Source organism: Methylobacterium fujisawaense, assembly GCF_014138435.1.
Lineage (GTDB): Bacteria > Pseudomonadota > Alphaproteobacteria > Rhizobiales > Beijerinckiaceae > Methylobacterium > Methylobacterium fujisawaense.
The window spans coordinates 1-55,323 of sequence record NZ_JACJIM010000009.1 but is presented as its reverse complement, the minus strand read 5'-3'; the positions used below and the strand labels follow the sequence as shown (position 1 = coordinate 55,323).

General features: G+C 71.4%; 53 protein-coding genes (1 of these 53 only partly in view). 29 read left to right on the top strand and 24 right to left on the bottom strand.

What is annotated here, in order from left to right; translation table 11 throughout:
* Nucleotides 1-184, top strand: the final stretch of a protein-coding gene (locus GGQ91_RS24390; protein WP_182593039.1) for an ArgE/DapE family deacylase. 1,109 nt of this gene lie to the left of the window's left edge; only the last 184 of its 1,293 coding nucleotides appear in the window; its start codon lies beyond the left edge, outside the window; the stop codon is at nt 182-184.
* Nucleotides 185-291: 107 nt separating this feature from the next.
* Here GGQ91_RS24390 and GGQ91_RS24385 read toward each other — a convergent pair whose 3' ends face one another.
* Both GGQ91_RS24385 and GGQ91_RS24380 read right to left on the bottom strand, forming a co-directional pair.
* Entirely contained in the window at nt 292-1,353 is a 1,062-nt protein-coding gene (locus tag GGQ91_RS24385) for an SDR family oxidoreductase (protein ID WP_182593038.1), read from the bottom strand.
* Between the two features lie 231 nt (nt 1,354-1,584).
* Nucleotides 1,585-2,919 (bottom strand): omega-aminotransferase AptA, encoded by a 1,335-nt coding sequence (locus tag GGQ91_RS24380; RefSeq protein ID WP_182593037.1) that lies wholly within the window; start codon nt 2,917-2,919, stop codon nt 1,585-1,587.
* Nucleotides 2,920-3,086: 167 nt separating this feature from the next.
* Between GGQ91_RS24380 and GGQ91_RS24375 the strand changes: the two genes are divergently transcribed.
* Nucleotides 3,087-3,647, top strand: a complete 561-nt coding sequence (locus GGQ91_RS24375; RefSeq protein ID WP_182593036.1) for a cupin domain-containing protein — start codon at nt 3,087-3,089, stop codon at nt 3,645-3,647.
* A 104-nt stretch (nt 3,648-3,751) separates the two neighbouring features.
* Nucleotides 3,752-3,949 carry a hypothetical protein gene (locus tag GGQ91_RS24370; protein ID WP_182593035.1) on the top strand — a complete coding sequence of 66 codons (198 nt, stop codon included), beginning with the start codon at nt 3,752-3,754 and terminating at the stop codon, nt 3,947-3,949.
* 83 nt (nt 3,950-4,032) lie between these two features.
* Here GGQ91_RS24370 and GGQ91_RS24365 read toward each other — a convergent pair whose 3' ends face one another.
* From GGQ91_RS24365 to GGQ91_RS24355, 3 genes are all read right to left on the bottom strand, one after another.
* The gene (locus GGQ91_RS24365) at nt 4,033-4,902 is read right to left on the bottom strand and encodes an amidohydrolase family protein (RefSeq protein ID WP_182593034.1); all 870 of its coding nucleotides are present in this window, start codon (nt 4,900-4,902) and stop codon (nt 4,033-4,035) included.
* A 2-nt stretch (nt 4,903-4,904) separates the two neighbouring features.
* Nucleotides 4,905-6,209 carry an MFS transporter gene (locus tag GGQ91_RS24360; RefSeq protein ID WP_182593033.1) on the bottom strand — a complete coding sequence of 435 codons (1,305 nt, stop codon included), beginning with the start codon at nt 6,207-6,209 and terminating at the stop codon, nt 4,905-4,907.
* Nucleotides 6,210-6,336: 127 nt separating this feature from the next.
* Nucleotides 6,337-6,876 carry a hypothetical protein gene (locus tag GGQ91_RS24355; protein WP_043383456.1) on the bottom strand — a complete coding sequence of 180 codons (540 nt, stop codon included), beginning with the start codon at nt 6,874-6,876 and terminating at the stop codon, nt 6,337-6,339.
* A gap of 221 nt (nt 6,877-7,097) precedes the next feature.
* Between GGQ91_RS24355 and GGQ91_RS24350 the strand changes: the two genes are divergently transcribed.
* Nucleotides 7,098-7,865 (top strand): phosphodiester glycosidase family protein, encoded by a 768-nt coding sequence (locus tag GGQ91_RS24350; protein WP_246410914.1) that lies wholly within the window; start codon nt 7,098-7,100, stop codon nt 7,863-7,865.
* Between the two features lie 8 nt (nt 7,866-7,873).
* On the opposite strand, the gene GGQ91_RS24345 is transcribed toward GGQ91_RS24350, so the two are convergent.
* Nucleotides 7,874-8,992, bottom strand: a complete 1,119-nt coding sequence (locus GGQ91_RS24345) for an NADH:flavin oxidoreductase/NADH oxidase (protein ID WP_182593032.1) — start codon at nt 8,990-8,992, stop codon at nt 7,874-7,876.
* A 176-nt stretch (nt 8,993-9,168) separates the two neighbouring features.
* Here GGQ91_RS24345 and GGQ91_RS24340 point away from each other — a divergent pair, with 176 nt between their 5' ends.
* Nucleotides 9,169-9,639, top strand: a complete 471-nt coding sequence (locus tag GGQ91_RS24340; protein ID WP_182593031.1) for a phospholipase A2 family protein — start codon at nt 9,169-9,171, stop codon at nt 9,637-9,639.
* Between the two features lie 72 nt (nt 9,640-9,711).
* On the opposite strand, the gene GGQ91_RS24335 is transcribed toward GGQ91_RS24340, so the two are convergent.
* The 4 genes from GGQ91_RS24335 to GGQ91_RS24320 all read right to left on the bottom strand — a co-directional run bounded on the left by GGQ91_RS24335 (nt 9,712) and on the right by GGQ91_RS24320 (nt 14,584).
* Nucleotides 9,712-10,854: an extracellular catalytic domain type 1 short-chain-length polyhydroxyalkanoate depolymerase gene (locus tag GGQ91_RS24335; RefSeq protein WP_403091607.1), complete on the bottom strand. Its 1,143-nt coding sequence runs from the start codon at nt 10,852-10,854 to the stop codon at nt 9,712-9,714.
* A gap of 232 nt (nt 10,855-11,086) precedes the next feature.
* Nucleotides 11,087-11,506 (bottom strand): CopG family transcriptional regulator, encoded by a 420-nt coding sequence (locus tag GGQ91_RS24330; RefSeq protein WP_043347948.1) that lies wholly within the window; start codon nt 11,504-11,506, stop codon nt 11,087-11,089.
* Between the two features lie 523 nt (nt 11,507-12,029).
* A complete protein-coding gene (locus GGQ91_RS24325; RefSeq protein ID WP_043756157.1) occupies nt 12,030-13,955 on the bottom strand; it encodes a propionyl-CoA synthetase in 1,926 nt (641 codons plus the stop codon).
* 446 nt (nt 13,956-14,401) lie between these two features.
* Entirely contained in the window at nt 14,402-14,584 is a 183-nt protein-coding gene (locus GGQ91_RS24320) for a YdcH family protein (RefSeq protein ID WP_043347966.1), read from the bottom strand.
* A 131-nt stretch (nt 14,585-14,715) separates the two neighbouring features.
* Between GGQ91_RS24320 and GGQ91_RS24315 the strand changes: the two genes are divergently transcribed.
* From GGQ91_RS24315 to GGQ91_RS24300, 4 genes are all read left to right on the top strand, one after another.
* Nucleotides 14,716-14,976: a YdcH family protein gene (locus tag GGQ91_RS24315; protein ID WP_078947082.1), complete on the top strand. Its 261-nt coding sequence runs from the start codon at nt 14,716-14,718 to the stop codon at nt 14,974-14,976.
* Nucleotides 14,977-15,054: 78 nt separating this feature from the next.
* Entirely contained in the window at nt 15,055-15,552 is a 498-nt protein-coding gene (gene purE / locus GGQ91_RS24310) for a 5-(carboxyamino)imidazole ribonucleotide mutase (RefSeq protein ID WP_043383443.1), read from the top strand.
* Complete coding sequence (locus tag GGQ91_RS24305; protein ID WP_043383440.1) at nt 15,549-16,661, top strand: 5-(carboxyamino)imidazole ribonucleotide synthase; 1,113 nt, start codon at nt 15,549-15,551, stop codon at nt 16,659-16,661. Before purE ends, GGQ91_RS24305 begins: the two co-directional genes overlap by 4 nt.
* A 331-nt stretch (nt 16,662-16,992) precedes the next feature.
* On the top strand, nt 16,993-17,865 hold the full coding sequence (locus tag GGQ91_RS24300; protein WP_043347979.1) for a tetratricopeptide repeat protein: 873 nt from the start codon (nt 16,993-16,995) through the stop codon (nt 17,863-17,865).
* 132 nt (nt 17,866-17,997) lie between these two features.
* On the opposite strand, the gene GGQ91_RS24295 is transcribed toward GGQ91_RS24300, so the two are convergent.
* From GGQ91_RS24295 to GGQ91_RS24280, 4 genes are all read right to left on the bottom strand, one after another.
* Nucleotides 17,998-19,152: an acyl-CoA dehydrogenase family protein gene (locus GGQ91_RS24295; RefSeq protein ID WP_182593029.1), complete on the bottom strand. Its 1,155-nt coding sequence runs from the start codon at nt 19,150-19,152 to the stop codon at nt 17,998-18,000.
* Nucleotides 19,153-19,401: 249 nt separating this feature from the next.
* Nucleotides 19,402-20,598, bottom strand: coding sequence for an acyl-CoA dehydrogenase family protein (locus tag GGQ91_RS24290; RefSeq protein ID WP_182593028.1), 1,197 nt, complete (start codon nt 20,596-20,598; stop codon nt 19,402-19,404).
* A gap of 4 nt (nt 20,599-20,602) precedes the next feature.
* Nucleotides 20,603-21,790 (bottom strand): acetyl-CoA C-acyltransferase, encoded by a 1,188-nt coding sequence (locus GGQ91_RS24285; protein WP_182593027.1) that lies wholly within the window; start codon nt 21,788-21,790, stop codon nt 20,603-20,605.
* A gap of 166 nt (nt 21,791-21,956) precedes the next feature.
* Nucleotides 21,957-24,029 (bottom strand): 3-hydroxyacyl-CoA dehydrogenase NAD-binding domain-containing protein, encoded by a 2,073-nt coding sequence (locus GGQ91_RS24280; protein ID WP_182593026.1) that lies wholly within the window; start codon nt 24,027-24,029, stop codon nt 21,957-21,959.
* Nucleotides 24,030-24,375: 346 nt separating this feature from the next.
* On the opposite strand from GGQ91_RS24280, the gene GGQ91_RS24275 reads away from it, so the two are divergent.
* From GGQ91_RS24275 to GGQ91_RS24260, 4 genes are all read left to right on the top strand, one after another.
* Nucleotides 24,376-25,392: an NAD(P)H-dependent flavin oxidoreductase gene (locus tag GGQ91_RS24275; RefSeq protein ID WP_170861890.1), complete on the top strand. Its 1,017-nt coding sequence runs from the start codon at nt 24,376-24,378 to the stop codon at nt 25,390-25,392.
* 86 nt (nt 25,393-25,478) lie between these two features.
* Nucleotides 25,479-26,234 (top strand): enoyl-CoA hydratase-related protein, encoded by a 756-nt coding sequence (locus tag GGQ91_RS24270; RefSeq protein ID WP_043383425.1) that lies wholly within the window; start codon nt 25,479-25,481, stop codon nt 26,232-26,234.
* A gap of 8 nt (nt 26,235-26,242) precedes the next feature.
* The gene (locus GGQ91_RS24265; RefSeq protein ID WP_051976095.1) at nt 26,243-27,058 is read left to right on the top strand and encodes an IclR family transcriptional regulator; all 816 of its coding nucleotides are present in this window, start codon (nt 26,243-26,245) and stop codon (nt 27,056-27,058) included.
* An 11-nt stretch (nt 27,059-27,069) separates the two neighbouring features.
* Nucleotides 27,070-28,275: a CaiB/BaiF CoA transferase family protein gene (locus GGQ91_RS24260; RefSeq protein WP_043345863.1), complete on the top strand. Its 1,206-nt coding sequence runs from the start codon at nt 27,070-27,072 to the stop codon at nt 28,273-28,275.
* 153 nt (nt 28,276-28,428) lie between these two features.
* Here the strand turns inward: GGQ91_RS24260 and GGQ91_RS24255 are convergent, their stop codons facing one another.
* Together GGQ91_RS24255 and GGQ91_RS24250 are read right to left on the bottom strand one after the other, a co-directional pair.
* A complete protein-coding gene (locus tag GGQ91_RS24255; RefSeq protein WP_043345852.1) occupies nt 28,429-28,806 on the bottom strand; it encodes a PH domain-containing protein in 378 nt (125 codons plus the stop codon).
* A gap of 141 nt (nt 28,807-28,947) precedes the next feature.
* Nucleotides 28,948-29,403: an Rrf2 family transcriptional regulator gene (locus GGQ91_RS24250; protein ID WP_043383423.1), complete on the bottom strand. Its 456-nt coding sequence runs from the start codon at nt 29,401-29,403 to the stop codon at nt 28,948-28,950.
* 88 nt (nt 29,404-29,491) lie between these two features.
* On the opposite strand from GGQ91_RS24250, the gene GGQ91_RS24245 reads away from it, so the two are divergent.
* A complete protein-coding gene (locus tag GGQ91_RS24245) occupies nt 29,492-30,271 on the top strand; it encodes a methyltransferase domain-containing protein (RefSeq protein WP_182593025.1) in 780 nt (259 codons plus the stop codon).
* 28 nt (nt 30,272-30,299) lie between these two features.
* Here GGQ91_RS24245 and GGQ91_RS24240 read toward each other — a convergent pair whose 3' ends face one another.
* Together GGQ91_RS24240 and GGQ91_RS24235 are read right to left on the bottom strand one after the other, a co-directional pair.
* Entirely contained in the window at nt 30,300-31,316 is a 1,017-nt protein-coding gene (locus tag GGQ91_RS24240; RefSeq protein ID WP_182593024.1) for an NAD-dependent epimerase/dehydratase family protein, read from the bottom strand.
* Between the two features lie 26 nt (nt 31,317-31,342).
* Nucleotides 31,343-32,587, bottom strand: a complete 1,245-nt coding sequence (locus tag GGQ91_RS24235) for a complex I NDUFA9 subunit family protein (protein WP_083683329.1) — start codon at nt 32,585-32,587, stop codon at nt 31,343-31,345.
* A 246-nt stretch (nt 32,588-32,833) separates the two neighbouring features.
* Between GGQ91_RS24235 and GGQ91_RS24230 the strand changes: the two genes are divergently transcribed.
* Nucleotides 32,834-33,016: a hypothetical protein gene (locus tag GGQ91_RS24230; RefSeq protein ID WP_236952875.1), complete on the top strand. Its 183-nt coding sequence runs from the start codon at nt 32,834-32,836 to the stop codon at nt 33,014-33,016.
* Nucleotides 33,017-33,025: 9 nt separating this feature from the next.
* Here GGQ91_RS24230 and GGQ91_RS24225 read toward each other — a convergent pair whose 3' ends face one another.
* The 3 genes from GGQ91_RS24225 to GGQ91_RS24215 form a co-directional block, all read right to left on the bottom strand.
* The gene (locus GGQ91_RS24225) at nt 33,026-33,967 is read right to left on the bottom strand and encodes an MBL fold metallo-hydrolase (RefSeq protein WP_043345866.1); all 942 of its coding nucleotides are present in this window, start codon (nt 33,965-33,967) and stop codon (nt 33,026-33,028) included.
* A 205-nt stretch (nt 33,968-34,172) separates the two neighbouring features.
* Entirely contained in the window at nt 34,173-35,366 is a 1,194-nt protein-coding gene (locus GGQ91_RS24220) for a L,D-transpeptidase family protein (RefSeq protein ID WP_182593023.1), read from the bottom strand.
* 167 nt (nt 35,367-35,533) lie between these two features.
* Nucleotides 35,534-38,119 (bottom strand): P-loop NTPase family protein, encoded by a 2,586-nt coding sequence (locus GGQ91_RS24215; protein WP_053609160.1) that lies wholly within the window; start codon nt 38,117-38,119, stop codon nt 35,534-35,536.
* A gap of 385 nt (nt 38,120-38,504) precedes the next feature.
* On the opposite strand from GGQ91_RS24215, the gene GGQ91_RS24210 reads away from it, so the two are divergent.
* From GGQ91_RS24210 to GGQ91_RS24145, 14 genes are all read left to right on the top strand, one after another.
* The gene (locus GGQ91_RS24210; protein ID WP_043345872.1) at nt 38,505-39,164 is read left to right on the top strand and encodes a cytochrome c3 family protein; all 660 of its coding nucleotides are present in this window, start codon (nt 38,505-38,507) and stop codon (nt 39,162-39,164) included.
* Nucleotides 39,161-42,142 (top strand): TAT-variant-translocated molybdopterin oxidoreductase, encoded by a 2,982-nt coding sequence (locus GGQ91_RS24205; protein WP_182593022.1) that lies wholly within the window; start codon nt 39,161-39,163, stop codon nt 42,140-42,142. The genes GGQ91_RS24210 and GGQ91_RS24205 overlap by 4 nt, the downstream gene beginning before the upstream one ends.
* A 2-nt stretch (nt 42,143-42,144) precedes the next feature.
* Nucleotides 42,145-44,169, top strand: coding sequence for a quinol:electron acceptor oxidoreductase subunit ActD (locus GGQ91_RS24200; RefSeq protein WP_043383409.1), 2,025 nt, complete (start codon nt 42,145-42,147; stop codon nt 44,167-44,169).
* Entirely contained in the window at nt 44,166-44,711 is a 546-nt protein-coding gene (locus GGQ91_RS24195) for a c-type cytochrome (protein WP_043354187.1), read from the top strand. Before GGQ91_RS24200 ends, GGQ91_RS24195 begins: the two co-directional genes overlap by 4 nt.
* Nucleotides 44,708-45,769 carry a hypothetical protein gene (locus GGQ91_RS24190; RefSeq protein ID WP_043383404.1) on the top strand — a complete coding sequence of 354 codons (1,062 nt, stop codon included), beginning with the start codon at nt 44,708-44,710 and terminating at the stop codon, nt 45,767-45,769. The genes GGQ91_RS24195 and GGQ91_RS24190 overlap by 4 nt, the downstream gene beginning before the upstream one ends.
* Nucleotides 45,766-46,254, top strand: coding sequence for a hypothetical protein (locus tag GGQ91_RS24185; RefSeq protein ID WP_043354181.1), 489 nt, complete (start codon nt 45,766-45,768; stop codon nt 46,252-46,254). Before GGQ91_RS24190 ends, GGQ91_RS24185 begins: the two co-directional genes overlap by 4 nt.
* Nucleotides 46,251-47,216, top strand: a complete 966-nt coding sequence (gene coxB, locus GGQ91_RS24180) for a cytochrome c oxidase subunit II (RefSeq protein ID WP_043354179.1) — start codon at nt 46,251-46,253, stop codon at nt 47,214-47,216. The genes GGQ91_RS24185 and coxB overlap by 4 nt, the downstream gene beginning before the upstream one ends.
* Before the next feature lie 394 nt (nt 47,217-47,610).
* Nucleotides 47,611-49,287, top strand: coding sequence for a cytochrome c oxidase subunit I (locus GGQ91_RS24175; protein ID WP_051976092.1), 1,677 nt, complete (start codon nt 47,611-47,613; stop codon nt 49,285-49,287).
* Nucleotides 49,284-49,943, top strand: a complete 660-nt coding sequence (locus GGQ91_RS24170) for a cytochrome c oxidase subunit 3 (RefSeq protein WP_043383401.1) — start codon at nt 49,284-49,286, stop codon at nt 49,941-49,943. The genes GGQ91_RS24175 and GGQ91_RS24170 overlap by 4 nt, the downstream gene beginning before the upstream one ends.
* A gap of 1 nt (nt 49,944) precedes the next feature.
* A complete protein-coding gene (locus GGQ91_RS24165; RefSeq protein WP_043383398.1) occupies nt 49,945-50,256 on the top strand; it encodes a hypothetical protein in 312 nt (103 codons plus the stop codon).
* 78 nt (nt 50,257-50,334) lie between these two features.
* Nucleotides 50,335-51,120: a class II glutamine amidotransferase gene (locus tag GGQ91_RS24160; RefSeq protein WP_043352612.1), complete on the top strand. Its 786-nt coding sequence runs from the start codon at nt 50,335-50,337 to the stop codon at nt 51,118-51,120.
* Between the two features lie 163 nt (nt 51,121-51,283).
* Nucleotides 51,284-52,024 carry a NepR family anti-sigma factor gene (locus tag GGQ91_RS24155; RefSeq protein ID WP_043352613.1) on the top strand — a complete coding sequence of 247 codons (741 nt, stop codon included), beginning with the start codon at nt 51,284-51,286 and terminating at the stop codon, nt 52,022-52,024.
* 126 nt (nt 52,025-52,150) lie between these two features.
* The gene (locus tag GGQ91_RS24150; protein ID WP_043352617.1) at nt 52,151-52,564 is read left to right on the top strand and encodes a DUF1236 domain-containing protein; all 414 of its coding nucleotides are present in this window, start codon (nt 52,151-52,153) and stop codon (nt 52,562-52,564) included.
* Between the two features lie 133 nt (nt 52,565-52,697).
* Complete coding sequence (locus tag GGQ91_RS24145) at nt 52,698-52,973, top strand: hypothetical protein (RefSeq protein WP_043352614.1); 276 nt, start codon at nt 52,698-52,700, stop codon at nt 52,971-52,973.
* Between the two features lie 26 nt (nt 52,974-52,999).
* Here the strand turns inward: GGQ91_RS24145 and mscL are convergent, their stop codons facing one another.
* From mscL to GGQ91_RS24130, 3 genes are all read right to left on the bottom strand, one after another.
* Nucleotides 53,000-53,419 carry a large conductance mechanosensitive channel protein MscL gene (gene mscL, locus GGQ91_RS24140; RefSeq protein ID WP_043352622.1) on the bottom strand — a complete coding sequence of 140 codons (420 nt, stop codon included), beginning with the start codon at nt 53,417-53,419 and terminating at the stop codon, nt 53,000-53,002.
* Nucleotides 53,420-53,480: 61 nt separating this feature from the next.
* Nucleotides 53,481-54,332: a CDP-alcohol phosphatidyltransferase family protein gene (locus GGQ91_RS24135; RefSeq protein WP_043383395.1), complete on the bottom strand. Its 852-nt coding sequence runs from the start codon at nt 54,330-54,332 to the stop codon at nt 53,481-53,483.
* Nucleotides 54,333-54,336: 4 nt separating this feature from the next.
* Nucleotides 54,337-55,047, bottom strand: a complete 711-nt coding sequence (locus tag GGQ91_RS24130) for a phosphatidylserine decarboxylase (RefSeq protein WP_012318030.1) — start codon at nt 55,045-55,047, stop codon at nt 54,337-54,339.
* Between the last annotated feature and the right edge of the window lie 276 nt (nt 55,048-55,323).

Here is a 55,323-nt window from a genome sequence, read left to right as displayed (position 1 = left end):
CTCCTACCTCGATACCCGCGTGCACGCCCTCTACGACCGGGTGCCGGCGCTCTGCTACGGTCCGACCGCCCAGAACATCCACGGCTTCGACGAGCGGGTGAGCCTGGCCTCCGTGCAACGCTGCACCACCGCCATGGCGCTGTTCGTGGCCGAGTGGTGCGGGACCGAGCGCAAGGCCGCCTGAGGGCGGCAGGCCGGGGCCGGGGGCGGGTTCCCTCCCCCCGCAGGGGAGAGGGCTTGGTGCGCGTGCTTTCTTTGCAGCGCGACGCGCGCTGACCGAACAGCCCCGGCTCAGGGGATCAGCCGGTCCGCCCGGAGCCGGCCGAACAGGTCGAAGAACGCGTCGTCCGTCGCCTGGTAGGCCGTGAAGCCGAGGCGCCGGCTCTTGCTCATGTCGGTGACGACCTCGATCGGCCGGCCGAGATCGGCATCCGTGTGCCAGGGGGAGGCCAGCTTCTCGAGGTTCGGCTCGGCGAGCCCATGCCGCGCGGCGATCTCCGCCCAGGCCGGCCCGTCCTGCGCCATCCGGGGCTCGAGCGGCCGGTGCGTGCCGTCGAAGGGCACCGCCTCGATCCCGAACCAGTCGGCGATCCGGCCCCACATCCAGCTCCAGCGGAAGACGTCGCCGTTGACGACGTTGAAGGCTTCGTTCGCCGCCTTCGGCTCCGTGGAGGCCCAGAGCAGCTGGCGGGCGAGCAACCGCGCGTCGGTCATGTCGGTGAGCCCGTTCCACTGTACGGCCGAGCCCGGGAACACGAACGGCCGCCCCAGCTCCCGGCACAGGGTGGCGTAGCAGGCGAGCGTCGTGCCCATGTTCATGGCGTTGCCCACCGCCTTGCCGATGATCGTGTGCGGGCGGTGGACGCTCCAGGTGAAGCCGTCGCGCGCGGCGGCCGCGAAGACCGCGTCCTCCTGGGCGTAATAGAAGTTCTCGATATCGAGCCGGCCCTGGTCCTCGCGGAACGGCGTCTGCGGCAGGCGGCCTTTGCCGTAGGCCTCGAACGGGCCGAGATAGTGCTTCAGCCCCGTCACCAGGGCGACGTGGCGGACGCTGCCCTTCGGGCGCAGGGCCTCGAGCAGGTTCTCGATCATGGCCCGGTTGATGCGGATCATCTCCGCCTCGGTGGGACGCCGCTGCCAGGTCGCCAGGAACACGTGGGACGGGGCGATGTCGGCGACCGCCCGCGCCAGGGAGGCCGGATCCTGCAGGTCGCCGGCCACCGGCGCGACGCCGTCCTGCCGCACCGGATGACGGGCGAGGCCGGCAACCTGCCAGCCCTCCTGATGGAGCAGCGCCGCTGTGGCGCTGCCGACGATGCCGCTGGCGCCGACGATCAGGGCGGTGTTCGACATAGAAACCCTCATGCCCGGCTCAAATCCGGGTCCGGGGCAGATGGGCGTCGGCAGTGTCGCGACAACCCCACCGCGCGCCGGGGGCGCCTGTGCGGACCGCAAGGGTTGCGGGATCGCGTCACCCCTCTCCGTCACCGCGTGCGCAGCGACGCGACCCAGGGCAGCGCGACATCCTTAAGCGTGGCGCGACCCTGGATTGCTTCGCTGCGCTCGCAAAGGCGGATAGCGCTCTCAGGCGGCCCGGTCGATCGCCGCGCCCAGGACGTCCACGATCTCGCCGATCTGGCCGCGCTCGATGATCAGCGGCGGCGACAGGGCGATGATGTCGCCGGTCACCCGGGTGAGCAGGCCGCGCTCGAAGCAGTCGACGAACACCTCGTAGGCGCGCTTGCCGGGCGCGTCCGGCCGCGGTGCCAGCTCGATGCCGGCGATCAGCCCGATGGTGCGGATGTCGATGACGTTCTTGCGCCCGCGCAGGTCGTGCATCGCCGCGGCCCAGTCGTTGGCGATGTCGGTGACGCGGGTCAGCAGACCCTCGTCCCGGTAGATATCCAGCGTAGCGATGCCGGCCGCGCAGGCGACCGGATGCCCGGAATAGGTGTAGCCGTGGAACAGCTCGATCCCGTCCGGGCCGTGCATCAGCCCGTCATGGACCGCCCGGCTCGCGAAGACCGCGCCCATCGGCACCGTGCCGTTGGTCAGGCCCTTGGCGCTGGTCACGAGGTCGGGGACGACGCCGAAGAAGTCGGTCGCGAACGGCGCGCCGAGGCGGCCAAATCCGGAAATGACCTCGTCGAAGATCAGCAGGATGCCGTGCTTCGTGCAGATCTCGCGCAGGCGCTCCAAGTAGCCCTTCGGCGGGATCAGCACCCCCGTGGAGCCCGCCACCGGCTCGACGATGCAGGCCGCGATGGTCTCGGCCCCGTGGAGGGCCACCAGCCGCTCCAGATCCTCGGCGAGTTCCGCCCCGTGCTCGGGCTGGCCCTTCACGAAGGCGTTGCGGGCCGGGTCGTGGGTGTGGCGCAGGTGGTCGGTGCCGTTGAGCTGCGGGAAGACCCGGCGGTTCGACACGATGCCGCCGACCGAGAGCCCGCCGAAGCCGACGCCGTGATAGCCGCGCTCGCGGCCGATCAGCCGGGTGCGGGTCCCCTGCCCGATCGCCCGCTGGTAGGCCAGCGCGATCTTGAGGGCCGTGTCGACCGATTCCGAGCCGGAATTGGTGAAGAACACCCGGTCGAGGCGCTTGTCGGGGCCGCCCGGGGCGATCTCGGCGAGGCGTTCGGCGAATTCGAACGCGATCGGGTGGCCCATCTGGAAGGTCGGGGCGAAGTCGAGGGTCGCGAGCTGGCGCTCCACGGCCGCCGCGATGCCCCGGCGCCCGTGGCCGGCATTGACGCACCAGAGGCCCGCGGTGCCGTCGAGGACCGAACGGCCGTCATCGGCGGTGTAGTGCATGCCCTCGGCCGACACGAGCAGGCGCGGTGCCGCCTTGAACTGGCGGTTGGCCGTGAACGGCATCCAGAAGGCGTCCATCGCGGGCGTGTTGCGGAGCGGATGGTCGGTCATGGGGCGGTTCTCCGGGGCGGGCGGCGCGGATCGGGCGGCGGGACCAGGGGACACCTTCGCCGATCGGGCAACAAGTCCTTTTCTGGTCGCCGCCAACCCCTTGCAGGAATGGGGCCGCGGGTGGCACCGTTGCGGGATCCGCAACACCTGAAACAGGCCCGCGCCGGATGAGCATCGATGTCGGCGCGCGCCTGCGCTTCGTGCGCGCCCGCCACGGCCTGTCGCAGCGGACGCTCGCCAAGCGCGCCGGCGTGACCAACTCGGCGATCTCGCTGATCGAGGCGAACCGGGTGAACCCGTCGGTGGGTGCGCTCAAGCGGATCCTCGACGGGGTGCCGATCGGCATGGCCGAGTTCTTCGCCCTGGAGCCGGAGCCGGAGCGCAAGGCGTTCTTCGCCGCCGAGGAGCTGACCGAGATCGGCCGCCGGGCCGCCAAGGGGGCGATCTCGTACCGCCAGGTCGGCGACAGCCTGTTCGGGCGCAAGCTCCAGATCCTCATGGAGCGCTACGAGCCCGGCGCCGATACCGGCCGGGTGCCGCTCTCCCACGAGGGCGAGGAGGGTGGCATCGTGCTCTCCGGCCGCCTGGAGGTGACGGTGGACGCCGAGCGCCGGATCCTCGGCCCCGGCGACGCCTACAGCTTCGACAGCCGCCGCCCGCACCGGTTCCGCTGCGTCGGGCCCAACCCCTGCGAGGTGGTGAGCGCCTGCACGCCGCCGAGCTTCTGACGGCAGGCCGCCCGCGGTGCCGTCCGGGGCGATTGATCCGGATTCGCTCGAAAGCCCCGGATCTGCGTAACGCGGGATTCAGGCGGGAGGATTAGAACAGGGCCATGGATACCCTGGCCGCCACCGCCGTTCAGATGCTGGGCTCGTCCCAGAACCAGCAGATCGGCATCGCCGTCGCCACGCAGCAGCTCGCGGCCGACAAGGCCGTCGCCGGGCTCGTCGCGGACAGCGCCCAGAGCGCGGCGAGCGCCAGTCCCCCGGCGCCCCCCGGACAGGGACTGAGCGTCGACCTGCGGGTTTGACCGGGTCCCCCGCCTCGCCGGCGGCGCGAACGAATTCCGCGCGCGCAAACGGCATGGTCTCCGGCCGGCGTTGAACCCCTGCCCTACCCGAATCCGTAGAGCCGGCGCGGGTTGTCGGCGAAGACCATCCGGCGCCGATCCGCGTCCGGCACCCAGTCGGCCATCAGGTCGAGGAGCGTCGCGGTCCGGGGCGGCCCGGCCCAGGCGGCCACGTGCGGCCAGTCCGAGCCCCAGAGACAGCGCTCGGGGGCGGCGTCGTTGAGGGCGCGGGCGAACGGGATCGTGTCGGCGTAGGGCGGACCGGTCACGGAATCCCGGAAGGCGCCCGACAGCTTCACCCAGTTGCCGTCGGCGACGAGGCCGAGCAGCGCCCGGAAGCCCGGATGGTCCACGCCGGCCGAGGTCGGCATATGGCCCATATGGTCGAAGACCAGCGGCACCGGCAGCCGCGACAGGCGGCCCGCGATGGGCGGCAGTTCACGGGCATCGAGCAGGAACTGGAGGTGCCAGCCCATCTCGCGGGCGAGCGCCCCGTAGGACTCGACCTGATCCAGCCCGACCCCGCCGCCGAACAGAACGTTGAGCCGCAGGCCGACCACTCCGGCCTCCTTGAGGGCGGCGAGTTCCCCGTCGGGCAGGCCGAGCGGGATCACCGCGATGCCGCGCAGACGCTCCCGGTTGGCCCGGAGCGTCTCCACCATCAGCCGGTTGTCGGTGCCGTGGACGCTGACCTGGACCAGCACGCCGTTGGCCATGCCGGTGGCGTCGAGCATCGCGAGATACCGGTCCGCCGGGGCGGCCGGGGGCGTGTAGCTGCGGTCGGCCACCAGCGGATAGGCCGGCGGCAGGCCGATCACGTGGGCGTGGGTGTCGACCGCGCCGGCGGGCACCCGGTAGCGGGTGGGCCCGCCCGGATGCGGATCCGGGGCGGGGCAGTCTCGGATTTCCGGCATGGTCAGGTATCCGCGTGCAGGACCCGGCCGCGGGTCTCGGGCAGCGCGAAGGCCGCCAGGAAGAAGATTCCGTAGGCGATGGCCGCGAAGATCGCGATGGCCGAGGCGAGGCCGGCGCGCTCGGCGAGGAGGCCGACCAGCGCCGGGAACAGCGCGCCGACGCCCCGGCCGAAATTGTAGCAGAAGCCCTGCCCCGAGCCGCGCAGGCGGGTCGGGTAGAGCTCGGTCAGGAAGGCGCCCATGCCGGAGAAGTAGCCGGAGGCGAAGAACCCGAGGGGGAAGCCCAGCACCCAGAGCACGCTGTTGGAGAGCGGGATCTGCGTGTAGGCGACGATCACCGCGATGGCGCCCAGCGAGAAGATCAGGAACAGCGGCCGCCGCCCGAGCCGGTCGGCGAGCCAGGCGCCGACCAGGTAGCCGGTGAACGAGCCGATGATCAGCGCCGCGAGGTAGCCGGTGGAGGACACCACCGACAGGCCGCGCTCGGTGGTGAGGAAGCGCGGCACCCAGGTGGTGATCGCGTAATAGCCGCCCTGGCAGCCCGCCGCCGCCAGCGAGGCGAGCAGGGTGGTCTTGAGGATCGGCCCGGAAAAAATCTCCCAGATCTTCGGCCGGTCGCCGGTGGCGATGGCCCGGGCGCGGGTCTCGGCGGCGACCTGCGGCTCCTGGACGTAGCGGCGCAGGTAGAAGATCAGCAGGGCCGGCAGGGCGCCCACCGCGAACATCCAGCGCCACGCGATCTCGGGGGGCAGCAGCGAGAAGGTCACCGCCTGCGACAGGACCGCCAGCCCCCAGCCGATGGCCCAGCCGGACTGGACGGAGCCGACCGCCCGGCCGCGATACTCGGCCCGGATGGTCTCGCCGATCAGCACGGCGCCGGCCGCCCACTCGCCGCCGAAGCCGAGGCCCAGGATCGCCCGGGCCACGAGGAGCTGCTCGAAATTCTGCACGAAGGCGCAGAGCAGGGAGAAGAAGGAGAACCACAGGATGGTGATCTGCAGGGTCAGAACCCGGCCGATCCGGTCGGCGATGAAGCCCGCGAGCCAGCCGCCCAGCGCCGAGGCCAGCAGCGTCACCGTGGCGGCGAGACCGGCCGTGCCGGCATCCACGTGCCAGAGGGCCATGATCGTCCCGATCACCAGCGGGTAGATCATGAAGTCCATGCCGTCGAGGCACCAGCCGGCCGCGCAGGCCCAGAAGGTGTGCCGCTCCGGCGGGGTCATCGAACGATAGAAGGCGGTGAGGCTGGCGTCGCGGATCTCGACCACCTCCACGGCCGCGCGCCCCTGCCCGGTTGCTGAACTCATCACCGTCTCCCGCCGCCGGATACCAGTATCGGCGTCCCAGGCTGAGCTGTCCAACGATGCGGCGGGCCACGCAAGGAAAAGGCCGCCCGGAGGCGGCCTGTCCCATTCTTTTCGCTGTCGATGACGCTCAGTAGCAGCGTTCGACCAAGACCCGGCGGTAGCCGTAGGGGGTCCAGCGCACCCGCGGGACTGTGTAGCAGCCGCCGCCGTAGCCGTAATCGTAGGCGGCCGGCGCGTAGTAGCCGCCGTAGCCGTAGCCCGGATAGCCGTAGCCATAGCCGCCGTAGAGGCTGCCGGCCGCGAGGCCGAGCCCGACGCCGAGACCCAGGCCGCCGAGGCCGTAGCCGTAGCCGCCGCGATAGCCGTAGCCGCCCCGCCAGCCGTATCCCCGACCGTAGAAGCCGCGGCCGTAGCCGAAGCCGCCCGGACGGAAGCCGGCGCCGCGGAAGCCGCCGCCGAAGCCGCCGTTGCGGAATCCCCCGAACCCGCCGCCGCGGAAGCCGCCGCCGCCGAAGCCGCCGCCGTGGAATCCGCCCCCGTGGAAGCCGCCTCCGAAGCCGCCGCCATGGAAGCCGCCGCCGCCGAAGCCGCGCGCGTCCGCGCTGGCCGGCGCCAGAACCAGAGCACCCGCCGCCAGCAGGGCCGATCCGAGCACTGCACCCTTCATCACGTCATCTCCGTGGAAAAAATGCCCTCTGCGGCTAAGAACGTGCGAATCGGCAAAACGGTCCAGCCCCGCCCCGCGGCGCGGAGCCGCGAGATCCACGCGAGATCCCCTGACGCGTCCCGGTCGGGCCGAGACACGAAAATCGCCGCTTTCCAGAGCGAGACGCGCGCCGATCTAGCTTCGCCGTCCCCGACTCGCCGTCCCTGAGCTGCATGGAACGAATGATGATGTTGCGACCGGCTCACGCCCTGTTGATCGCGCTGCTCGCCCTCGCGGCCCCGGCCCGGGCGGCGACCCCGGCGGCGGCGACCCCGGCGGCGGCGGAACCGTGCCGGCCGGTGGAGGCGCAGGGCGAGACCTTCACGGTCTGCACTATCGACCTGCGGCGGCAGCGGCTGCGGCTGTTCTGGCTCTCGGACGACGGAAAGCCCTACGGCGCCCTCGGCACCCTCGCCGAGAAGCAGGGCGGCCGTCTCGCCTTCGCGATGAATGCCGGCATGTACGACAAGGACCAGGCGCCGGTGGGCCTCTACATCGAAGACGGCCACGAGCTGAAGCGCGCCTCCACGGCGGACGGGCCGGGCAATTTCCACCTCAAGCCCAACGGGATCTTCTGGGTGAAGGGCGAGCGCGCCGGAGTGGCCGACACCGCCCGCTATCTCCGCGCGAAGATGCGCCCGGATTTCGCCACGCAGTCCGGACCGATGCTGGTGATCGACGGCCAGATCCACCCGAAGATCGCCGCCGACGGGCCGAGCCAGAAGATCCGCAACGGCGTCGGCGTGCCCGGCGATGGGCACGTCGCGATCTTCGCCATCTCCGAGCGACCGGTGACCTTCGGGGCCTTCGCGCGGCTGTTCCGGGACGATCTCGGCTGCCGCAACGCCCTGTTCCTCGACGGCTCGGTCTCGAGCCTCTACGCGCCGAATCTCGGCCGCGCCGACATTAGCCGCCCGCTCGGACCGCTGGTGGGGGCGTTGCCGCGCTAAGGGTGGCCTCAGCGCTGCCCGAAGGCCGTATCCTTGAACAGGTCCTTGTACTCCCGCGGCTGCGAGCGCCAGTACTGCTTGGGCGCCCGCACGCGGGCTCCGAGTTCGGCGGCCGCGTGCCAGGGCCAGCGCGGATCGTACAGCATGGCGCGGGCCAGCGAGATCGCGTCCGCCCTGCCCTCCTGCAGGATCGTCTCCGCCTGCCGGGCTTCCGTAATCAGCCCCACCGCGATGGTGGTGAGCCCGGTCTCGGCCTTGATCCGCTCGGCATAGGGCACTTGGTAGCCCGGCCCGAGCTTGATCGCCTGTTTCGGCGAGACGCCGCCCGTCGAGACATGGAGCGCCGGCGAGCCCGCGCACTTCAGCGCCTGGGCCAGCGCCACGGTCTCGTCGAGGTCCCAGCCGTCCTCGACCCAGTCGGTGGCCGAGACGCGCAGCCAGACCGGGCTGCCCGCCGGGACGACGTCGCGCACCGCGTCGTAGACCTCGAGGGGGAAGCGCATGCGGTTCTCGAGGCTGCCGCCGTAGGCGTCCGTGCGCTTGTTGGCGATCGGCGACAGGAACTGGTGCAGCAGGTAGCCGTGGGCGCCGTGCAACTCCACGGCCTCGATGCCAAGCCGGACCGCCCGCTTGGCGGTCGCAACGAACTCGTCGCGGACGCGCTTCAGGTCGGCGGCGTCGAGGGCGTGGGGTGGGACCTCGTCCTCCCCGTGCGCCACCGCCGAGGGCGCCTCGGTGCGCCAGCCATAGGGATGCTCCGGCGGGATCTGCTGGCCGCCGGCCCAGGGCGCCGCACTCGATGCCTTGCGGCCGGCATGGGCGATCTGGATGCAGATCGGGATCGGCGCGTATTCGCGCACCGCGTCGAGCACGCGGCCGAGCGCCCGCTCGCAGCCGTCGTTGTACAGGCCGAGGTCCCAGGCGGTGATCCGGGCTTCCGGCGAGACCGCGGTCGCCTCCAGGGTGAGCAGGCCCGCCCCCGACATGGCGAGCTGGCCCAGATGCATCATGTGCCAGTCGGTGGCTTCGCCGTCCCGGGCCGAATACTGGCACATCGGGGCGATCAGGATGCGGTTCTCGAGCGTGAGCGCGTCGAGAACCAGCGGTTCGAACAGGCGTGCAGTCATGGGTGGCTCCGGATGCGTCCGGTCAATCTGGCGCAGGACGGCCGCGCCGGCCAGCGCGCTGCGGCAGGTCAGCCCTGCGGCTGGGGGTTCGGGAACTCGCCGATGCGGCTGACCGTTTCTGACGCTGTCGCCACGACGCGAACCGCCTGAGGGGGCGAGATCGCCCGAGGTCCTGAATGATGATCACGAAACTTGCCGCCTCGCTCCTTCTGGCCGCCGGCTGCGCCGCCCTCGCAACGCCGTCATATGCCCAGCCGGCCGCCTTCGGCGGACCCAAGATGCTCGTTCACGGCAATTATTGCGGTCCGGGCAATAACGCCCCGCTGCCGCCGATCGATGCCCTCGACGCCGCCTGCGCCCGCCACGATGCCTGCACGCCGAATGGCGGGCTGCCCTCGCAGGCCTGCAATCTCCGTCTGCAGCGGGAGGCCTCGCTGATCTCCCGCGATCCGCGCCAGCCCCAGGACGTCCGCTCGATGGCCGGCCTCGTCGCGGCCAGCGCGGCCCTGATCCCGACCGACCCGAACGCGCGGAGCGTGCCGGCATCGGTGTCGACGAATGCGACGCAGGACTCCTACGCGCCGGCGCTGGACCGATCGGCCCCCGCCGGCCTGGAGGATGACGCCGACGATTCGGACGCCGATTGACACCTTCCTGAGCGCCCGACGGTGACGGCGCGGCGGACCGGCCGCGCCGTCGCTCGCCGCGGTCAGTCACGATCAGGCACGGTCCGCGGACGCTCCTTCCTGCGCCAGGAAGAACCGGACCATCTCGCCGCTGGCATCGGGCCCGCGCGGATCGGTGTAGGATCCGTCGGGGCTTCCGCCCGACCAGGCGTGCCCGGCCCCGTGCAGAACCCACTGCTCCAGCACCGGCCGGCCGGTCGCGTCGCTGCGGACCGTCCGGGTATAGGCCATGCCCCCGGGGCTCGTGCCCCGGCTGACCGTCTCGTCCAGGCCCGGGGCCGGCACGGCCTGCGCCGCGACCCGATCGCCATTGACGGGATGCACGGTTCGATCGCCGTCGCCGTGGAACACGATGGTCGGGACCGCCTGCCGATTCGGCCCCGGAGCCGACCCTTGCCCCTGCATGGCCGCGAAGGCGGTGGGCATGTCCCGGGCCGCCCCGCAGGCCAGCCCGGAATGGATGCCCACGGCCGCGAACAGGTCCGGATAGGTCGCCGCCAGGATCGCCGCCGCGGCGCCGCCGGCCGAGAGCCCGGCCGCGTAGATCCGGCCGGGATCGGCCGAGAACTCCGCCACGACCGACCGGGCGATGCCGGCGATCAGCGCCGGCTCGCCGCCCTCGCGGACTTGGTCGCCCGCCGCGTACCAGTTCCAGCAGCGCTGCAGGTTGGCCGACGGGGGCTGTTCCGGATAGGCGACCAGGAACGTCTGCTCCTCGGCCAGGGCGTTCATCCGCGTGCCGGCCGCGAAATCGTCGGGGTTCTGGGTGCAGCCGTGCAGCATCACGATGACGGGCAGGGCCTGACCCCGGTAGCCGCTCGGGACGTAGACCTTGTAGCCCCGGCTGCCGGCGGCCTCCGTGAAAACGCGATCCTCGAACCGCGCGCCGGGCGGGACTTCGGCGGCAGGGCGGCGGGCTGACGGGCCGGCATTCGGCAGCCGCTCGCGCAGGGCGCGCAACATCGCGGACAGGTCCGGGGCCGTCCCTGGTCGCGAACCGCCGCCTTGATCCGGCGCCGTCCAGGCACCGCCGGCCGCCGTCGGCGCCTCCATGTCGAGGGTCTGCTCGGCATGACCGGCGGTGCCGGGCCGGTCTGCCATGCCGCGTCGTGCCTCGGTCCATTGCGCGACGGCGACCTCCTGGCCGCGGCGGAACCGCGCCATGGCGTCCTGCATCCGGGCGGTCCGGTCCGCTGCCCCGGTTCCGCGCCCGGTTCCTTGCCCGGTTCCTGGCCCCGTTCCCCTGCCCTTCGCCGTCGCGGATCCGAAGGCGTGCGGGTCGAATTGCGACATTCCGAACGCCGAGAGGTCGAGCTTCGACGGGTCAATCTTGGGGAAACGGAACATGGGGAGGATCCTCATACGGCGTGGTTCGGGTGGAGATTCCGCGCGACCGGGGCGCGGACGGTCAGGTGGTCCGGTCGGCCAGTGCCGCCTTGACGGCGGCGCTGGCCTGGAAGGCACCCAGGACCTCCACGGACGCGATCGCGGCCCGCGCCAGTTCGGGGGTGACGTCGGTGGCGATCGTGGCGAGGCCCAGGACCTGGATGTGCAGGGGGGAGCCGGCATCCCGGGCCGCTTCCAGGTCCGCGCGGGAGAAGTGCGAGAGCCCCAGCCGGAGCTGGCGCCGCGCCACCGACTGCCGGACCGCCTCCTCCTGCCGGTCCAGCTGATTGCGCACGGCCGTGCGGATGAAGTCGGCCCGGTTGGCGTAGAAGCCGTCGCGGACCATCAGGTCGACGCGCCCGAGATCGACGAAGCCGAGATTGACCGTGATCTTCTCGCTGTCCGGCACCTTCGGACGGAGGTCGCGCGCGGTGTCGGTCATCGTCGAAACATCTCCAGGCCATCCCGTTGGATGGTTCAGAGATGGTGATGGGCATCCGAAGCGCAATGGGCGTTGGCGTATTGAGACCGGCGGCAGCGCCGCGCACGCCGGTCATGCGGCCCGGGAACCTGCCCGGCAGCCCGCGCGCGCTCTCACCGGGGAGTGGTGGCGTCCCAGAGCGTGCCAGGGTCGCAGATTCCGTGCGGGATGGCGCAGGCTCGAGCGGTGCGGTGCCATCTGCCCCGCCCCCACCCGTCGCCTCTCCCCTGAGCGTGGGGGAGGCCGCACTCGCGTTCCCGGGGCAGTGGCGCTGGGCGGAAATCTGCGGATCACGCAGGCGCGCTGAGCGCGGCGGCCGCAGAGGGGCGACGGCGGGTCAGGGCGGCCGCATCCTGCATCGCCCCCCTCACCGCCGCTCCGGCTCTATCCGCAGGACGCGGTTGGGCCGCGCGGTGTCCCGGCACCGCGCGGGGAGAGCCGCCTGGACTCGGCGCCTGTCCCGATCACGGGACCGTCCGGCGCCTCAATCGGCGCCGATTCCCCGCCCCTTCAGGCTCTCGTCGATCTCGTCGAGGGCCGCGGCGTCGTCGATCGTCGCCGGCATCGTCCAGGGCTCGTGGTCGGCGATGCGCTTCATGGTGGCCCGCAAGATCTTGCCCGACCGGGTCTTGGGCAGCCGCGGCACGGTGAGGGCCAGCTTGAACGCCGCCACGGGGCCGATCTCGTCGCGCACCTTGGCCACGAGTTCCCGCTCGATCGTCTCGGTCGGCCGGTCGACGCCGGCCTTGAGCACCACGAAGCCACAGGGGACTTCGCCCTTCAAGGCGTCCCGGATGCCGATGACCGCGCACTCGGCCACGTCCGGATGGCCCGCCAGCACTGCCTCCATGCCGCCAGTGGACAGGCGGTGCCCGGCGACGTTGATGATGTCGTCGGTGCGTCCCAGCACCGTGATGTAGCCGTCCGCGTCGATCACCCCGGCATCCGAGGTGTCGTAGTAGCCCGGGAACGTGGAAAGGTAGCTCGACCGCATGCGCGCGTCCGAGCCCCAGAGCGTCGGCAGGCAGCCAGGGGGCAGGGGCAGGCGGATCGCGATGGTGCCCATGGTCCCGGCCGGGACCGGTTTGCCGCCCTCGTCCAGCACCTCGACCCGGTAGCCCGGCATCGGCACGCAGGTGCTGCCGTGCTTCACCGGCAGGAGGCCGAGACCCATCGGGTTGCCGGCGATCGGCCAGCCGGTCTCGGTCTGCCACCAATGGTCGATCACCGGCCGGTTCAGCACCCGCTCGGCCCAGGCGACCGAATCGGGATCGGCGCGCTCGCCCGCGAGGAACAGGCTGCGGAAGGCGGAGAGGTCGTAATCGGCGATCCGGGCGCCGGCGGAATCCTCCTTCTTGATGGCCCGCAGCGCCGTCGGCGCGGTGAACAGGCACACGACCCCGTACTCGGCGACGACCCGCCAGAATGCGCCGGCATCCGGCGTGCCCACCGGCTTGCCCTCGTACAGGACCGTGGTGCAGCCGTGCAGGAGCGGCGCGTAGACGATGTAGGAGTGCCCGACGACCCAGCCGATGTCGGAGGCGCAGAAATAGGTCTCGCCGGGCTGGACGCCGTAGAGGTTCGGCATCGACCACGCGAGGGCGACGAGGTAGCCGCCGGTATCGCGGACCACGCCCTTGGGCTTCCCGGTCGTCCCGGAGGTGTAGAGGATGTAGAGCGGGTCGGTGGCGGCGACCGGCACGCAGGCCGCCCGCTGCCCCGCCGCACGGGCGGCCGCCACGGTCTCGGCCCAGTCGCGGTCCCGCTCCGGCATGAGCGTCGCGGCGGCCTGCGGGCGCTGCAGGATCAGGCAGGCTTCCGGCTTGTGGCGCGAGGCCGCGATCGCCGCGTCGAGGAGCGGCTTGTAGGCGACCACGCGGTTCGGCTCGATCCCGCAGGAGGCGGCGAGCACCACCTTCGGCGCCGCGTCCTCGATCCGCACCGCCAGCTCGTTGGCCGCGAAGCCGCCGAACACGACCGAATGCACCGCGCCGAGCCGTGCGCAGGCCAGCATGCCGAACAGGGCCTCGGGCACCATCGGCATGTAGAGGATCACCCGGTCGCCCTTGCCGACGCCGAGGCCGGCGAGGACGGCGGCCAGTACCGCCACCTCGTCGCGCAACGCGCGGTAGGTGATGCTGCGCTTGGTCCCGGTGACGGGCGAATCGTAGCGGATCGCCACCTGATCCGCCCGCGCTCCGTCGGCGTGACGGTCCACGGCATTGTGGCAGGCGTTCAGGGTGCCGTCCGGAAACCAGCGGCCGTAGGGGCCGGAATCCGGCGCGAAGGCCCGCTGCGGGACGTCCGCCCAGTCGAGCGCCTGCGCCGCGCCGAGCCAGAACGCCTCCGGGTCGCGGCGGGCCGAGTCGTAGATGTCCGGGTAGCGGCCCGGCAGGCTGGCTCTCGTCATCGGTTCGGCGTTTCCTCGCGGGCCGCTCTCCGGCGGCGGGGCCCAGAGTAGCGCATTCTTCCGCGGGTGCGAGGCCGGTTGTGGGTCGCCGGAACCGCCGCGCGCCTTCGCTCGCGCGATCGGGGTGCTCCGTGACGCGTTCGCCGGATGCATCCCGGATCGGCGGCTTCGAAGCCGGGCGCCTCGGCGTGGCCGGCGGGAAATGAATCTGCCGGGAGGTCGCGGGTCGTCTGTTTCGATCCCCGGGCGTGCGGGCGCGGCAGGCGCCCCGTCGCCAAGGCTCCGGGGTCACATCCGCGAGAGCACGACGCCCGCCCGGATCGGCGATCCCGAGGCGGCCGTTTCTCCAAACGAGCGGTCGCAGAACGCAAAACCGCCGCACCGGTCTCCCGATGCGGCGGCAGCTGTCGTGCCGTTTCTGCTATCCGTGCGGACGGATCAGGGGCTCAGTGCAGCGTATTGCCGTTCGCCTGCAGCCTGTTGATCTCGTCCTTGAGAAGGAGTTTCCGTCGCTTCATCTCGGCGATGTGAAGGTCGTTCGCCGAAGGCCTGTGGATCGCTTCCTGAATCTCACGCTCGAGGGCTTCGTGCTTCCGGGCGAGTTGGTTCAGATGCGTCTGCAGCGACATGAGCCGAATCTCCTGTCATCGTTTCGACACACCGAGATTGGCACAAGATGCCGGACCTGTCGAAGCGTTTTCTGCTGCTAAGTCTGATGATTGCTTACCGCGCCGTCTTGTCCGGCGCCGGAGCGTGACGCATGCTCTCGGGCCATGAACGGTCTTCGGGTCCTCAGGTGACGATGGCGGACGAGGCGGGTGAGAGTGCGCAGTCGGACCTCCTGGGCGAACTGGCGCGGCTGCGCGAGGAGCACCGGGATCTCGACGGTGCCATCGAGGCGCTGGAGCGCAGCGTGGCTGGCGACCAGCTCCAGATCCAGCGTCTGAAGAAGCGCAAGCTCACCCTGCGTGACCGCATCTTCCACATCGAGGACGCGCTCACGCCGGACATCATCGCCTGATGCCGGTGGACGTCTTCGGGCCGCGCCTTGCCGCGGGCCCGCACCGCCTGTAAGCGCCCTCTTTTTCCGGGATCAACGATGGCGTCGCCTCCGGTCGCGATCATCATGGGCAGCCAGTCCGACTGGGCGACCATGCGGCATGCCGCCGAGACGCTCGATGCCCTCGGCGTACCCTACGATGCGCGCATCGTGTCGGCCCACCGCACGCCGGACCGGCTCGTGGCCTTCGCCAAAGGCGCGGTCGCGGCCGGCCTCAAGGTCGTGATCGCGGGGGCGGGCGGCGCCGCGCACCTGCCCGGCATGGCGGCCGCGATGACCCGCCTGCCGGTCTTCGGCGTCCCGGTGGAATCCAAGGCCCTGTCCGGCCAGGACAGCCTCCTCTCGATCGTCCAGATGCCGGCGGGCATCCCGGTGGGGACCCTGGCGATCGGCCGGGCCGGGGCCATCAACGCGGCCCTGCTCGCCGCCGCCGTCCTGGCGCTCGCCGATCCGGATCTGGCGGAGCGCCTGGAGGCGTGGCGCGCGGCCCAGAGCGCCTCGGTGGCCGAACGGCCGGTGACGGAAGAGAACGCGTGACGGACAAGATCCTCGGCCCCGGCTCCACCCTCGGCATCGTCGGTGGAGGCCAACTCGGGCGCATGATCGCGCTGGCGGCGGCCGATTACGGCCTCAAGGCGCACGTCTACGCCCCCGACGCGGACAGCCCCGCCTTCGACGTGGCGGCCCGGACCACCTGCGCGGCCTACGACGATGCCGAGGCGCTGGCCGCCTTCGCGCGCAGCGTCGATGTCGTGACCTACGAGTTCGAGAACATCCCGCACGCCACCGCCGACATCCTGGCCCGGCACGCCGCCCTGCACCCGAACGCGCGGGCGCTCTCGACCACGCAGGACCGCCTCTCCGAGAAGGAATTCATCAACGGGCTGGGCATCCCGACGGCGCCGTTCCGGGCGGTGGACACGCCCGACGATCTCGACCGGGCGATCGAGGTGATCGGCCTGCCGGCGGTGCTCAAGACCCGCCGCTTCGGCTACGACGGCAAGGGGCAGCGCATGCTCCGCGAGCGGGCCGAGGGCGACCGCAACGCCCTGTTCGCCGAGTTCGGCGGCGCGCCGCTGATCCTGGAGGGCTTCGTGCCGTTCGAGCGCGAGGTCTCCGTGGTGGGCGCCCGCGGGCGCGACGGCAGCTTCGCGGCCTACGACCTGTGCGAGAACGAGCACCGCGATCACATCCTCGCTCTGACGCGGGTGCCGGCCCCGGGCGTGGCCCCGGAGACGGGACGCATCGCCCTCGAGATCGCCCGTCGGATCGCCGACGCCCTCGACTATGTTGGCGTCCTCGCCGTCGAGATGTTCCTCGTCCGCGAGGACGGGGCGGAGCGGCTCGTGGTCAACGAGATCGCGCCCCGGGTCCACAATTCCGGCCACTGGACCAGCGAGGGGGCGCTGACCTCGCAATTCGCCCAGCACGTGCGGGCCGTCTGCGGCTGGCCGCTGGGCGATCCGGGCCGGGTCGGCGGCCTGCCGGTGGAGATGCGCAACCTGATCGGCGCCCAGGCCGACGACTGGCACGCCCTGCTGGCCGAGCCCGGCGCCCATCTGCACCTCTACGGCAAGGGCGAGGCGCGTCCCGGCCGGAAGATGGGTCACGTGACCCGCCTCGGGCCCGTCCCGGCCGGTTCCTGAGGCTTCGAAGGCACACCTGCATCGTCGCATGGCGGTCGGAAGCCCGCCTGCGGCGTCCCGGAACCGTCGAGCCATACCTTCGCCACATCCCACCGCTTCCACCACAGCGTGGTCGGTTCCGAATGCTGTCGATCGATTCCGCCTGTACCGCCTTCGTCCCCGGGACGGGCGGGGGCCGGATCACGACGCGGCGCTTCTTAAGCCGGCCTTCACCGTGATGCGCGACGGTGCCCCGGATTCGGGCGTGCCCGGCGCACGGCGCGGGCTCTTGGACTGTGAGGGGCGAGGCGGGCACGCGCAAGGCGGGCGACGCCTCGGGGAGAGTGGGGCAATGAACGTACGCAACGGGCTGGGACGAAAGACGGCACTGATCGGCGCAGCCATGGTCTCGGCCGCCGGCCTCGCGGGCTGCGAGACCGTCGGGAGCGCGGCCGGCCCGCGGCAATACGCGGTCCTCGAGAAGGACACCACGGGGGCCACGAACGTCAACATCGCCTCCCTGACCGAGGTCGTGCAGCGCAACCCGAACGACGCGGCCGCCTACAACACCCGCGGCGCCGCCTATGCCCGCGCCGGCCAGTTCAACGATGCCATCGCCGACTTCACCAAGGCGATCCAGCTCGATCCGAACTCCGCCTCCGCCTACAACAACCGCGCCCTGGCGAGCCGCCAGATCGGCCGCGACGGCCCTGCCCTGCAGGACTTCACCAAGGCGATCGGGATCGATCCGAATTACGGCCCGGCCTATATCGGCCGCGCCAATGTCGAGCGCGCCCAGGGCAACCTCGACCAGGCGCTCAACGACCTCAACGTCGCGATCCGGCTGATGCCGGAATCGGCCGAGGCCTATCATGCCCGCGGCCTCGTGCGGCAGAAGCAGGGTCAGGACACGCAGGCGATCGCCGATTTCGACGCCGCCATCGACCGCGACCCCTTCAAGTCCGCGCCCTACGCCGCGCGCGGCCAGAGCCTGATCGCCACGAACCAGTACCCGAAGGCGATCGAGGACTACAACGCGGCCCTCAACGTCAACAACAAGGACGCCACCTCCTGGGCCTATCGCGGCCTGGCCTACGAGAAGTCGGGCCAGCGCAAGGAGGCGATGGAGAACTACCAGCGCGCAGCGACGATCGATCCGAACAATTCCGTCGCCCGCGCCGGCCTCGGCCGGGTGCAGGGCGGGGTCGGCTCGCTGTTCAACTGACCGCTCGACGGTCTGAAGGCGGTTTCACAAGGTCTCCGCCTCCCCTGCCTGGGGCGGAGACCTGTTCGTCGGGGTTTCACCCCGACACCCCACCAAAGGGCACGCCCTTTGGAAGCCCCATGTCCGCGTGCGTTACGCCGCCAGCAGTCCGTTCGCGTCCTGCGTGATGCGGCGCAGGTGATGGGCGGTGTCGCCGAGCTGGTACTCGATCATGGCGAGCCGCTTGAAGTGGTGGGCGCCGATATACTCGAGGGTCATGCCGATGCCGCCGTGGAGCTGCACGGCCTCCTGGCCGACATACCGGCAGGCCTTGTTGATCTGGACCTTCACGGCCGATAGGGCCGCCGCACGCGCCGCCGCATCCGGCGTGTCGACCATCATGGCGGCGTAGAGGGCCATCGAGCGGGCCTGCTCCAGCTGAATCAGCATGTCCACCGCCCGGTGCTGCAGCGCCTGGAACGACCCGACGCTGACGCCGAACTGCTTGCGGGTCTTGAGGTACTCGACCGTGAGCGTGTGGAGCGCGTCCATGGAGCCCACCGCCTCGGCGGCGAGCCCCGCGATCCCGTGCTCCACCACCCGCTCCAGCAGCGGCAGGCCGGCTTCGGGATCGCCCAGCGCCGCGTCGCCGGGCAGCGGCACCTCCGAGAAGGACACCTCCGCGGCCCGGCCGCCATCCTGCGTCGGGTAGGCCTCGATCGCGACGCCGGCGGCGTCGGCCGGGACCAGGAACAGGCCGATCCCCTGCGCGTCGCGCCGCTCCCCCGACACGCGGGCGGAGACCACCATCAGGCCGGCCGCGTCGGCGTTGGGTACGACGCTCTTGGCCCCGCTCAGCACGAAACCGTCGCCGGAGCGTCGGGCCGTGGTCGCCACGTCGGCGAGGTCGTAGCGGGACTGGCGCTCGGTGTGGGCGAGGGTCAGGCGCAGGTCACCGGAGACCAAGTCGGGAACGAGGCGCGCCTTCTGCGCGGCGCTGCCGCCGAGCCGCAGGGCCGTCGAGCCGAGAACGAGGCTCGCCAGCAGCGGCTCGACCACGAGGTTGCGGCCGACCGCCTCCATGACCAGCATGGTCTCGACCGGGCCGCCGCCGAGGCCGCCGTCCTCGTCCGAGAAGGGCAGTCCCGTGACGCCGAGTTCGGAAAAAGCCGCCCAGCCCTCCGTGGGGAAGCCGAGCGGCGCCTTGAGCCGCGCCTGCCGGCTTTCCAGGGACGGGTAGAGATCGGCGGCCAGCCGCTCGACGCTGTCGCGTAGGAGCGACTGGTCCTCGTTCAGGTCGAAATCCATGGTGGTGTCCTCGGACGTTCCCTCCCCCCTCTGCGGGGGAGGGTGGCCCCTGCGTCAGCAGGGGCCGGGAGAGGGGAACCCGGCTGCAGGACAGGGCGCAACCGGCATGAAGGGCGTGCCCCGCGTCCTGAAACGTCGCTCCCCTCTCCCGACCCCCTTCGGGGGCCAACCTCCCCCGCAGAGGGGGGAGGGAGAGCCGAGGCCGCGACCGCCGCGTTTCTCAAGCCTGCAAGCGGATCCGGGATCGTCTCACAAACCCAGAATGCCCTTGGCGATGACGTTGTGCTGGATCTCGTTCGAGCCGCCGTAGATCGAGACCTTGCGGTTGTTGAAATAGCTCGGCGCCGCCGCATCGACCCAGTCGAAGCCCCCGGGCAGGTTGTTGGCCCCTGCCCCGCGTGCCGGGGCGGCGAGCGCGAACGGCCCGGCGAGCTCCACCAGCAGCTCCGTCGCCGCCTGCTGGAGCTGCGAGCCGCGGATCTTGAGGAGCGAGGAGGCGGGGTCCGGCTCCACCGAATCCGCCCGGCCCTGCTTGGCCGCCACCCGCATCTGGGTGATCTCCAGGGCCTTCAGCTCGACCTCGACCTCCGCGACGCGGGACCGGAAGGCGGGATCGTCCCACATCGTGCCGGGTCCGGCCGGCATTTCCCGGGCGAGGCGCTTGATCCGGGCGATCCGCTCCTTGGTGAGCCCGATCCGGGCGATGCCGGTGCGCTCGTTGGCGAGCAGGAATTTCGCGTAGTCCCAGCCCTTGTTCTCCTCGCCGACGAGGTTCTCCACCGGCACGCGCACGGAATCGAAGAAGACCTCGTTGACCTCGTGCCGGCCCTCCAGGGTGAGGATCGGCCGGACGGTGATGCCTGGGCTCTTCATGTCGATGAGCAGGAATGAGATGCCGCGCTGCTTCTTGGCCTCGAAGTCGGTGCGGACGAGGCAGAAGATCCAGTCGGCGTGCTGGCCGAGCGTCGTCCAGGTCTTCTGGCCGTCCACGACGTAGTGGTCGCCGTCGCGCACCGCCTTGGTCTTCAGCGAGGCGAGGTCGGAGCCGGCCCCGGGCTCGGAGAAGCCCTGGCACCACCAATCGTCGAGATTGGCAGCGCGCGGGAGGAAGCGCTCCTTCTGGTCCTGCCGGCCGAAGGTCGCCAGCACCGGGCCGAACATGTAGCAGTTGAACTGCTGCGGCAGGGGTACCGCCGCCTGGAACAGCTCCTCCGTGTAGATGTAGCGCTGGATCGGGGTCCAATCCCGGCCGCCAAATTCCTGCGGCCAGTGCGGCACCGCCCAGCCCTTGGCGTTGAGGATCCGCTGGCTGGTGACGTAGTCGTCCTTCGAGAGGCTGCGCCCCTCCGAGACCTTTTTTCGGATCTCGGCCGGGATCTCCGTCCGGCAGAAGGTCCGGACTTCGTCGCGGAACGCGATTTCCTCGTCGGTGAAGCGCAGATCCATCGATTCAGCTCCGGGCGATCTCGAACAGGCCGGCACAGCCCTGGCCGCCGGCGACGCACATGGTCACCACGGCGTAGCGCGCGCCGCGGCGGCGGCCTTCCAGCAGGGCGTGACCCACGAGCCGCGCCCCCGACATGCCGAACGGGTGGCCGACCGCGATGGCGCCGCCGTTGACGTTGACCTTGTCCGGGTCGATCCCGAGCCGGTCGCGGCAATAGACCGACTGGGACGCGAAGGCCTCGTTCAGCTCCCACAGGTCGATGTCGGAGACGCGCAGACCCTGCCGTTCGAGGAGCCGCGGCACCGCGAAGACGGGGCCGATGCCCATCTCGTCCGGCCCGCAGCCCGCCGAGGCGAAGCCCCGGAAGATGCCGAGGGGCTCGAGGCCGCGCCGCGCCGCCTCGTCGGCCGACATCAGCACGCTGGCCGAGGCCCCGTCCGAGAGCTGGCTGGCATTGCCCGCCGTGATGAAGGCCCCCTCCCCGCGCACGGGCTTGAGCTTGGCGAGACCCTCCAGGGTCGTGTCCGGCCGGTTGCCCTCGTCCTTGGAGAGCCGGGTCTCGACCTCCCGGGTCTCGCCGGTGGCCTTGTCGGTCACCGCCATGACGGCGCTCATCGGGACGATCTCGTCGTCGAACAGCCCGCGTTCCTGCGCGGCGGCGGTGCGGCGCTGGCTCTCCAGCGCGAAGAGATCCTGCGCCTCCCGGGAGATCCGGTAGCGCTCCGCCACGATGTCGGCGGTCTCGATCATCGGCATGTAGATCGCCGGCAGGTGCGCCTCCAGCCACGCATTGCGGGTCAGCTGCCGCTGGACCTTGGGCTGCACGAGGCTGATCGACTCGACGCCGCCGGCCACAGCCACCGGCACGCCGTCGAGGATGATCCTTCGGGCCGCGCTGGCGATCGCCTCCAGGCCCGAGGCGCAGAAGCGCGAGACCGTGACGCCGGCCGACTCGACCGGGATCCCGGCCACCAGGGCGGCATGGCGGGCGACGTTGCCGCCCGTGGCGTTCTCCGGATAGCCGCAGCCGAGCACCACCTCCTCGACCGCTTCCGGCTCCAGCCGCGCCCGGTCGAGGGCGCCGCGGATCGCGTGGGCGGCCAGATCGGCGCCGCGGGTGAGGTTCAGCGCGCCGCGATGGGCCTTGCCGATGGGCGTGCGAGCGGTCGCGACGATCACCGCGTCGGTCATGCCGGAATCCTCTGGGGTTCCCAAAGGGCGTCACGCCCTTTGGTGGGGTGTCGGGGCGAGGCCCCGACGGATGCGGCCTCGGCCGTCGGCAGGGCGCTGCCCTGAACCCGCGAAAGGTCCCGGACCTTTCGAAGCCGGGACTTGGTTGGCGCGAACCGACACGGCATCAGGCCGAAGCCTTCCACTCGGCGAAGCGGCCATCTTCGGCGGCGAGGCGCTTCAGGAGCGGCGCCGGTTCCTGGCTGTCGTCGCCGGTCTCGGCCGCGAAGCGCGACAGCGCCTCGGCGACCGTCCGCAGCCCGACCGTATCGGCCCAGTGCATCGGGCCGCCGCGCCAGGCCGGCCAGTTGTAGCCGTTGATCCAGATCGTATCGATGTCGCCCGGCCGGGCCGCGATGCCCTCCTCCAGGATCCGCGCGCCCTCGTTGACCATCGGGTACATCAGCCGCGCCACGATCGCGTCCGGCGTGAAGCTGCGGCGCGCGATGCCATGCTCGGCGGCGACCCGCGTGATCAGCGCCTCGACCTCCGGGTCGCGGGTGCCGGTGCGGGCGCCGTCCGGGTAGAGGTAGAAGCCGCGGCCGGTCTTCTGGCCGTAGCGGCCCTGCTCGGCCAGCGAATCGGCGACCGGCGCCCGGCCTCCGAAATCCTTGCGCGAGCGCCAGCCGATATCGAGCCCCGCGAGATCGCTCATGGCGAAGGGGCCCATCCGGAAGCCGAAACCGGTCACCGCCGTGTCGACCTCGTGCGGCAGCGCCCCCTCGAGCAGCAGGCGCTCGCCGGCGCGGCTGCGGCGCTCCAGCATGCGGTTGCCGACGAAGCCGAAGCAGACCCCCACCGTCACCGGCAGCTTGTTGAGGCGCTTGCCGAGATCCAGGGCGGTGGCGAGCACGTCCGGCGCGGTCTTCTCGGCCCGGACCACCTCCACGAGGCGCATCACGTTGGCGGGGCTGAAGAAGTGCAGGCCGAGCACGTCCTGCGGCCGGCTCGTCACCGCCGCGATGGCGTTCACGTCGAGGTAGGAGGTGTTGGTGGCCAGGATCGCGCCAGGTTTGGCGATGGCGTCGAGCTTGGAAAAAATCTCCCGCTTGACGCCCATGTCCTCGAAGGCTGCTTCGATGACGATGTCGGCCTCCGCGGCGTTCTCCAGGCCGATCGCCCCCGTGATCCGGCCGACCCGCTCGTCGCGCTGCGCCTCGGTGATCGAGCCGCGCTTGGCCGAGCCGGCATAGAGGCCCCTCACCCGGTCGAGACCGCGCTCCAGGGCACCGGCCTCCGTTTCGATCACCGTCACGGGGATGCCGGCATTGGCGAAGCACATGGCGATCCCGCCGCCCATCGTGCCGGCGCCGATCACCGCCGCCGTCCGGACGGGGCGGCGGGGCGTGTCCTTCGGCAGGCCGGGGACGCGGGCCGCCTCGCGCTCGGCGAAGAAGGCGTAGCGCAGGGCCTTCGAGCGCGGATCCTCCACCAGGGTGCGGAACTCGGCCCGCTCCACCGCGACGGCGGCGTCGAAATCCTGCTCCAGGCCGGCGCGCACGGCCCGCACCAGGGCGTGGACGTTGGTGGCGTCGGGATCCCGCTTCACCGCCTCGGCGGCCAGGCTCTCGAACCGCTCCCGGGCCTCCGGCGTGAGCTTCCCCGACCGGTCGCGCACCCGCGGGAGGCGGCCCGCATCGGCCAGCTCCAGGGCCCGGGTCCGGGCCTCCGCCACGAGGTCGCCCAGGACCACGGCGTCGACGATGCCGAGCGCCGCCGCCTTCTCGGCGGAGACGGGCTCGCCGGTGAGCATCATCGGGAAGGCGGCGTCGGGGCCGATCAGGCGCGGCAGGCGCTGCGTGCCCCCCGCCCCCGGGATGATCCCGAGCTTGATCTCCGGCAGCCCGATCTTGGCGGCCGGCGCCGCGACGCGGCCGTGGCAGGCCATCGCCAGTTCGAGGCCGCCGCCGAGGGCCACGCCGTTGATGGCCGCCACCACGGGCTTCGGGCTGGCATCGAGGCGGTCCAGGATGTCGGGCAGGCTCGGCGGCTGCTGCGGCTTGCCGAACTCGGTGATGTCGGCCCCGCCGACGAACACCTTACCCTCGGCGGCCAGCACAATCGCGCGGACCGATTCGTCCGCGATGGCCTGGTCCAGGGCCCCGTCGAGGGCGGCCCGCAACGCGGCACCGAGCGCGTTGACCGGCGGGTTGGCGAGCGTGAGCACGGCCACGCCGCCATCGACCTCCTGACGAACCACACAACACTCCCTGTCATTCTGCAATGCAGAATAATGGTCTGCACGTTGGTTGAATGTTGGTCCGGGTCGACGCGAGCGTCAAGCGAAGGTCGTGACTCGTCTGCGGCTGACGTCATCTCCGAACCGATCATTCTGCATTGCAGAAATCAACGGATGCTTCCGTTTGACCCGCGCCCCGGCGCCATGTCATCAAAACGGCCCCGGGCGGGACTCGGTTGCGGTCGCCGCCGGGTGAGCGATGATCGGGCTGCCCGAAGCAGGGGAGGATCGCGGTGCGTGGCATCCATCGGGGCGAGCGGCCCGGGAGCGCCTGTCCGGCGCGGAATCGGGCGGCAGGGAGCGGGCGGTGAGCGACGGTCCCGAGCAGACCCTGTCCGGGCGCCTGCCCGAAGCCCTGCGCGGACGCCTCGCCCTGCCGGTGATCTGCGCGCCGATGTTCATCGTCTCCGGGCCGGAACTGGTGATCGCCCAGTGCCTGTCCGGCGTGGTCGGCTCGTTCCCGGCGCTCAATGCCCGGCCCGCCGCTCTGCTCGACGAATGGCTCACGCGGATCACGCGAACGCTGGCGGAGGCCCGGGCGGCCGACCCGTCGTGCAAGGTCGCGCCCTTCGCGGTGAATCAGATCGTCCACGCGTCCAACGACCGGCTGGCCCAGGACGTCGAGGCCTGCGTCCGGCACCGGGTGCCGATCATCATCACCTCGCTGCGGGCGCCCGACGCGGTGATCCGCCCGGTTCACGCCTATGGCGGCGTGGTCTTCCACGACGTCACCACCGTGCGCCATGCCGAGAAGGCGCTGGAGGCCGGGGTCGACGGGCTGATCCTCGTCTGCGCCGGCGCGGGCGGGCATGCCGGCACGCTGAGCCCCTTCGCCCTCGTCGGCGAGATCCGGCGGTTCTACGGCGGTCCGCTGATCCTCTCGGGGGCGATCACCTCGGGCGCGGCGATCCTGGCCGCCCAGGCCATGGGGGCCGACCTCGCCTACATGGGCACCCGGTTCATCGCCACCCGGGAGGCGAACGCCGCCCCCGCCTACAAGGACATGATCGCCGGCAGCGCGGCCGCCGACATCCTCTACACCCCCTACTTCACCGGCGTGCCGGGCAACTACCTGACGCCCAGCATCCGCGCCGCCGGGCTCGATCCCGAGGCGCTGCCGGTGCGCGACAAGACCGCGATGAATTTCGGCAGCGGCGGCGTGAAGGCGTGGCGGGACGTCTGGGGCGCGGGCCAGGGCGTCGGCACCATCGCGGACGCGCCGGCCACCGCCGACCTCGTGGCCCGTCTCGCGCGGGAATACGCGGCGGCGCGGGGGCGGATGGCCGGCCTGTCGGCGGAGTACGCGGGCGAGGCCGTGCCGTGAGCGTCCGGGTGTATCCGCCTCTCGCCGCCCGTTGCCTGTCCGGCGAGGGGACAGCGGCCTGCTCGGGAGACGGGGGCGCGCCTGTGATGTGTGAATCCGCCCCCCCGAACCTGCGCGTCGCCGACCCGGAGCCCGGGATCCGGCTCATCACCATCGACCGGCCGGAGCGGCGCAACGCCCTCGATCGGGCGACCTATGCGGGCCTGACCGCGGCCATCGAGGCCGTGGCCCGGGACGAGGCGGTGCGCGCCGTCGTGCTCACCGGCGCCGGCGGCTGCTTCACCGCCGGCAACGATCTCAAGGATTTTCAGGACGTCGAGACCGGCGGCGACAGCCCCGGCCTGACCTTCCTCAAGGCTCTGCGCGCCTGCCCGAAGCCAGTCCTGGCGGCCGTGGAGGGCCATGCGGTCGGGATCGGCACGACGCTGCTGCTTCATTGCGATCTCGCCTATGCGGGGGACGGCGCCCGGTTCCGCCTGCCCTTCACGGCGCTCGGCCTGAGCCCGGAGGGCGGATCGAGCTACCTGCTGCCCCTGGTGGCGGGTTCGAAGCGCGCCGCCGAACTCCTGATGCTCGGCGAGCCCTTCACGGCCGCGGAGGCCGCCGCGGCGGGCCTCGTCAACGCCGCCGTCCCGGCGGGGACGGCGCTGGAGTCCGCCCTGGGCAAGGCGCGCGCGCTCGCGGCCCTGCCCCGGTCTTCGATCGCCGCCACCAAGCAGGCCCTGCGCCGTGGCCACGAGGAAGCTGTTGTCCGGACGCTCGGCGAGGAGGCGGAGGTCTTCCACGCGCTCCGCCGCGCCCCGGAGGCGCAGGCGGCCTTCGCGGCGTTCCTGCACCGATGAGGGCGCGGATGGATGCGGACGCGGCCCTGCTGGCCGATCCCGACACCGCCGGACTCGGCGCGAAGGAGGACCGGCACTTCGTGACGGCCCTCGCGCGGGGGCTGTCGGTGCTGGCCTGCTTCGGTCCGGGGCGCACGAGCCTCGCCAACCACGACATCGCGGAGGCCTGCGGCCTGCCGCGCTCCACCGTATCACGGCTCACCTACACGCTGACCAAGCTCGGCTACCTGCAGCATTTGCCCGAGATCGGCCGCTACCGCCTCGGCACGGCGACGATCGCGCTCAGCTCGGCGGCTCTCGGAGGCCTCGACGTCCGCGGCATCGCCCGGCCCGTGCTCCGCGCCGTGGCCGAAGCCGCCAACGCCTCGGTGGGACTTGGCGTCCGCGACCGTCTCAGCATGCGCTACGTCGATTGCCAGCGCGGCCCGGCGGCGATCTCGCTCAACCTCGATACCGGCTCGCGCATCTCCCTCGCCCGCAGCGCCATGGGCCGGGCCTACGTGGCAATCTGCACGGATCGCGAGCGCGAGGGCATTTACGAGGACCTGAAGGCCCTGGACCCGGTCGCCTGGCCCGCGCTCCGGGCCGGTCTCGACCGGGCCGTGGCCGAGCATCGGGAGATCGGCTGCTGCACCTCGTTCGGCGAGTGGCAGGAAACCGTCTGCGCCATCGCGGTGGGGTTCCATCCCGGCGGCGGCCTGCCGCCCATGTCGGTCAATTGCGGCGCCCCCACCGTCATCACCGACGCACGCTTCCTCATGGAGGTGGCGCGCCCGAGACTCATCGCAGCCGTCCGCAGCCTCGACGGCGTCATGGGAGCCTGAGGATGTCCGCGATGGATGCCGAATCCGCCACCGACGACCTGCCGCTCGCCGGGATCCGCGTCCTCGACCTGTCCCGGGTCCTGGCGGGGCCGTGGTGCGCGCAGGTGCTGGGCGATCTCGGCGCCGACGTGATCAAGATCGAGCACCCGGAGCGCGGCGACGATACCCGCGACTGGGGCGTGCCCACGAGCCCCGGCAACACCTCGTATTTCGACAGCGTGAACCGCAACAAGCGCTCTATCGGTATCGATCTCGCCACCCCGGACGGGCTGGCGATCGTCAAGGCGCTCGCGCGCGAGAGCGATGTCCTGGTGCAGAACTTCAAGACCGGCGGGGCTGAGAAGCTCGGCCTCGGCTACGGCGACTTGTCGGCGGAGAATTCCGGCCTGATCTACTGCTCGATCGCCGGCTACAGTTCCGACGGCTCTGAGGCCGGACGACCCGGCTACGACCTCGTCGTGCAGGGTGAATCCGGTGTGATGGCGCTCAACGGCGAGGCTGGAGGGCCGCCGCTCAAGTTCGGGGTCGCGGCGGTCGATCTGTTCACCGGGCAGTTCGCGGCCCAGGCCGTGCTGGCGGCCCTGTACCAGCGGGAGCGGACCGGACGGGGCAAGACGATCGACCTCGCTCTGTTCGATTGCGGTGTCGCGCTGACCTCCTATTACGGCCTGGAGGCGCTGGCCCGGGGCATCGATCCGCCCCGCTACGGCAATGCCCATCCCTCGATCGTGCCCTACGGGGTGTTCGAGGCCGGCGACGGGCCGGTGGTGATCACGGTCGGCAACAACGGGCAGTACCGCCGATTCTGCGAGCAGGTGCTGGAGCGGCCGGACTGGGTCGCCGACCCGCGCTTCGCCACCAACCTCGACCGATCGCGCAACCGCGCCGCCTTCATCCCGGTGCTGGAGGCGGAACTCGCCAAGTGGGAGCGCGCGCCGCTGATCGCGCGGCTCAGGGCCGCGGGCATCCCCTGCGGCGAGGTGATGGGCCTGCGCGAGGCGCTCACCTGCGACCGGGCCCAGGAGGCCGGGCTGGTGGTGACGGCGCCCGGCAATGCCCACGTCATCGCCCCGCCGTACCGGCTCGACGGCCGCCGGCTGCCGGTGCGGCGCATGCCGCCGGGCCTCGGGGATTCGAGCGCCGAGATCCTGGCCGAGGAGCTGGACTATCCGGAGGGCGCGCGCGACGCGCTGCGGGCCAAGGGCGTGGTCCGGTAGGCAGGTCGCCTCCTGCAGGTCGCCTCCTGCAGGTCGCCTCCTGCAGCTCGCCTCCTGCAGCTCGCCTCCTGCAGCTCGCCTCCTGCCGTCGCGTGCCGTGGACGGCTCGCCGCGGGTCGGAGCGGGCCGTCATCCGCGCGGTCGGGCCGTGGGCTAGCGCAGCACGCCTTCGGCCAGGGCCCGCTGGATGCCCCGGATGTCCGCGCCCTTCTTCAAGGTCCGCTGGATCGGCTCCGCCGCGCCCGAGACCCAGATCTTCAACTCGGCGTCGAGGTCGAACGTACCGGCGGTCTCGACCGAGAAGCGCACGATCGCGCGGTACGGCACCGACAGGAACTCGACCTTGCTGCCGGTCACGCCCTGGACGTCGATCAGGATGACGCGGCGCTCGGTGAACACGAACACGTCCCGGATGATCTTGAAGGCGAGCCGCGCCGTCTCGCCGTCGATCAGGATGCCGTCGAGCCGGCGCTCCAGGGAGGCCGCATCGACGGCCGAGCCGTGTCCGAGCAATCCGTCCAGAAGGCCCATGGCCGATCATCTCGTGCTGGTCCGCGTCGAGGCGGAGCATGGCGCCCGACCGTCGGCGCGGCAAGCGCCCGCCGCGATCCGACACTCCGTTCCGACCGCGAGCCTGGTCGCGCGCGGCGATGCCCGCCGCCGCGCCCGCCGTCACGCGCAGGTCGAGGTGTCCGATGCCCCCTCGGGCCGGCACCGGGCGTCGAAGCTTCGCGCGAGCTCGGCGAGGCTGACGGAACCGAGCCGCGTGATCAGGAGAGCCTCGGCCTCGCGCAGCGTGTCCTCGACCGCCGCGTTGACGACCTTCTCGACGGCGCAGGCCGGGTTCGCGCGATCGCTGCCGATCGCGAAGATGCGTGGCCCGCCGACCGCGCGGTGGATGTCGAGCAGCGAGACCGCGTTCAGGTCCGCCGCGATGGTCCATCCGCCGCCGTGCCCCTTCTCCGACGTCACGTAGCCCGCGTTCCGGAGCCCGGCCATCGTGCGGCGGACGACCACGGGATTCGTCCCGAGCATCCGCCCGATCGCCTCGGACGTCATCGGTCCGTCGTGGCGCGCCATGTGAAGCAGCACATGGAGCGTTCGGGAGAGGCGGCTGTCGGTGCGCACCCGTCGATCCATCACACCGGACTCGGGATTGGCAACCGTGCGCCATCACGATACTTATCAAGTTACGTGATGGAGCGGAGCTGAAGCGGTGCGCGAGTTCGAGAATCCGGATCGGTGGGACAGGGTCGCCGAGCACTACGAGACGACCGCCCATCCGTTCACGGCGCGCTTCGCCGAGGCGGCGCTCGCGCGGGTGCCGCTGGCCGGAAGCAGCCGCGTCCTCGACGTCGCGGCGGGCACCGGTGCCCTCGCGCTGGCCGCGGCGCGGACGGGGGCGCAGGTCCTCGCGGTCGACTTCTCGCCCGGCATGGTCGCGCGCATCGCCGGGGCGAGACTGCCCAATGTCGACGCGCGGGTCATGGACGGACAGGCCCTCGCCCTACCCGACGGTGGCTTCGACGCGGTGTTCTCGATCTTCGGGGTGATCATGTTCCCCGACTGGCGGAAGGGCCTCGCCGAGATGGCGCGCGTGACGCGGCCCGGGGGATCGGGCGTCGTGGCCACGTGGCAGGATCAGGGCGCGGCGACGTTCTTGCTGCTCGGCGAGATCCGCCGCAGGCTGTTCCCCGAGCGCGAGAGCCGGGCGATGCCCGAAGGGGTGCGGGCGCTCGGCGATCCGGCGGGGTTCACCCGGGCGCTGGTCGCGGCCGGGTACGCAGCCCCCCGGATCGACCGGGTGACCTTCGACTACGCGCTCGACGTCGCCATGCTCGACGACCCCGACACGGTGTTCGGTCTGTCGCCGGACTGGGTCGACCTGAGCGCGGCCGACCGGGCCGCGGTGATCGCGGAGGCGCGGCGCATGGCGGGCGCTCGACCCGTCCTGCCGATCCCCTCGACCGCCCTGATCGCCGTCGCGGAGCGCTGAGCGCCGCGGTGGCGCCATACGCGGCGCCTCAGCCGGACTTGCGCGCGTCCGACAGCCGCGCCCGCGCGTCGTCCAGCACCCGGGTCAGGGCCGCGTCCCAAGAGACCCGCGGCTGCCAGCCGGTGGCGGCGTGGAGGCGGCCGGCATCGCCCGCGGCCAGGGGAATCTCGGTCGGCCGCACGCGCTCCGGGGCGATGCGGATCTCGAACGGGACCCGGGCCCGGGCGCGCAGGTCCTCGAGGACGCTGGCGATCGTCCGCGGCTGGCCCGAGCTGATGTTGAACACGCTCCCGTCCGCCAGGGAGTCTGCACGGCGGATCAGGTCGGCGTAGGCGTACGCCACGTCGGCGACGTCGAGGAAGTCGCGATAGGAGGAGAGGTTGCCGACCTCCAGGCAGGGCGGCACGAGGCCGGCCTCGATCCGGGCGATCTGGCCCGCGAAGGAGGCCACGACGAAGCGCTCGTCCTGGCCGGGGCCGATATGGTTGAACGGCCGCAGCACGACGAGCTTCACGCCGATCCGGGGCAGCAGGTCGCGGAGCAGCTGCTCGCCCACCCATTTCGACCGGGCGTAGGTGTTGCGCGGCAGGGGCTCGACCGCCTCGCTGAGGGCGTGGCCCGCCAGGAAGGCGCTGCCGTAGACTTCGCCGGAACTGACGAAGAAGAAGGTGCAGCCCGGCACCGCCTCCACCGCGGCCACGAGGTTCATCAGGCCGTTGACGTTGACCCGCCACGTCTGGCCCGGGCCGCTGGCGGAATCCGCCACCGAGGCGAGGCCCGCCAGATGGAGGATCGCGGTCGGCCGGAATCGCGCCACGAAGCCGCGGAGCGCGGCTTCGTCGAGGAGATCGATCGCCGCGTAGCTGACGCCCTCCGGCAGGTGCGGCGCCCGCCCCCGCCCGATCCCGGCCACGCAATCGCCCGCTCCCGCGCTCATCGTCGCCAGGAGCGGCAGGACGTGGCCGCCCACGAAGCCGGCCGCCCCGGTGACGAGGATGCGCCGCCCGACCGGGCCGCCGGATCCGTGGAGGGAGGGCGCGCTCATGGCGCGATCCGGGCGCGGGCTGTCACCTAGCCCGGTTTCCGAGTTCCCCAGCGCACGCCCCTGCTGCCCTGCCCGGCCCCCGGCGAGCTGCCGGCATCGGCGCCGATCGCCGGGCCGGAGGCGGTCTGGGGCCGATGCTGAGAGCCGGCCGCCAGGGGTTTCGATGCCAGCGTGTCCGGCACCTCGGACAGGTGCGACTCGTCCTGGTCGGTGGCGAACTGCCCCGCCTTGCGGAAGGTCCAGAGATAGCCTGGCACCACCGCCTCGGCGGCGGTCGGCGTGATGCCGATGCCTTCGAAGGTCCGACCCTCGGCCTTGGCGGCCTCGGAGACGACGTTGTCGTTCTGAAGCAGCGTCACCTGATCGCGGGTCAGCTTCAGCGAATCCGGCAGCAGGCCGAAGGTCAGGGTGTCGGCGATCTCCAGCATGCGGGCCTGGAGCTTGGCCGCCGGCGCAGGCAGGTCCACGACCACCCGCTTCCGCCGGATCGTCTTCAGCATGTAGCGCACGAAGTGCTCCAGCGTGCCCACCTCCGGGCCGCCGAGTTCGTAGACCTTGCCGGGCGCCACGGTGCCGTCGACCGCGCGGGCGATCGCCTCGGCGACATCGCCCACGAAGGCCGGCTGGAAGCGGGACTGGCCGCCGGCGAGCGGGAGAACCGGAAGCGCCCGGGCGAGGCCGGCGAAGCGGTTGAAGAAGCTGTCGCCGGGCCCGAAGATCAGCGAGGGCCGGAACACCACCGCGTCCGGACAGGCGGCGAAGACCCGCGCCTCGCCCTCCGCCTTGGTGCGCGCGTAGACCGACGGCGAGGCCGGATCGGCCCCGATCGCCGAGACGTGGATCATCCGGGCGCCCTGGCGCGCCGCGGCGCGGGCGATCGCCTCGGCCCCGTCGACCTGCAGCCGCGCGAAGCTCTGGGAGCCGGTCTCCTGCAGGATGCCGACGAGGTTGATCAGCACGTCCGACCGCTCGGCGGCCCGGACCACCGAGTCCGGGTAGCGCAGGTTGGCCTGGACGGCCACGATCTGGTTGACCTTCCCCAGGGGTTGCAGGAACAACGCGAGGTCCGGCCGGCGCACCGCGACGCGGATCCGGTAGCCGCGCTTGGCCAGCGCCCGCACCACGTGCCGTCCCAGGAAGCCGGAGCCGCCGTAGATCGTCACGAGCTGGTCCTGCGGACGCAGGAGCCCCGGCGTGGCGGCGGATGCGGACTGCGTCTCCGGACTCGTGTGCGCCGCCGCGGGCGCCGTCGTGTTCTCTTGGCCGCTCATCGCCGTGGTCTCGAGCTCCTCGCGCGCCCCGGGGCGCCGTCAGGCGGCCTACTTAGCCTAACTTCGGCGCGATGGGAGCCGCCGAATGAGCCGCCGCGCCATTCCGGTGAACAGCGTGGGGCCGATGACCGGCGCGGCAGAGGGCCGGACGCTGGAACGGGTGCGGCCGCCAAGCATTCTTCCCCACCATACGGCCCTGCCGAATCGCGCGGATGGGACGCGCCGGGGACTTCGATGATTGTAGGGATGCTCGTTTCCGCGGCGATCGCGGTGTTCGGCCTGCTGGTCGCGTTGGGGTTCGTCGGGCACCCGATCGACGCGCAGCTCGTCAGCAACTACGGCTGGAGCATTCTGATCATCGGCGTCGCGCTGTTCGTGCTGTTCGCGTGGTCCCGGTACAGCCGGACCCGCAGGCGGCACTCCGCCTGATCCGCCGGCTCAGGCGACCTTGATCCGGCGGCGCATCTCCCGCGCCACGGCCGGACGCCCGTTTGGACGGCCGCCGACCGCCCGGGGAGCCCCGACCGTGAGGCTCTGACATTCGCGCGCGATGAATGCGGTCGGCATCTCGGCCTGCATGTCGGCCTCCATGTCGCGCAGCGCCGTATCGGAATGGGCCGGGTGCAGGTGAATGATCCCGAGCGCCTTGACGCCCGCCGTCCGGGCGAGCTCCACGCCCTTCTGCCAGGTCGAGTGGCCCCAGCCCCGGCAGGTCGGATACTCCCCGTCGGTGAACATGCCGTCGTAGACCATCAGGTCGGCGTCGGCCACGAAGGCGGCGAGGTTGGGATCGGGCCAGGGGTCGCTGTGCTCGATGTCGCTGATCAGGCACAGGCGCTTGCCGGCATGCTCGAACCGGTAGCCCACGGAGCCCTGCGGATGGTTCAGCAGGATCGTGGCGACCCGCGTCCCGTCCGGGAAGGTCAGGGTCTGCCCCGCCTCGAAGCCGTGGTGGCGGAAGGTGCAGCACAGCCTGTCGAGCGTAACCGGGAACAGCGGCGGCGCGAACAGGCGGTCGAGGGTCGGGCCGGCCGATTCGCCGCCGAGGTTGCCGCAATAGGTGTTGATCACCCGGTCGCAGTCGAGGACCGCCGGCTTGAAGAAGGGGAGCCCCGCGGTGTGGTCGAGATGCAGGTGGCTGAACAGCAGGTCGACTTCCCGGGGCAGATCGGTCCGGTGACCCTGTCCGAGATTGTAGATGCCCGAGCCCGCGTCGACGATGAACATCCGCTGGCCGCACCGCACCTCGATGCAGGGCGTGCTGCCGCCGAATTCGGCGTATTGCGGGCCGCTGACGGGCGTCGAGCCGCGGACGCCCCAGAAGCGGAGTACGAGGTCTTGGTCGGCCGTCAGGAGAGTCGGCTCGGAACTGTTCGACATGGCGATCACGAATCCGCGGACAGTCGGTCCCGATCGGTTATGATCGAAACCCCGTCGCCGTTCCGGGAAGGTAGCTTTGAATAAGGCAGGCCGACGGAGCAGGTGTACCGCTCATCCCCTGCCGTATCATGAATTGGTGTGCCGCAGGCGGTCGTGATGTGCGTCCGCGCACACGCACGGGACGCTTGACCGGACCCTCGCATGCTCAGAGCGCCTCGGCCGAGGCCAGGAGACCGCCCGGCGAACCGGCCAGAATCGGGCGTCCGGAGCCCGATCCGGCGAGGCCGGCGGCCAGCCAGGACGGAAGCGCGTCGCTGTAGCGGTTCGGGAGCGGCGCGACCAGCGCCCCGAACGGATCGGGGGCGCGCTCGTAGACCGGGACGAAGCCCGCCATCTGCCGCGGCGACAGGCCCGACTCGGGCGCGGCCCAGCCGGCCCAGACCGTGTCGGGCACCGGGCGATGGGCGCGATGGCCCGGCACGACCACCACCTCCTGGCCGGCGAAGGCCAGGGCCTCCGGCCGGCTGATGTCGCCGACCGCCCCGCCCCGGGCCGTGTAGGCCGCCCAGAAGGCGTTCTGGCCGCCGTCGGAATAGGTCGTGCGCACGGCGGGCTCGCCCGCCTCGGCGAGCGCGGTCATCCGCGCCTCCTCGACCGCCCGGCGGGTGGTGACCGCCGCCTCGATGGCGGGATCCCGCGAAGGCGCGAACGCGTACCGGCCGGCGACCACCGAGACCTGCAGCTCCTCGCGGCTCGCCTCGAACCGGTCCGAGCCGGCCTTGAGTTCCCGCCAGAAGGCGATGTTGGGGTCGGTCCGGTGGCGGGCCATGTTCTCGGCGGTCATCCGGAACGGGTAGGACTGGAACTGGAAGGCCGCCTGCCCGCCGTTCAGCGCGTCCCGGGCGATGGCGTAGATCTCGCCGACCGTACCGTTGGTCATGGCGAAGCAGCCCATGGACGAGCAGATGCCGTGGACCATCACGGCGGACCCGGTTCCGCCATGGGCCCGGTCGTAGGCGTTCGGATATCCGACGTCGAAGGACAGGTAGTAGTGCGAGTTCGGGTTCATCTGGCGCCGGGGTACCGTATAGAACCCCTCCGGGGTCTGCCGGTCGCCGCTCTTGCGCTTGGGCCCGAGCTGGCCGGACCAGCGGCAAATCGGGAACGTCTTGATGAAGACGTAGCCGGCGCGACCCTTCTTCCAGACCTCGATCTCGGATTCTTTCTTGTAGGCCCGGAACAGGACCGGCGAGGCGGCCGTCACGCCCTTCTGCGCCATCAGGGCAAGGGTCGCGGCGGGGATCGGCGCCTCCGCCTTGCCGGCCTGCGCGGCGGCCGGACCGGCGAGGACCAGCACGACGAGGCCGGCAGCGAGGGGGATCGAGGTCGACAGGGGCATGAACCGTCCGCGCTGGATCGGCCGGGATGGCTGCCGGACAGGCGCGGCCTCGCGGCCTGACGGATTATTGCGGCGGCCATGAGGCTGCGCGTCCGGCCAGCCCGACCCCGCTGGATTGTCCCGCTGCGCGCGGAAGGCCGACGGCGCCGGCGGATCGTGACGTCCTGTCAGGCTGCCGGTGCGGGGTCCCGCTCGGCGGCGGCCGGGACGGGTGCGATGACCGCGCTGTTCTCCACGGCGATCACCGCGTCGAAGGGCGCGGCGTTCTCCGCAAGACTCGTCTCGGGCAGGCAGACGATCAGGCCGCGCCCGGCCCGCGCCTGCCGCAGCTGGGCGAGGCGCTCGCGTGCGCCCTCGACCTTCCGCTCGTCCATCGCGACCGCGACCACGAGGATGTCGGGATCACGGGCGAGGCAGCGGCTCAGCTCGATCGCCACGCGTTCGCGGGCATTGATCGCGCCGTCCGCCAGAGCCCCGGTGCTGGGCTGAGCCTCGACCTTACTGTCGAGGCCGAGGCCATAGACCGAGGCCTCGAGGCCCTCGTCGGCCAGAACCCGGCGCACCAGTTCGCGCACCCGCGGCTCGGCATTGGCCTCGCCGAGGCTGATCCGGCCGAACAGGAGGTTCTCCTCCAGGCTGGCGGCCGGATTGACCCGGGAGGGGTCGTGGAACTCCACCGCACCCGCGAGGTGGGGCGGCAGCATCCGTGCGAAGGACCGCCGCGCCTGGACGAGGCGCTCCTCGAACGGGCCGTCGATCAGGCCGAAGCGGTGGCGCGATTCGTTGTAGCGCAGCGCCAGGCCGATCAACCGCAAGCGGTCGCGCTGGCCCGCCGGTCCCCGGCGCAGGCTCGCCGCGTTGGGCAGGCGCACCACGAGATCCTCGAAATAGCCCCGCTCGGCCGCCTGGAACAGCGAATAGGCGTCGAACAGGGGATGGTCGTTGGGCAGGTCGGCGAAGATCTCCACCGTGCTGCGGGCCACCGACAGGCCGATCTCGGTGAGCGGGCGAACCAGCCCCTCGGCCTCCAGAACCGCCCGCAGATAGGGGTGGCGGGCGAAACGCAGGGGCGCGAAGGTGCCGCCCACCGGCTCCCCGAACAGGATGTTCTCGCCGATGCTCGCCTGGTTGTTGTAGCGGTCGGGATCGAAGGGCTCGACGAGGCGCTCGGCGCCCTTGGCGGCCAGCGCCACTCGCATGGTCCGGCGGGCGGTGACGATCGCGGCGGCGAGCCGCGGCTGGGCGGCCGGATCGAGCCGTCCGGTCAGCCCGCGGGCGTATACGAAGCCGTCGAGCCCGGTGAGCCGGCTGATGCCGATCAGCGCGATGTCGTCAGGCGCGGTCGCCGGATCGGTGCCGTAGAGCAGGTTCTGCCGGAGGGAGCCCTCCATCAGGATCGCCTCCCCCGACGTGAAGGCGATGCGCCTGGCGCGCTCCGCGGCGTCGAAGTCGCGCAGGTCCGTGCCCGCATAGGTGACGGCCCCGGCCGTCGGCTCGACCTGCCCGGCCAGCACCGCCGCCAGCGCCCGGGCGCCGCTGCCGCGGCTGCCCGTGATCGCCACGTGGCCCGGCATCGTCACGGCCACGGCGACGCCGGTCAGGCGCTCGCCCGTGGCCGGATCGAAGGCTCCGACGCCTTCCGTGGCCAGGATCCCGGACCGGGGCAGCGGCAATGCGGCCGCACCAATCCGGGCGGCCCTCGCCCGCCGCCCCTCGAGGGACGCGATGATGCGGGCGAGGTCGCGGAGGCGCGGGCGCACCGACCGGCGGACCATCCAGAACCGCGCGCAGATGGCGGCGAGCCAGCCCGCGAGGCCGAAGGCGCCGACGGCCGCCAGGAGGGCGGCCGGATCCACCGGGGCCGCGGGCGGCTGCCCTGGCGCCGAGCGCCACAGTGCCGTACCGGCGGCGATGGCCGGCAGGATCACCGCCAGCGCCAGGGCAGGCGCCCGGGCGTAGGCCAGCCGCGCCTCGGCGCGACCGACATTGGTCCGCATCGCGGCGACGCGGGCGGCGATACGCCTGCGCTCGATGGCCGCCGCTCCGTGGTTGCGCACGGCAGGAAGCCGCCGAACGAGGTCGTTCAGGTTCTCCTCCGCCCGCGCGCTGGATCGCAGGCGCAACTCCTGCCGGTCGCGCGCCCGTTCGAGCACCAAGCCGTAGGCGAGTCCGATCGCCGCCAGTCCGATCACGGCTGCCGGGATCAGCCGGGGCGCGGCCAGGGCCGCGAAGCCGAGGGCCAGCATCAGGGCCGCGAGGGTCATCGCCGGCAGGACGATGCCGGCGGCGAGCAGGCGGTCGGCTCGGGCCAGCACCTCTCCGACGATCCGGGCCAGGCTGCGCGCCTCGTCCCGGGCCCCCGCGGGGGCGTCGAGGATCGCCCGCAGAACGCCTTCGCGGACGGCGTCCCCGGCCTTGTTCTGCGCCTTGAAGCACAGGCGCGCCACGCACCAGCCGAGGCCCGCCAGGGCCAGGGCGCAGACGGCGATGCACAGGAAGGCGGTGAGCTCGAGTTCGGCGGGGCGCATCGGGATGCCGGGGGCCAGCACCAGCTCTCCGCCCGGAAGCGCGACCGCCACGCGCAGGAAGGGCAGCACCGGTGCCTCGTCGCGCGGCAGGACCGCGATCAGGTCGCGCAGGCACAGGAGCGCGAGCGCGCAGAGCGGCGCGCCGATCCCGACCGCGAGGGCCGCCGCCGCGGTGTGCTGAGGCCGCGCGGCGCGCCACGTCAGGACGAGAGGATCGGATTCCATGCGTCTCCGGACAGGATCGGGCGTCTCAACCGTCGCGCGGGCATAGGCGTTCGCGCCGGTCACGGGAAGGGTCGCGGGCGCGGGCTTCCCTTGCGCGGACCTTGCCGCCGGCGGCTGCGACATGTCGGCCGGGTTGTTTGCGGTTGTGGCTCTGGTTTGGAAGCGCTCCAGCGTTACAACCATGGGGCATGGCGCGGCCGTGGCTCGGATCTGCGAGGCGCGGGACCTCCAAGCCTGATCGCCGCGGGCGCCCGAGCCGTATCGCGCGGCCGGCCGGCGCACCGCACGATTTCGACCGGGACCAGAAGGTGGGGCGACGCTTGCGGCGAGGGGCTGAGAAGACCGAGCGCCATCTCCCGGCCTTCGCCTGTTGCGGGTCGGCCTGATGGCGCAGCTGTTCACGCCCGGGGCCGACGCGCTCTACCGCCTCGCTCTGATGACCGGCGTCGCCTGCCTGGTTGGGCTCCCGGTTCTGGCGGCCGGGATCGTGCGCTCGAACTACGTCACGGGCGTCGGGGTCGCGCCGGCCCAGCCCCTGCCGTTCAGCCACAAGCACCATTCCGGCGAACTCGGCATCCAGTGCCGCTACTGCCACACCACGGTCGACCGGGAGGCCACGGCCGGCATCCCGCCGACGCATACCTGCATGACGTGCCACTCGCAGATCTGGACCGGCTCCGAGATGCTCAAGCCGGTGCGCGACAGCTACGCGCAGGACAAGCCGCTCGAATGGAAGCGGCTGAACAAGCTGCCGCAATACGTCTACTACAATCACTCCGTCCACGTGACGAAGGGGATCGGCTGCTCGACCTGCCACGGCGACGTCACGGCGATGCAGATGACGTACCGGGCCAACGCCTTCGAGATGCAGTTCTGCCTCGATTGCCACCGGGCGCCGGAGAAGTATGTCCGCACGCCGGATCAGGTCTGGAACATGACCTGGACGCCGCCCTCCGACCAAGCGACCCTGGGCCCCAAGCTCGTGGCCCAGTACCATATCCGCGGCGGGGAGCGGCTGACCGAATGCGGGATCTGCCACCGATGACCGGCGCCCCCGACATCGCGGCCCTGCGCGCGAAACTCGCCGGCGGCGATGGTCCGCGCTTCTGGCGCAGCCTCGACGCCGTGGCCGACAGCCCCGAGTTCCGCGCCTATCTGGCGGCCGAGTTCCCATCGGCGTCCCGGCTCGCCGCGGCCCCGGAGCGGCGCGGCTTCCTGAAGCTGATGGCCGCCTCCTTCGCGCTGGGCGGCCTCACCGCCTGCGGCGGGGGCGGCGGCCGCGACTACGAGGTGCCGTACGTCAATCAGCCCGAGCGGATCGTGCCCGGCACGGACCTGTCCTACGCCTCCTCGGCGGTGTTCGACGGCTTCGGCAACGGCATCCTGGTCACCACGCGCAACGGCCGGCCCCTGAAGATCGAGGGCAACCCCGAGCATCCCTGGAGCCGCGGCGGCACCGACGTGCTGGCCCAGGCTTCGGTGCTCGGGCTCTACGACCCGTTCCGCTCCCAGGCGGTGCAGCATCTCGGCCGGCCGAGTTCCTGGGCGGCGTTCCGGGCAGACCTGCAGGGTCGGATGCCGGGCTGGCGCGAGAGCCGGGGTGAGGGTCTCGCCCTGCTCACCGGCCCCGTGACCTCGCCCGGCGTGGCGGCCCAGCTCGCGCGGCTGCGGGCCGCCTACCCGGCGCTCCGCTGGTATGTCGGCGCCGGGGCGGGGCGCGACGGGATCTACGAGGGCGCTCGCCAGGCCTATGGACGGCCCTTGGAGACCCGCCCCGATTTCGGTCGCGCCCGGACCATCGTGGCGCTGGACGGCGACTTTCTGGATCTCGGACCCGGTCAGGTCGGCCTGTCGCGGCGCTGGAGCGAGGCACGGCGGGCGGCCTACGCGGAGGGCCGCCTCCTCACCCTCCACGCGGCGGCGCCGACACCGACCTTGACCAGCGCTAAGGCGGATCGGGGGCTCGTGGTCCCGGCCGGCCGGCTGGAGGCCCTGGCCCGGGACCTGCTCAATCTGGCCGCGGGCGGCGCGGCCCCCGGGGGCGACGATCCCGTCGCGCGCTGGACGCGGAGCGCCGGGACGGCCCTCGCCGAGGCCCGGGGAAGCGGCATCGTCACCGCCGGCCTGACCGCCAGCCCGGACCTGCACGCGCTGGTTCACCGCCTCAACGGCGCCCTCGGCAACACCGGCACGACCCTGGTCCACACGGCGCCCGTGGCGGAGACGGGCGCCGGGACCCTCGCGGATCTCGCGGAGGCCATGGATCGGGGTGCCGTCAAGGTGCTCGTCGTCCTCGGCGCCAACCCGGTCTACGAGGCGCCGGGCGCCCTCGATTTCGCCGCCCGGATGGCGCGCGTGCCCCTCAAGATCCATGCGGGGCTCTACTACGACGAGACCGGTGCGCATGCCGACTGGCATCTGCCGGCCGCCCACCCGCTGGAATCCTGGGGCGACATCCGGTCCCTCGACGGGACGGTGGGTCTGATCCAGCCCACGGTCGCCCCCCTGTACAACGGCCGGACGCTCGCGGAGATGCTGGCCTTCCTGGCAAGCGGCGAGGGTGGGGAGGGCGGTCAGGACGCCCTCGGGCTCCTCAAGGCGCAGGGACGGAACCCGGGCGAGGACGAGGCGGCCTTCGAGGCCCGCTTCTCCGAGGCCCTGCGCCTGGGCTTCTGGGCGGACAGCGCGCGTCCGGCCGAGACGGTGGCGCTGACGCAGGCGGCGGCAGCCGCCCCCGCAGCGGCTTCATCGCCCGCGCCGGCCGCCGACGGGGTCGAGGTGCTGTTCCGACCCGATCCGACGATCTGGGACGGCACGCATGCCGATCTCGCCTGGCTGCAGGAGCTCCCGAAGCCCCTGACCAAGGTGGTCTGGGAGAACGTGATCGCGCTCAGCCCGCGCCTCGCCGAGCGCGAGGGGATCGCCACGGGCGACATCCTGCGGGTCGAGGCCGGCGGCCGCGCGATCGAGGGTCCGGCCTGGATCCTGCCGGGGCAGGCCGACACCACCGTGACCCTCACGCTGGGCTACGGCCGCGACGTCCCGGACCACCTCGCCCGCGGCCTCGGCTACGACGCCGCGCCCCTGCGGCCACCGGGTTCTCCCTGGGGGCTCGCCGGCGCCCGGCTGACGAAGACCGGACAGCAGCGCAGGCCGGTCACCACCCAGCATCTCGGCACGATGGAGGGGCAGGATCTCGTGCGCGTGCAGGCTCTGGGCGCCGCACCCGTGGGCGATCCGAAGGGCGCGCCGACGCCCGCCTCGTTCTATCCGCCCCCCGAGAGCCAGGACCGCTGGGTCGCCGCGCAATGGGGCATGGCCATCGATCTCGATGCCTGCACCGGCTGCAACGCCTGCGTCACCGCCTGTCAGGCGGAGAACAACATCCCCGTGGTCGGGCGCGAGGAGGTCGAACTCGGCCGCTGGATGGGCTGGCTGCGGATCGACCGCTACTACGCGGGCGACCTCGACGCGCCGACGACGCATTTCCAGCCGGTGCCCTGCATGCATTGCGAGCAGGCGCCCTGCGAACTCGGCTGCCCCGTGGAGGCGACGCTCCACGACAGCGAGGGCCTGAACCTGCAGGTCTACAACCGCTGCGTCGGCACGCGCACCTGCCAGAGCTACTGCCCCTACAAGGTCCGCCGCTTCAACTACCTCGATTACACCGGCGGCATGACCCCGGTGGAGCAGCAGCAGCGCAATCCCGAGGTCACGGTCCGGTCCCGGGGCGTGATGGAGAAGTGCACCTACTGCATCCAGCGGATCACGGCGGCGCGGATCACATCGGCCAAGGACGCCCACGCGCCGATCCCCGACGGGGCCGTGGAGACCGCCTGCCAGGGCGCCTGCCCGACCCGGGCGATCACCTTCGGCAACGTCGCCGATCCGGGAAGCCGGGTCTCGGCCGCCCGGCGGGACACGCGGGAATACGCGCTCCTCGGCCACCTGAACACGCGGCCGCGCACCACCTATCTCGCCGGGCTCGCGCCCGCCGCGGATCCGAACGGACGGGAGGGCTGAGCATGGCCGGCCCCCTCTCCGGCGGTCCGCAGCCCGGCCCCCTGATCCGGCCCGACGAGACCCTTCAGGGGATCGGCGGCGCGGTCACGGCGATCCCGCTGACGCATCCGGGGAACCGGCGCTGGTGGATCGCCTTCGCGGCGGCGGCCTCGCTCCTCGGCCTGTTCGTGCTCACCCTCGGCTATCTGCTCTATGCCGGTCCCGGCATCTGGGCGAACAACAACGCCGTCGTCTGGGCCCTCGACATCGCGAGCTACGATTGGTGGATCGGCGTCGCGTCCGGCAGCCTGCTGGTCTCGGCAATCCTGCTCCTGCTCGGGGCGGAGTGGCGCGGGGCGGTGAACCGCGTGGCCGAGACCCTGGCACTGCTGGCCACCGCGGCCGCCGGGCTCTACCCGATCATCCATCTCGGACGGCCGTGGTTCTTCTTCTGGAACCTGCCCTACCCCAACACCTACGATCTCTGGCCGCAGTTCCGCTCGCCACTCCTCTGGGACGCGATCGACATCGTGTCCTTCCTGGTGATCTGCGTGAGCCTCTGGTTCATCGGCCTGCTGCCGGACCTCGCCACGTTGCGCGACCGTGCCCACGCGGAGGCGATGCGCCAGCGGGAGACGAAGGCAGCGACCCGGAAGCGCGCGCTGCTGCGCGCGCAGGTCTACGGCATCCTCGCCTCGGGCTGGCGCGGCTCGGCGGCCCATTGGCAGATCTGGGTTCAGGCCTACCGGACGGTGGCGCTGCTCGGCGTGCTGCTGGTGGTCTCGGTCCAGACCGGGGCCTCGGTGATGCTGGCGGGCTCGCTGATGCCGGGCTGGCACAGCACGCTGCTGCCGGTGAGCTTCCTGGTGAATGCGGTCTATTCCGGCGTCGGCGTCACGGCGGTGATCGTGATGCTGATCCGCCTCGTGTACGGCCTCGGCGCTTTGGTGACGGACCGCCATCTCGACGTGCTCGGGCGGCTGTTGCTCTGTCTCGGCTGCGCCAGCGCCTATTGCTACGCGGCCGAGTATTTCGACACGTTCCTCAATGGCGACGCCGCGGGGCGCGGCGTCCTGGTCCGGCGCATGACCGGCGACCACGCCCTCGTGTCCTGGACGGCGATCCTGTGCCTCGTCCTGCCCGCACAGATCCTGTGGTCGGCGCGGGCCCGGACGGCGCCGGTCGCCATCGCGGTGGTGGGCCTTCTCGTGGCGATCGGCGCCTATGCCGACCACGTCATGGTCCTGGTCGTCACCCTGACGCAGGATTTCCTGCCGTCCTCGCGGCTGCCCTACACGACGGATGTCTGGGGTATCGCCACCTTCGCGGGCTCGGTGGGCCTGTTCCTGACCCTGCTCCTCCTGTTCCTGCGCTACCTGCCGGCCGTGTCGATCGTCGAGAGCCGCCGCCTCGCCCTGATGGTGTCGCCGGCCGCGCAGGAGGCGGCCCGTGCGGCCGCATCCCGGGCCACCGGTCGCCCGGAGGACGACCCGGTCACCGCGCCCCTGTGGGGCGTGTCCGCGACCTTCGCGAGTCAGGGCGATCTCGCCGCCGCTCTCCAGGCGGTCTCCGGGATCAGTCCGGATCACGTCCATCTCGACGGGCACGGGCCGGTGCCGATGCCCCGCACCCTGCGGGCTCTGGGCTTGGAGGGACGCTCGATCCTGCCCTATGCCCTGGCCGGGGCCCTGCTCGGCGGTGTCGGCTTCTTCGCCCTGTGCCTCTACGCCACGGCCTACGATTACGTCTTCCTGATCGGCGGGCGCCCGCGCCTGTCCTGGCCCTCGTTCGTGGTGCCGAGCGTCTCCGTCGCGATGATGGCGGGCTGCGTGGCGATCCACTTCGCGCTCCTCGTGCTCAACCGCCTGCCCCGGCTGAATCACCCGGCCTTCAACATCCCGGGCTTCCTGCGGGCTTCCGAGGACCGGTTCTTCCTCTCCGCGGAGGCGCGGGGTGACCGGTTCGACGCAGGCCGGATCGAGCGGCGGCTCGCGGCCCTGCCGGCCGAGGCCGGGCGTCCCCTCGAGCTCCGGCGGATCCCGCGATGAGGCGCGCCGCCCTCCGCACCGTGCCGCTCGCCCTCCTCGCCCTCGCGCCGCTGGCGGCCTGCGGCGAGGCCGACATGGCCGATCAGGCCCGGGCCAAGACCTGGGACAAGAACCCGTTCTTTCCCCGGGAGATCACCATGCGCCAGCCGGTGGCGGGCACCGTGCCGCGGATCGATCCGGCCCGGACGGCGCCGCAGCCGCAGACGATCAGCCGGGCGCTGCTCGACCAGGGCCGGGAACGCTATGGAGTCTTCTGCACCCCCTGCCATGGGCAGGACGGGCGCGGCGCCGGCATGATCGTGGCCCGGGGATTTCCCTCCGCCGGCAATCTCACGGCGGAGCCCGTGCGCATGGCCTCAGCGGCCGAGCTCTACGACGCCATCTCGAACGGCCGGAAGTCCATGTTCGGCATGGCCCAGATGATCCCCTCGGCCGACCGCTGGGCGATCATCGCCTATCTCCGCGCCCTCCAGCTCAGCCAGGATACCCCGGTGGCGAGCCTGCCCCCGGAGGATCGCACTCGCCTGGAGGCGACGCCGTGAGGCGCCCCGCCCTGCTCGGCCTCGCCGGCCTCGTCCTCCTGGCCGTCTGCCTGCTCGCGGGCGGCTGGCGCGGTGCCGCGGCCTCGTATCTCGCGGCGTGGCTCGTCCTTCTCGCCCTGCCGGTCGGCGCCCTGCCGGTGGTCATCGTCGCCGAGCGTTTCGGCAAGCGGGTCCGCGAGCGCGGCGGCATCGAGATGCTGGCGGGTCTGCGCCGGCTGATGGCGCTGATGCCGGTCGCGGCCGTGCTGTCGCTGCCGCTTCTGGCCGCCACGCCCCTGCTCTATCCCTGGGTGAGCGCTCCGGCGCGCACGCCGCTGGCCGCCCTGTGGTTCACGGTGCCGTTCTTCGCGATCCGGGCGATCGTCTATCTCGCAGCCTGGACCTGGCTGGCGCTGAGGTTCGCCAGGCCGTTCGACGCCCCCGGCGAGGGGCGGACCGTGCCGGCTGTAGGGCTGCACGCGATCGTCGGCACGCTGTTCGTCACCGACGTCGTCGCCTCCCTGGATCCGCGGCTCGATTCCACCCTTCTGGGCCTCCTGGTGATGACGGCCTGGAGCGGCCTCGCCTTCGCGGCGGCGATCCTCCTCGCCTGGGAAGAGCCGGAGCCCGTCGGCCGCGGCCGTACCGCGCCCGGACGGGGCCGGCTGGTGCCCCTCGTGGTGCTTCTGGGCCTCTGGGCCTATCTGCACTTCGTCCAGTTCCTGATTGTCTGGTCGGCGAATCTGCCGCCCGAGGTGACGTGGTACTTCGCCCGCGGCGGCTGGGTCGGGCGGGCGCTGGCGGTCGTGGCCGGCGCCGTCGTCGTGCTGGCCGGGCTCGCGACCCTCCGGCCGGGACGCCCGACCACCCGGATCCTGGCCGGCGCGGCGGTGGCCGTCCACGCCCTGGAGATGTTCTGGCTGATCACCCCGGCGGTGCGCGACCGCTTCGTCCTCCGGCCGAGCGACGTGCTCGCCGCCGCTGCCGTGGCCTGCCTCGCGGCCGCGCTCCGGCCGGTGCTGCGGCCGCGGGCGGACCGCGTGGCCTCCGACGCCCGGCGCGCCGGGAGGCCGGCATGAGCGCCGACGGCCCCTCCGGGCTGATCCCGGCGATCCTTGCCGGGCTGACCCTGCGCGGCAGCGGGCTCCTGAACGGGCGGCCGCCCCGTCCGGCTGCCAACACCCAGCGCGATCCGAATGAGCCCGGGCACGAGACCCGGGACGTCAATGTCCGCAACACCGTGATGGTGATGGCGGGCCTCGCGCTCACGGTCCTGGCGGTCGTTGGGACGATGATCTGGCTGATGGACACCTTCGCGGCGCGTCAGCGCCGGGCCCTGCCGGCCCTGACGCCGCAGCAGACCACGCAGTTGGCGCCGCCGCCTCCGAACCTTCAGGCCGACCCGTACGCCGATATCGACCGTGCGCGGGCGGCGGCCGAGGCGTCTCTCGCCGGCTACGGCTACCGGGACGAAGCCCGGACCCGCGCCCGAATCCCGATCGGGCGCGCCATGGACCTGATCGTCGGCCGCTCCCTCGAACCGGCGGAGCCCGCTGCGCGATGACGCCGAGCCACGATTCCCTCCAGCTCTGGCCGGCGGCGGTCTCCGCCACCGCGAGCGAGACCGACCTGCTCATCCTGGCCTTCACGGTCCTGACGCTGCTCCTGACCGTCCCGGTCTTCGTGGCGATCACCTACTTCGCCCTGCGCTACCGCGAGGGGTCCGAGGCGGACCGGAGCCCCTCGGGCATCCGCTCGAACCTGATCGAGATCAGCTGGATGCTGATCCCGTTCCTGCTGACGCTGATCTTCTTCGTCTGGGGCGCGAAGCTGTTCATCCAGTCGAAGAACCCGCCCCCCGACGCCATGGTGGTCGAGGCGATCGGCCGGCAATGGATGTGGAAGTTCCAGCACCCGACGGGCCAGTCCGAGATCAACAACCTGCACCTGCCGATCGGCCAGCCGATCCGCCTGCACATCATCAGCCAGGACGTGATCCACGCCCTCTACCTGCCGGCCGTGCGGATGCAGGTCGCCGCCCTGCCCGACCGCTACACCGACCTGTGGTTCAAGGCCGACAAGACCGGCACCTACCATCTCTACTGCTCGGAATATTGCGGCACCGACCACTCCGTGATGGGCGGCGAGGTCACCTTCATGAACCCTGGCGACTACCAGGACTGGCTGACCCATGCCGGCGCGCAGCAGGGCAAGATCGCGGCGGGCCGGGCCCTCTACGAGGCCTATGGCTGCGCCGGCTGCCACGAGCCCGGCACATCCGTGAAGGCGCCGAGCCTCGCGGGCCTGTTCGGGTCGCAGGTGAGGCTCGCCGACGGCCGCACCGTCACCGCCGACGCGGCGTGGCTGCGCGAGAAAATCCTGAATCCGAACGGCGACCGGCTCGCCGGCGGGGGCAAGCAGGTGATGCCGAGCTTCGCCGGCCGGATCCCGGCGGACGAACTCGGGACGCTGATCGACTTTCTGAAAGCCTATCCGACCTCGAAAGCCGCGGACGCGACACGATGATGAGCTGCGTCAACCTGAAAATTCAGTCGTCGGATCGCAAGCTGCACCGGACCAGCTCTTCGCCCTGCTCGCGGTTTCACACCTCCGATCTGGCCTTGCGTTTTCAGGATCGAGCGCGGGTCCCCTCTCCCGAGCGGGAGAGGGACAGGGTGAGGGATGAGAACGCTCCAGACGAGGCGCGACCTGTCGATGCTTCAAGGGTGTGCTCGATCCTGAGCCTTCTCGTCCCTCACCCCAACCCTCTCCCGCCCGGGAGAGGGGGCCCGTCGCGCTCTGTCGCCAGCGGCGATGTCCGCCTCAGACCTGTGAACATCGCGGCCCGCGGATCGGGGTCGGACGAGCGCGCGAACGTCCTGACCTCCGGCTTCCGACGCTACCTATCGAGGGCGACACGATGAGCGCATCGGGCAGCATCGGCGGCACCGCCCACCGGGAACCCCACACCCCGGAATCCACGATCGGGCGCAAATCCGACTACCTGCACGCGGAATCGACCCTGCGCTCGTGGTTCCTCACCACCGACCACAAGCGCATCGCGATCCTCTACCTCGCCTCGATCACCGGCTTCTTCGTGATCGGCGCCCTGGCGGCGGGCGTGGTCCGCCTTGCTCTGGTTGTGCCGAACGGCGCGATCATGACCAACGACACCTACAACAAGGCCTTCACCATCCACGGCGTGGTGATGGTCTGGTTCTTCCTGATCCCGTCGATCCCCGCGACCTTCGGCAATTTCCTGATCCCGCTGATGATCGGGGCCAAGGACCTCGCTTTCCCCAAGCTCAACCTGACGAGCTGGTACGTGTTCATGACCGGGGCCCTGTTCACCCTGGTCTCTGTGGTGCTGGGCGGGGTCGATACCGGCTGGACCTTCTACGCCCCGCTCTCGACGGCCTTCTCCAACACCTGGGTGCTGCCGGCGCTGATCGGCGTCACCATCGTGGGCTTCTCGTCGATCCTGACGGGGCTCAACTTCGTGGTCACGATCCACACCATGCGGGCGCCCGGCATGACGTGGTTCAAGCTGCCGATCTTCGTCTGGGCGCACTACGCCACGAGCCTGATCTTCCTGCTCGCGACGCCGGTCATCACCACGGCGCTGATCCTGCTGATCGCGGAACGCGCCTTCCATATCGGCGTGTTCGACCCGGCCTATGGCGGCGACCCGGTGCTGTTCCAGCACCTGTTCTGGTTCTACTCCCACCCGGCCGTGTACATCATGGTCCTGCCCGGCATGGGGGTGATCTCCGAGATCGTCCCGGCCTTCGCGCAGAAGAAGCTGTTCGGCTACCGCTTCGTCGCCTACGCGTCGATCGGACTGGCCTCCGTGACCTTCTTCGTCTGGGGTCACCACATGTTCGTCAACGGCCAGAGCGATTTGGCCTCGCTGGTGTTCTCGGGCCTGTCCTTCGCGGTGGCGGTGCCCTCGGCGGTGAAGGTCTACAACTGGACCGCCACGATCCATAAGGGCTCGCTCCGGCTCGATACCCCGATGCTCTACGCGATGGGCTATATCGGCCTGTTCGTGCTCGGAGGCCTCACCGGCCTCTATCTCGCGACGCTCTCGATCAACCAGCACATCCACGCGACCTACTTCGTGGTCGCGCATTTCCACTACATCATGGTCGGCGGCACGGTGCTGGCGTTCCTCGGCGGCCTGCACTTCTGGTGGCCGAAATTCACCGGCCGGATGTACAGCGAGCCCTGGGGCCGGGTCTCGGCGCTGCTGATCTTCCTCGGCTTCAACGTGACCTTCTTCCCGCAATTCATCCTGGGTTACCTCGGGATGCCGCGGCGCTACGCGACCTACCCGGCGGAGTTCCAGCTGCTCAACGTGCTGTCCTCGGCGGGCGCCACGATCCTGGCGGCGGGCTACATCTTCCCGATGCTCTACCTCGTCTATTCCCTCTGGTTCGGCCGGAAGGCGCCCGCCAATCCGTGGAACGCCAAGGGGCTCGAATGGGAGACGGCCTCCCCGCCCCCGACGCACAATTTCCTGTCCCCGCCCGAGGTGCCGCGCATCCCCTACGACTACCCGATCCAGGCCCAGGAATCCCGGGACCAGCACGGATGAGCAAAGGTCTGGCCGACGGCGTCGGGGTCGCGCGCGCGGAGCATTTCGAGAGCGTGGCCCAGCAGCGCGAGGCGGCGACGCTCGGCATCTGGGCTTGGCTGATCACCGAGTTGCTGCTGTTCTCGGCGCTGTTCCTGGTGGCGCTGATCACCCGGATCCAGCACCCCGAGGCGACGATCGCGGCGGCCAAGCACCTCAAGTTCTGGATCGGCGCCACCAACACCGTGGTGCTGATCTGCTCATCGCTCACGATGTCGATGGCGATCGAATTCTCCCGGATGGGCTGGCAGCGCGCCATGGTGCGGGCGATGCTGGCGACCGCGGCGCTCGGGGGCCTGTTCCTCGTCCTCAAGGGCTACGAGTACTACGCCGACTGGGCCGAGCACATGATGCCGTTCCTCAGCGATCGGCCCTTCGCGCTGGCCGAGACGCCGGCGGCGCGGCTGTTCGTGAACCTCTACTACGTCGCAACCCTGCTCCACGCGCTGCATCTGTTCACCGGCATCGCGCTCCTGCTCGGCATGACCTGGATGGCCGCCAAGGCCGGGTTCCTCGCCCGGCACCAGAACTGGATCGAGGTCTACGGCCTGTACTGGCACTTCATCGACCTCGTCTGGATCCTGGCCTTCCCGATCCTCTACGTGGTGAACCGGTAGGATGCGGAACCCCCTCGCGACCCTGAGCGCCGACGACCGCGCCCTGCTCCGGCGGCGCCTCCGCACGCCGGTGCTCACCTTCCTGGCGCTGCTGGCGCTTCTGGCCGTCAACGTCACCCTCGGCGCCACCCTCCCCTTCGCGCAGGTCTGGATCGTCGAACTCGCCGTGGTCGCCGTGATGGTGGCGCTGATCCTCCTCGTCTCCATGGAGGTGATCCACGAGCCGCCGCTGATCCGGCTGTTCTCGGGGCTCGGCTTCTTCTGGGTCGCCATCCTGGTCGGCATGACGCTGACCGACTATCTGGCGCGCTGAGCGACGCGAAATCCGTTGTCCGGGCGGCCGAACACTCCTAAACGTCGCCGCTCCCCCGCATAGCCCGGCTGACAGACGATGTGCGAACTGCTCGGCATGAGCGCCAACGTGCCGACCGACATCCGCTTCTCCTTCGCGGGCCTCGCCCGGCGCGGCGGTGAGACCGGGCCGCATGCGGACGGCTGGGGGATCAGCTTCTACGACGGGCGCACCTGCCGCAGCTTCCACGAGCCGGAGCCGAGCGCCCGCTCGCAGCTCGCCCGGCTGCTGCGCGACATGCCGATCAAGAGCCGCATCGTCGTCGCCCATGTCCGCAAGGCCAACCGCGGCCGGGTCAGCCTGGAGAACACCCACCCGTTCTCGCGGGAATTGTGGGGCCGCCGCTGGACCTTCGCGCATAACGGACAGCTCAAGGGCGTGAAGCGGCTGCCGCTGGGCGGCTTCATGCCGATCGGCTCGACGGACAGCGAGCACGCCTTCTGCTGGATGCTCGGCCGGCTCCAAGCCCGGTTCCGCGCCCTCCCCCGGCCCGAGACCCTCGACCGGGCCGTGGCCGACCTCGCGGGCGAACTCCACGCCCTCGGCGTGTTCAACATGCTGCTCACCGACAGCCGCACCCTCTACGCCCATTGCGGCAAGCGCCTCTGCTACCTCACCCGGCGGGCCCCCTTCGGCAAGGCCACCCTGATCGACGAGGACTGGCAGGTGGATTTCGCCGAGGAGACCACCGAGCACGACGTGGTGACGGTGATCGCCACCCAGGCGCTGACCCGGGACGAGTGCTGGACCGATCTCGCCCGCGGCGACGTCCTGACCCTGCGCGACGGAGCGATCCGGCTGTTGAGACCGGCCAACTTAGCTTAAGTGTGTTTTGCCTGAGGGTGCATGCCCGCGCCCGATGCGCTAGAACTCCGGTAACAGGAGCGCATCGGCCGGGCTTTCCAACCGGTTCGGGCCGACAAGCGCTCCGCCTCGACCCGCCGGGGACCACAGGTCGAGCCACGACGAGTTGACGAGCGCGATACACATGACCCGCGACGACACCGACACCGTCCTGTCCCAGGAGGACGGGACTCGGGATGGCCGCCCGAACCTGGCTCCCGGGATCCGCACGCATCTCGGGGAGCATCTGCGCACCGTCTACGAGCGGATCGGCGAGGAGACGCTGCCGTCCCGCTTCGCCGAGCTGATCGAGAAGCTCGAGGCGGCTTTGCGCGCCCGCGGCGAGGCGATCGAGCCGGAATTCCGCAACGGTCTGCTCGCGGCCGTCCCGTCCCTGCGCGCCTTCGCGCTGTCGCTGACGTCGAACCCCGCCCGTTCGGACGATCTCGTGCAGGACACCCTGCTCAAGGGCTGGCAGCACCGCGCCCGGTTCCAGCCGGGGACGAACCTCAACGCGTGGCTGTTCACGATCCTGCGCAACATCTTCTACTCGGATCACCGCAAGCGGGTGCGCGAGGTCGAGGATCAGGACGGGTCCTACGCGGCCCGGCTCGCCACCGCCCCGCACCAGGGTGACCGGCTCGACGTCGAGGATCTGCAATCGGCGCTGGCCAAGCTGCCGCCGGATCAGCGCGAGGCCCTGGTCCTGGTCGGCGCTGAGGGCGTCTCCTACGAGGAGGCCGCCGCCATCATGGGCTGCAAGGTCGGCACGGTGAAGAGCCGCGTCAGCCGCGCCCGTGGCAGGCTCGCGGAGCTGCTGGGCTACGACGAGGAGGATCTCGGCTCCGACCGCTTCATCCAGTCGGCGATGCCCAAGGACGCGTGAGGGCTCAGCCGGCTGCATCCCGGCGTCCCACAAAAAAAGATGCATCCGATTCCGGGGGTCGGGCGTTACCGGCCCGAGCTTCGCTGCGCCTGCGCGGCGAAACACCACGGAACGGAGATGTCCCGCATGACCTTCAAGACCCTTATCGCCGCCTCGGCCCTCGTCCTGTCGCTTCCGCTGGCCGCCCAGGCCCAGGGCACGATCCCCGGCGCCGAGCGCGGCGCGGCGGCGGGTGCCGATGCGGCCGGCCCGATCGGCGGCATCGTCGGCGGCGCGGTGGGTGCGGCCACCGGCACGGTGGGCGGCATCCTCGGCGTCGACATGGCCCCGCGCTTCCGCAGCTATGTCCGCGAGCGCAATGTCCGCTCCTACGACTACGACGGCCGCGTCGCCGTCGGCACCACCCTGCCGGCTTCGGGCGTGACCTATTACGACGTGCCCAACGAGTACCGCGTGCAGCCGGGCTACCGCTACACCGTGGTGAACGATCGTCCGGTGCTGGTCGATCGCGGCCACCGCATCGTCGAGGTCATCGACTAAGACCCCGGGCCGGTCTTGCGCTGGCCCAAGCGCCCCCGGAGCCCGGCTCCGGGGGCATCTTCATAGCCGCGGCCGTCGGCGCAACGCTTCATCCGTTCGGCCGTTGAGAGATGGCCCGAGCCGTGAGGCGATCATGAGCGACGCACCCACCGATCCGAAAACCACTCTGCCGGAGCCCGTGCGCGACCACCTCGGGCAGCAGCTGCGCGGCGTCCTGCCGGTGGGGTCGGACAAGCCCCGCTTCCTCGGCGACGATCCCGTGCCGGATGCCTTCGAGCCACAGATCCGCCGGCTCGAGACCCGGCTGAAGACCCACGAGGAGGGGACCGAAGCCGTCGGTCATGCCCTCGACCAGATCCTCGATGCCCTCGGCGTCAAGCCGGACGAGACCGACAAGCCCAAGGGCTGAGTCGGCACCGCGCGCCCGCACAGGCGTCAGACGCGCGGCTTCTCGGCCAGCAGGTCGCGGATCTCGGAAAGAAGCTTCACGTCGGCCGGCATCGCGTCGGGCTTCTTGGCCTCGGCGGTCTGCAGGCGGTTCATCGCCCGGATCACCAGGAACAGCACGAAGGCGACGATCAGGAAGTTCAGGGTCAGGGTCAGGAACTGGCCGTAACCGATGACCGCGCCCTGCTTCTTGGCATCCGCATAGGGCAGGCCTGCCTGCACCTTCGACGAGAGCGGGATGTAGTAGTTCGAGAAGTCGAGCCCGCCGGTGATCGCGCCGATCACCGGCATGAAGATGTCCTGGACCGCCGACGTCACGATGGCCCCGAAGGCCGCGCCGATGATCACGCCGACCGCGAGATCGACCACGTTCCCGCGCAGCGCGAACGTCTTGAAATCCCCGAGCATCCGCCAGCCCCCGCCCGCTTGATACCGCCAAGATAGAGGACGGCTCCGCGAAGGCCAGCGCCTATTCCGATGCCGGTCGGCCGGCCGTGGCCAGGGCCGGCCGGTCCTCGCCCAGGGCGGCGAGTTCCGCCTTGACCCGGCGGCGATACTGGGCGGCCACCACCGGGATGGTCAGCAGATAGCCCCCGCTCACCGCGACGAGCGCCTCGAACGGGTAGCTGATCAGGAGGCCGAAGGCCGCGACCCCGAACAGGAAGATCGGCAGGACGAGGCTGCGCGGCACCCGCTTGCCCATGGTCTTGCCCGAATAGGTCGGGACCGTTGAGACGACCAGCAGCGCGATGCACAGCACGTAGATCAGGACCGCGGGCGCCGCCCAGGTCTCGATGCCGAAGCCCAGGAAGTGGAGGTAGAGCGGCAGCATCGCGGTGAGCGCCCCCGCGGGCGCCGGCATGCCGACGAAGAAGTCCTTCTTCCATTCCGGCCGGTTCGGATCGTCGAGCATCGCGTTGAAGCGGGCGAGCCGCAGCGCCATGGCGATGGCGAAGATCAGCGCGACGATCCAGCCCATCGATTTCAGGTGGAACAGCACGAAGCCGTAGAGGATGAGCGCCGGGGCGCATCCGAAATTCACGAAGTCGGCGAGGGAATCGAGCTCCGCGCCGAAGCGCGACGTGCCCTTGAGCAGCCGCGCCACCCGCCCGTCGATGCCGTCGAGCACGCCCGCCACCACCACGGCGATGACGGCGGGCTCGAACTTGCCCTCGAAGGCGAGCCGGATCGCCGTGAGCCCGAGGCAGAGCGCCATCAGGGTGATCATGTTGGGCGCGATCATCCGGAACGGCACCGGCTTGAACCGGCGCGGCCGCGGCTCGTTCGGATCGGGCGCGAAGGGCGGGAAGAGATCGTCCATGGCCTCAGATCCGCTTGAACAGGCGCTCCGGCCCCCCGCCGAGATCGGCCAGCACCGTCTCGCCGGCCACCGCCTTCTGGCCGAGCCCGACCAGCACGGTCGACCCGGCCGGCAGGTAGACGTCCACCCGCGATCCGAAGCGGATCAGGCCGAAGCGCTCGCCGACGCCGAGCACGTCGCCCGCCGAGACGAACCCGACGATGCGCCGGGCCACGAGGCCGGCGATCTGCACCACGCCGACGCGCTTCGGCTGGCCGGCATGGGTCGTCTCGATGACCATGCCGTTGCGCTCGTTGTCGTCGCTGGCCTTGTCGAGCTCGGCGTTGAGGAACAGGCCCGGCGTGTAGTGGATCTGGCCGATCCGGCCGGCCACCGGCACCCGGTTCACGTGGCAGTCGAACACGTTCATGAACACCGAGACCCGTAGCGTGGGCACCTGCGGCAGGTCGAGCTCGGGCGGCGGCAGCACGGTGGCGATGAGGTTCACGCGCCCGTCGGCGGGCGAGATCACGAGCCCGTCCGCCACCGGGGTGACCCGCTCGGGATCGCGGAAGAAGTAGCAGACCCAGAGGGTGAGGATCAGGAAGATCCAGCCGAAGAACTGGGAGAAATAGCCCGCCAGAACCGTCAGCACGATGCCGATCAGGATGAAGGGATAGCCCTCCTTGTGGATCGGCACGAGCGTCCGGCGGATCGTCTCGATCAGGTCGGTCATGGGTTCTTCGGACTCGAGGGAACCGCCGGCAGGCGGACGTGTCGGACGGGCGGATGGCAGCCCGCCGGGCCGCCGTCAACTTTCCAGGGGTCGCGGATCGCCGCGGGACGTCGCGCCCGCCCCTGCCGGGTTCCGCTTCGTCGGGCATCGATTCGGGCGCGCGGCCCTCCCGTCACGCGTCATCGTCCCCGCGCGCCGGTGGCGCCGGGGGCATGGCCCGGGAGCGAACACGAGGGACGCGGGACGCCGCGGGAACCCAGGTGTCGGCCAAAGTCG

Bases quoted from the DNA above. Each gene is read 5' to 3' on its own strand.
- GGQ91_RS24355 (WP_043383456.1), bottom strand. From the start codon at position 6,876: ATGAAGGGTGCAGTGCTCGGATCGGCCCTGCTGGCGGCGGGTGCTCTG.
- GGQ91_RS24335 (WP_403091607.1), bottom strand. From the start codon at position 10,854: ATGCAGGACGCCATGGCGCGGTTCCGCCGCGGCCAGGAGGTCGCCGTC.
- GGQ91_RS24135 (WP_043383395.1), bottom strand. From the start codon at position 54,332: ATGGACGATCTCTTCCCGCCCTTCGCGCCCGATCCGAACGAGCCGCGG.
- GGQ91_RS24130 (WP_012318030.1), bottom strand. From the start codon at position 55,047: ATGACCGACCTGATCGAGACGATCCGCCGGACGCTCGTGCCGATCCAC.
- GGQ91_RS24365 (WP_182593034.1), bottom strand. From the start codon at position 4,902: ATGCCGGAAATCCGAGACTGCCCCGCCCCGGATCCGCATCCGGGCGGG.
- coxB (WP_043354179.1), top strand. From the start codon at position 46,251: ATGACGCCGAGCCACGATTCCCTCCAGCTCTGGCCGGCGGCGGTCTCC.
- GGQ91_RS24205 (WP_182593022.1), top strand. From the start codon at position 39,161: ATGACCGGCGCCCCCGACATCGCGGCCCTGCGCGCGAAACTCGCCGGC.
- GGQ91_RS24260 (WP_043345863.1), top strand. From the start codon at position 27,070: ATGGATGCCGAATCCGCCACCGACGACCTGCCGCTCGCCGGGATCCGC.
- GGQ91_RS24150 (WP_043352617.1), top strand. From the start codon at position 52,151: ATGACCTTCAAGACCCTTATCGCCGCCTCGGCCCTCGTCCTGTCGCTT.
- GGQ91_RS24340 (WP_182593031.1), top strand. From the start codon at position 9,169: ATGATGATCACGAAACTTGCCGCCTCGCTCCTTCTGGCCGCCGGCTGC.
- GGQ91_RS24375 (WP_182593036.1), top strand. From the start codon at position 3,087: ATGAGCATCGATGTCGGCGCGCGCCTGCGCTTCGTGCGCGCCCGCCAC.
- GGQ91_RS24360 (WP_182593033.1), bottom strand. From the start codon at position 6,209: ATGAGTTCAGCAACCGGGCAGGGGCGCGCGGCCGTGGAGGTGGTCGAG.
- GGQ91_RS24230 (WP_236952875.1), top strand. From the start codon at position 32,834: ATGCTCGTTTCCGCGGCGATCGCGGTGTTCGGCCTGCTGGTCGCGTTG.
- GGQ91_RS24155 (WP_043352613.1), top strand. From the start codon at position 51,284: ATGACCCGCGACGACACCGACACCGTCCTGTCCCAGGAGGACGGGACT.
- GGQ91_RS24235 (WP_083683329.1), bottom strand. From the start codon at position 32,587: ATGAGCGGCCAAGAGAACACGACGGCGCCCGCGGCGGCGCACACGAGT.
- GGQ91_RS24385 (WP_182593038.1), bottom strand. From the start codon at position 1,353: ATGTCGAACACCGCCCTGATCGTCGGCGCCAGCGGCATCGTCGGCAGC.
- mscL (WP_043352622.1), bottom strand. From the start codon at position 53,419: ATGCTCGGGGATTTCAAGACGTTCGCGCTGCGCGGGAACGTGGTCGAT.
- purE (WP_043383443.1), top strand. From the start codon at position 15,055: ATGGCGTCGCCTCCGGTCGCGATCATCATGGGCAGCCAGTCCGACTGG.
- GGQ91_RS24225 (WP_043345866.1), bottom strand. From the start codon at position 33,967: ATGTCGAACAGTTCCGAGCCGACTCTCCTGACGGCCGACCAAGACCTC.
- GGQ91_RS24255 (WP_043345852.1), bottom strand. From the start codon at position 28,806: ATGGGCCTTCTGGACGGATTGCTCGGACACGGCTCGGCCGTCGATGCG.
- GGQ91_RS24215 (WP_053609160.1), bottom strand. From the start codon at position 38,119: ATGGAATCCGATCCTCTCGTCCTGACGTGGCGCGCCGCGCGGCCTCAG.
- GGQ91_RS24145 (WP_043352614.1), top strand. From the start codon at position 52,698: ATGAGCGACGCACCCACCGATCCGAAAACCACTCTGCCGGAGCCCGTG.
- GGQ91_RS24160 (WP_043352612.1), top strand. From the start codon at position 50,335: ATGTGCGAACTGCTCGGCATGAGCGCCAACGTGCCGACCGACATCCGC.
- GGQ91_RS24185 (WP_043354181.1), top strand. From the start codon at position 45,766: ATGAGCGCCGACGGCCCCTCCGGGCTGATCCCGGCGATCCTTGCCGGG.
- GGQ91_RS24175 (WP_051976092.1), top strand. From the start codon at position 47,611: ATGAGCGCATCGGGCAGCATCGGCGGCACCGCCCACCGGGAACCCCAC.
- GGQ91_RS24370 (WP_182593035.1), top strand. From the start codon at position 3,752: ATGGATACCCTGGCCGCCACCGCCGTTCAGATGCTGGGCTCGTCCCAG.
- GGQ91_RS24265 (WP_051976095.1), top strand. From the start codon at position 26,243: ATGGATGCGGACGCGGCCCTGCTGGCCGATCCCGACACCGCCGGACTC.
- GGQ91_RS24240 (WP_182593024.1), bottom strand. From the start codon at position 31,316: ATGAGCGCGCCCTCCCTCCACGGATCCGGCGGCCCGGTCGGGCGGCGC.
- GGQ91_RS24195 (WP_043354187.1), top strand. From the start codon at position 44,166: ATGAGGCGCGCCGCCCTCCGCACCGTGCCGCTCGCCCTCCTCGCCCTC.
- GGQ91_RS24320 (WP_043347966.1), bottom strand. From the start codon at position 14,584: ATGTCGCTGCAGACGCATCTGAACCAACTCGCCCGGAAGCACGAAGCC.
- GGQ91_RS24295 (WP_182593029.1), bottom strand. From the start codon at position 19,152: ATGGATTTCGACCTGAACGAGGACCAGTCGCTCCTACGCGACAGCGTC.
- GGQ91_RS24170 (WP_043383401.1), top strand. From the start codon at position 49,284: ATGAGCAAAGGTCTGGCCGACGGCGTCGGGGTCGCGCGCGCGGAGCAT.
- GGQ91_RS24165 (WP_043383398.1), top strand. From the start codon at position 49,945: ATGCGGAACCCCCTCGCGACCCTGAGCGCCGACGACCGCGCCCTGCTC.
- GGQ91_RS24200 (WP_043383409.1), top strand. From the start codon at position 42,145: ATGGCCGGCCCCCTCTCCGGCGGTCCGCAGCCCGGCCCCCTGATCCGG.
- GGQ91_RS24300 (WP_043347979.1), top strand. From the start codon at position 16,993: ATGAACGTACGCAACGGGCTGGGACGAAAGACGGCACTGATCGGCGCA.
- GGQ91_RS24290 (WP_182593028.1), bottom strand. From the start codon at position 20,598: ATGGATCTGCGCTTCACCGACGAGGAAATCGCGTTCCGCGACGAAGTC.
- GGQ91_RS24285 (WP_182593027.1), bottom strand. From the start codon at position 21,790: ATGACCGACGCGGTGATCGTCGCGACCGCTCGCACGCCCATCGGCAAG.
- GGQ91_RS24380 (WP_182593037.1), bottom strand. From the start codon at position 2,919: ATGACCGACCATCCGCTCCGCAACACGCCCGCGATGGACGCCTTCTGG.
- GGQ91_RS24210 (WP_043345872.1), top strand. From the start codon at position 38,505: ATGGCGCAGCTGTTCACGCCCGGGGCCGACGCGCTCTACCGCCTCGCT.
- GGQ91_RS24350 (WP_246410914.1), top strand. From the start codon at position 7,098: ATGATGATGTTGCGACCGGCTCACGCCCTGTTGATCGCGCTGCTCGCC.
- GGQ91_RS24315 (WP_078947082.1), top strand. From the start codon at position 14,716: ATGCTCTCGGGCCATGAACGGTCTTCGGGTCCTCAGGTGACGATGGCG.
- GGQ91_RS24270 (WP_043383425.1), top strand. From the start codon at position 25,479: ATGTGTGAATCCGCCCCCCCGAACCTGCGCGTCGCCGACCCGGAGCCC.
- GGQ91_RS24330 (WP_043347948.1), bottom strand. From the start codon at position 11,506: ATGACCGACACCGCGCGCGACCTCCGTCCGAAGGTGCCGGACAGCGAG.
- GGQ91_RS24345 (WP_182593032.1), bottom strand. From the start codon at position 8,992: ATGACTGCACGCCTGTTCGAACCGCTGGTTCTCGACGCGCTCACGCTC.
- GGQ91_RS24325 (WP_043756157.1), bottom strand. From the start codon at position 13,955: ATGACGAGAGCCAGCCTGCCGGGCCGCTACCCGGACATCTACGACTCG.
- GGQ91_RS24220 (WP_182593023.1), bottom strand. From the start codon at position 35,366: ATGCCCCTGTCGACCTCGATCCCCCTCGCTGCCGGCCTCGTCGTGCTG.